We start from the raw sequence: 50236 nt of genomic DNA, 5'->3' as shown, positions 1-50236 counted from the left end.
AGCGGAGGAGGTGCCGAACCAGATACTGTTACTAGCCCGTAATCCCCATCTACGAATCGTTTCCTGGACCAACTAGTCATATCGGCTCAGTTCGCAGTTCGGCTGATCAGTTGATTCGGAGCTCCTCTCTTGGAAGAAACGATGTTGGCTTGCTGCATGTCCTCTCTATATTCAGCAGGCGTCTCTTGACAGCTATCGGAGGAATCGATCGCTGCTACGTTACCTGCTTGACCTCTGTGTCACGCGTCGTCTCTCTGTGCAGCACTGGTTCGCAATGACAGAGAGTTCGGACCGATTTCCACAACCTTCGTTGCCGTCTCAGAACGCCGAACTCGTCACGATCACGTCGTGATCGACCACGTCGTCCGCCCGGTCGCGTCCGTTCCAGCGACCCTCGAACGAGCGCGACTCCCCGTCCGGGACGTCAGTCTCGTTCGTCCAGACGTCGCCCAGGACGACCCCGTCGTCGTCGGACAGCAGCGCGATCACGTCGACGTTCGGCTGTGCCTCGCCCGTTCCGTTCCCGAAGCGGCCCGTCACGACGACCTCCTCGCCCTCGAGGTCGACGTCGCTCTCGAGCACCTCGAGCCCGGAGGGGACGGGCAGGGGCTCGAGATCGGCCCGACCCTCGAGAACGTAGTCCGCGATCAGTTCCGGTTCTTCCCCGCTGTAGTACGCGCGCGCCCGCCAGCTCTGTCCCGGTCCGAGGGTGCCGAGGTGGGCGAGGTCGGTCTCGAGGCGCTCGTCGCGGGCGTCGATCCAGTCGACCTCGAGGGTGATCCAGCCCGCGGCGACGTCGCCGACGTTCTCGACGGTCGCCGCGAGGTAGGTCGCGTCGTCCGCGGCGACGAGCTCGTGGGAGACGACCTCGAGAACCGCCTCGGCGTCGTCCCGGTTCGCCGCCGTCGAGAGCGCGCCGCCCGAGAGCCCCGCTATTCCGAGCGCTACCGTCGTCCCGAGAAACTCGCGTCGGTTCATCGAGCGAATCGAAGGCGGAGCGCGGTCTTGAGCCGTGGGTGGGCGCCCACCGCTAACGGCGCGGAATCGGGTCGATCGTCGGCGAAACGGGATGGATCGCCGTCGGAGTCGCCGGGGACGGCCTCGACTCGTTACGGCCGTTCCGACGACCGGCCCGGAGGTCCCGTCGGTGTCGGAGCGAACCCATACGGCGTCGATCGGCCCGATCCTTCGTCGCCCTTCGTCGCCGGTTTTTGTAGCCGTTGCGCGGATGTTCGAGTAGCCTAGCGGCCGATCAGTCGGGATGGACAGCTAGGTACAGAGACCGCACAGATGAGTCGAAAAATCATAGTTATCACACTCGTCGGTCTTCTCGTATTAGCCGGTGCAGTCGGAGCGGGAGGCGTCCTCGGCGGCGACGCCAGCCCGGCCGCACTCAATGCGCAGGACACCGACCGATGTGATTCGAGCGAACACGACGACGAGGACAGTAGCTCCGTCGACGAGGTAGACGAGAGCGAGAGTGACAGTGAGAGCGAGTCCGATCGCTCCAGTAGCGATAGCAGCGAGAGCGATAGTACGCGGGACGTCTCCGAGCGTGACAGCGCGAGCGACAGCTCGAGCGACCGCGAGGTCAGCGAGAGCGACGAGAGCGATAGCGCGAGCGCGAGCGACAGCGACAGCGACAGCGAGGAGACGGAGTCCGAGCTGAACGACCGCGACGAACAGCTCGACAGCTCGAGCGAACGCGACGTCAGCGAGATCGACGAGAGCGACCGCGAGTCGAGCGAGAGCGAGACCGACGACGCCGACGTCGAGAACGTCCAGGACGACCGCGACAGCGAGCGCGACGCGAGCGACGCCTCCGACAGCGAGAGCGAGAGCGACAGCACGCACAGCGAACGCGAAAGCTCCAACAACGACAGCAGCCTCGACGAGACCGAGGTCACGGCGAGCGACAGCGACGAAAGCGAGAGCGAGAGTGACAGCGCGTCGAGCGAGAGCGAGCGCGACAGCTCCGACCGCGACGTCGACAACGACAGCCTCGACCGCGAGGAGAGCGAGCGCGACGCCAGCGACGAGAGCGACTCCGAGCGCGACGCCGCCTCGAGCTCCCTCGACCGCGAGGAGAGCGAGCGCGACGCCAGCGACAGCGAGTCCACGGAAATCGACTCCGAGAGTGACGAGAGCGACTCCGAGCTGACCGAGAGCGACGAGAGTGACCGCGAGGAAAGCGAGAGCGACTCCGAGCACGACGAGCGCGACCTCGTCGAGCGCAACGACTCCGACCGCGACAGCTTCGACGTCATCGACAGCGAGAGCGAGAGCGAGGAAAGCGAGTCCAGCTCGAGCGACCGCGCGGAGAGCACCAGTGACAGCACCTCGAGCGACAGCGAGTCGAGCGACGTCGCGAGCGACGAGAGCGAGCGCGAGGAGAGCGAGCTCGACGACCGCGAGAGCGCCAGCGAGAGCGACAGCGCCGCGAGCGACGAGAGCGAGCGCGACGTCAGTGAGTCCAGCGATCAGGGCTCCGAGAGCGAATCGGACGAGAGCGAGCGTGACGCCAGTGACAGCGAGTCCGAACGCGACAGCGCCGCGACCAGCAGCGACGAGAGCGACCGCAGCGTGAGCGAGACGGACAACGACAACGCCGAGAGCGAACTCGAGACGTCGGACAGCGACGCCGACCGCGACTCGAGCGAATCTGACGAGAGCGAGCGCAGCAGCTCCAGCCTCACCACCGAGCGCGACGGCAGCACCCACACCGTCGACAACGACACGAGTGAGAGCGACCGCAGCGAGAGCACCGAGTCCGAACTCGACACCGACAGCGAGAGCGACACCGGCGTCGACGAGATCGAACACTCCAGCTCCGACAGCGAGAGCAGCTCCGACAGCGAGAGCGAATCGAGCGCCAGCGACCGGACCGAAAGCGAGAGCGACGACTCGAGCGACTCCGAGAGCGAACTCGACGAGAGCGAGAGCGACGCCGACCGCGACGAGAGCGAGACGACCAGAAGCAGCAGCGACGTCGACAGCGACCGGGAGAGCTCCCAGTCGACGAGCGAGGAATCGAGCTCCTCCTCGGGCTCCGAAGAGGACTGTGACTCCTTTGGCTCGAGTCTCGACTCCTCGATGATGCCCGCGATGGCCACCGCAGCGCTTGCGGCTGCAGCGGCGAACTGACACCGTCCCGAAACGGACGCGAACCGACCACCCGTTTGCTTCTTTCTTCGGACCGACCACCCTATCAGCGGGCGCCCGGATCGGCGAGCAGGTTCGCCGCCGACGTCTCGGGTCGGCGAACCCCGATTCGACCCCATCTTTCACCGACCCTATAGGCTTCTCGCAGCCGTCCGTACGGCCAATGAAACGACGGACGTTCGTCGGCCTCGCCGGAGGAAGCCTCCTCGCGTTCGCGGGCTGTACGGGGACCCGCACGGAGACGAACTCGGGTGCCGACGGAAGCGACGGCTCGAGTCGGGTGACCGACTCGACGGCACCGACGAGCGAACGCGGCGGCTCGGAGTCGGACGACACGAGTGACGGCGACGATGACGACGGGGACGGTGACGACGAAACGGGCGGGCGGACGGCTTCGGTCGGCGAACTCGTCGAGGGCGAGGATCTGCAGTTCGTCGTCAGCGACGTCAGTCGGCGGCGCTCCTTCGAGGGACTCGTGGTAGACGACGAGGGCGACCGACCCCTTCTGGGAGACGACGATCGACGGCGGGCGAGCGCGGGCGAGGAGTTCCTCGTCGTCGAGTTCGCCCTCAAGAACGCGGGCGACGAGTTCGTCTCCACGGGCGACGCGTTCGAACCGGTGCTCGAGGACGCCCAAGAGCGGACGTACTCGCAGGCTCGGTCGGTGAGCGAGACCGCGCTCGCGGACGGCTCGCTCGCTCCCGGCGAGGTCGAACGCGGCGAGTTCGCCTACGAACTCCCGCGCGACCGGGCCGTCTCGTCGCTGGCGGTCGACACCGAGGCGGTCGAGCCGTTCGGTGCCGACGGCGTCGTCGTCGACCTTGAGGCCGAGGCCGACGAGGTCGCGACCCTCGAGCAGGAGCTCCGAGTTGCGATCGCCGAGTTCGGGGCCGGGATCGAACGCGACGGGCTCGAGATCAGCGTCGATCGGCTGGGGTCCGGAAACGACCTCGGCCCGTTCTTCGAGCCCGAGGCGGACCACGAGTACGTCGTCGTCGGCGTCACCGTGACCAACGATACCGGCGGGGATCGGGAGTTCGAGCTCGGCGACCGGACGCGACTCAAGGACGAAACCGGCTGGAGCTACCCGGCCGACCCCGACGCGCTGTCGTCGCTCGAGCGCTTCGACGAGACGGTCTCCCTCGCCGACGACGAGCAGTACGAGGGGGCGATGGCCTACCACCTCGAGCGCGACCGAGAGGAGCTCTACTGGCTGCTCGATCCCCCGGAGTGGGAGGGTGAGAAGGCGTTCTGGCGGCTCCGCTAGCCGGAACTCCTCGATCGAACCGCGACCGAAAAACTCTCGGCTCGCTACATCCGGGGACTGTGTCTGTTCATCTGCAGTCCGTCCGCGCCGTCGGACTCGTAGGTCGCCATCATCAGCCCGACGACCTCCGGGTTCGACGGCTCGTAGCCGAGCTGTTCCTCCATTCGGTGTTTGATCTCCTCGAATCGGTCGCTCTTCGATCCGTACAGTTTGATGTGTGATGTCATCGGTCTCTCCTTTCGCGTTCGATCGGTGGGTCGACTGACCGTCGAGCCGCCTCGGTCGGTGGCTCGGAACGGGGCGGTCGGGAGTGCCCGCTCGTCCGATCACCGAGTATCCGAACGCCCCGAATGGCAAAGAACGGGCGGCCTATGTAGTCGGACGTTCCCCAACCGACGCCCTTCGGTACCGTTGTCGGTCGCCGTTTTCCCACCCGCCGTCGGCATCCGTGATCACTCGGAGGGTCGGTTAGTCGTCGGCGAACAGCACCGTCAGGAGCTTCCGCTGTGCGGCGTGGAGGTGGTGGTTGAACGTCGGCTGGGCGATGTCCAGCAGCGCGGCGACCTCCGCGCCGCTGCTCTCGCGGGGTGTCTCGTAGTAGCCGCTCGCGTACGCGGTTCGCAACACCTCGTACTGTCTGTCCGTGAGCCGGCGCTCGACTTCCGCCAGGAACTCGAACCGCGTTCGGGAGCAGCGGTCGCCGTGACGGCGACGGACGAGCTTCGCGCCGGGAAACGATGCCGAAATCGCGTCGACGACCCGTCGGACGTCGGCATCGCCCGGCAGTTCGGCGACGACCGTCGAACCGTCCGGACCGCTCTCCATCGACCGGACGGCGGCGCCGTACTCGAGCAGTCGCGAGACGATACTGTCCCGGGTGAACAGACACGCGAACAGTCGCGTGTCGTCGCGCTCGGTAACGAACGAAGTCTCGGTTACCTCCGGTGCCCGACCCGCGAGTTCGAGAACGTGCTCGACCGACGTTCCCTCGGCGGTGAACAGTCCACGGATCGAGCCGTCGCTCCGAGCGATGACGCTCTCGAGTTCGAGCCGGGCGTCCGCCTCGGCGGCCCACCGAACGAAGGCGAGATCGGCGTCCCGGAGTTGGAACTCCAGCTCGACGACGTCGGTCGTCTCCAGCAGCGAGCGGGCGACCTCGAGGGCGTGAATCGCGTGGCCGAGGCGCTCGCCGATCGCCTCGAGCACGCGCCGTTCCTCGGCACCGAACGCGTCGTGGCGGTCGGCGTAGACCGTCAGTCCGCCGTACCGGAGCTCCGCGTACCCGATCGGCACGCTCAGAGCCGACCGATAGCCCCGTCTGGCTGCCTCGCGTCGCCACCGTTCCGGGCGGTCGCCGGCCAGGAGCCGCTCGCGGTGCTGCGGTCTCCCCGTTCGGACCGCAACACCGGTCGGCTCCTGTTCGTCCGCCGGAGCGGTCGTGTCGATCGAGACGCTGTTGAGGTAGCTTCGCTCGGCGCCGGCCCACGCCCGGGGTTCGATCGTCTCGCCGACGACATCGTACGCGCCGATCCAGGCGAACGCGATCCGCTCGTGGTCGATCAGTCGATCGCACGCCGCCGCTTCGAGCTCCGCGCGCGAGGCGGCGGTGGCGATCGTCCCGTCGATCCGGCGCTCGAGAGCGACACCAGCTCCGAACCGCTCGAGGCGTTTTGCCTGTGTGCCGATCGTCTCCTCGCGAGCCGCCAGCACCCGCTCGTCCTCGTGTCGCTCCAACGCGGCTCGTGCGATCGAAGTGGCGGTTACAAGCGGCTTGAGGACCTCGGCGGTGCCGTCGACCGCCGCGACGAGGACCCCGTGTTCCCCGAGCGGGAGGACGACTCCGTGAGCGAGTCCCGGCTCCGAGACCGCTCCGGTGGGCTCCGGCCCGACCTCGCGAACGAGCGTCCGCTCGCGGTCGACGAACGCTCGCCACGCCGGCCCTCCCTCGAGCGTCGACGCCGGCCACCCGTCGGCCTCGTCGAACGTTCCGGCTCGAGCGGCGCGCTCGAGTGCGTCCTCGCGCTTGTCGTACAGGTAGCCCGTCGCGGTCGAGACGCCGGGAATCCCGACGAGCGCGTCGACGGTTCGGCGAGTGACGTCGCGGGGCGACTCACCGCGACGAACCTCGGTCGGGAGCGCGACGACGGTCGTCCACGCCGCGTCCGCCCGGTCGCGCTCGAGGCGGGCGCCGAGCAGCGACGTTACTCCTCGGACGAACGCCATCTCAGCGGCCGAGAAGTCCCGACGAACCGCCGTGTAGACCCCGAGGAACCCCCACGGTCGGCCGTCGTCGGTCGTTCCGACGGGAGCCTCGAGACCGTCCTCGATCCCGTGTTCGCGCAACAGCGGGGACCGAGCGGAACGGTCGTCGGCACTCCGATCGAGAACGGTGACAGCACTGCCGGTTCGAAACGTTCGATCCGGGTGTGGTGCGGTCGTCGACCGATCGACGAGTCGGTCGACACCGTCCCGCCAGCCCACGCCGGCCCGGAGGACAACGGTGTCGGGACGGGATTCGAACAGTCCACAGTAGTCGGCGCCGAGCGCCTCCGCGGCCGCGGTCGGGACGCGCTCAAGGAACGCGTTCGAATCGGACTCCTCGCGGAGTTCCCCCGAGAGTTCCGCGAGCGCGCGCTGTCGACGTGCGTCCCGTTCGATCGGAACGCTCCCTCTGTCGGTTCCGCTGAGATCCAGCACGCTACACAGGTAGGTTTCCGAGTCGGTCGCCGTCACCGATCGCTGCACGGGTATCACGCGGCCGTCCGTCCGTACGCCGAGCGCGTCGTCGATCGTCGACCCCCGCCTATCGATGGCCTCGCGGACGGTCTCGATCGTCCGCGGACCCCGGTCGGCCGGGAACAGACCGGACCAGGTTTCGCCGAGCAGCGCGTCGGGTTCGTGGCCGTACAGGTCCGCGAACAGCTCGCTGACCTCGATCACGCGCAGTCGGTCGTCGAACAGGCAGCTCCCACCCGCCGCCGGGAGGGATCTCTCGTCGCCGTCGTCACTCGGTGCGATCCCGAGATCCTGTTCGTCGACCAGCGACTCGACGCGCGACGCGAGCCACCGTCCTTGCGTCGCACCCTCCTTTCGCAGGACGTCGGTCGCACCCGCCGCCCGGGCCCGATCGACGGTCGCCTCGTGCGTCGTCCGGACGAGCAACACGACCGGCAGGTCGGGACGGCGCTCACGGACGGTCTCGAGCAGTTCGACGCCGTCTCGCCCGGGAAGCTCGGCGTCGCTTACGAGACAGTCGAACTCGCCCTCGTCGAGTCGTCCGAGGGCATCACTGGCCTGCGTCGCCGTCGTCACGTCTATCGTCCCGCTCGTCTCGAGCGCGCTCGCCATCGTCGCAGCCGCCTCGCGATCCGGGTCGACGTAAAGCAACCGAACGGGACGACTCGACTGCGGACTCGTGTGCGGTACCATTGTTCATCTCAGTCGTGTAGCGCCGTCCTCAATCGAGGGCTCTCGAGGCGTCCGTCGGGGCCCCGAGAGCGGGGAGGCTCCCTGCAACCGATCGAGATCCGCGGACGCCGGCTCGGCTCAGAACCGTCCGAACCCTATCGGAACGGAGTCTGTACTAGCAGGACGTTTTACCGCCAGCCTCGAGAACGGACAGCCGTCGATCGTTGAACCGCGAGACCGACGTGGCTAGCCCGGTCGTCGCCGATTCGACGGACGGGACCGATCGCCGATCCCACCGAACCCGTGTAGATCGACGCTGACGGCCACTCGGCGGCCGCGTTGACCGTCGTCGCTGGCCGCGGGTCTACCGACGTACGTACCGTACTACTGGTCGATGGCGCCGCACGCGGGGGGCTACTCATTCAGTTACCCCGCTTTCCCGCCCTCGGCGCTACTACTGGCTAGAGCCCGACGATGACGACAGACCGCCACACCGACGCGAACCCGGCCGCCGGAGCGGACGAACTCCCGATCGCGATCGCCGAAGCGATTCGGGAGTTCACCGAGCGACGAGCCGACGCGCCGGGGGGCTCGGACCGGCTTCCGGTTCTCGCCGACCTCGCCGGCCAGCTACCCGATCTCGACGGGAGCGCGCTCCGTCTCGAGGGTGCCGTTCCGCTCTCGGAGCCCGCGTCCGGCGTCGTCGTCCTCTGTTCCGGCGACGCGCTCTCGACCCCCTCCCGAAGCGAGTCGGCGGTGCGCTCGCGATCGGCGTTCGCCGCATCCGCCCAGCGGCTCGTCTCCGGAGCGTGTCGGAACGGCGTTGACGTCCGCGGGAGCTGGTCGCTGCGAACCGAGGAGCCGTTCCCCGACTTCGAACTCGAGATCCTCGAGGTCGAGAAGCCGGTCCGGAGCGACGACTCGTCGTCGGCTGCCCGCGAGTGACTCACTCCCACGACTTCGGTCGTGGGCTTTCGCGCTGGTTCTCTGTAAAACAGCCAACGCAGGCAGGGAAACCAGTGTGATCTTCAGTCTACCTCGTGTTCCTCGTGAACTCCATTAGTAACTTCACTGACAACCATTAGTAACCCCAATGACAAATGGTCTAGATAGATAGGATGGATGTATGTATAAGATATACTAACGAAAGCACTAGCTACCATCTAGAGCAGGGCCCTTCCCACACACCATTGTCGAAATGAAATCCACTTTGGAAGGTGTAGAGGGGGGGTTCCCTCACACACCGTTGTCGAAATGAAATATTCCGGCTGAACACAGATGCAGCGGTTCACCGACGCTGGGGCCGAATACCTCGCCGCTGTGTGTCTCTCCCCGGAAATCATTTCGATTCTGGTGTCACCTTCGACTGGTTTCGGCCAGATACTGTCCCCTCGAACGGCGACGGAACGGCTACTCCCCCACCGTTTCTCCATTTCATTTCGACAACGGTGTGTGTGGGTCGACCCACGCATTTCACTTCGACTACGGCCCCTTCATTTCGACGACGGTTCGATTCCGACTTTTCATTTCGATCATGGTGCCTTCATCTCGACACTGACCCTCTCACTTCGATACCGGTCCGGGGACAGGTCATTTCGAAATCGGTGTCCTCATTTCGGAGACGCCCGTTTCAATTCGACTACGGCCCCTTCATTTCGAAATAGGTATTACGAACCAGCGTGCATCACGAACCGTGAATCACAATCCATCAGATACGTGCGACGGGAACGATGATGGATCAGATCCCGCTTCCGAGCCCTCTATTGTCGACGACATCCTCGACGGGGAGCAGAAGACGGTTTTCGAGAACAAACAACTCGTCGACTCGAATACGATCGTCGATCACAATCGAATCTACGGTCGAGACGAACAACTGGCGGCTGAGGCCCGCGCGTTTCGTGATACGCTCGACGGCGAACGACCCCCAGATCTCTTGCTTTACGGTCCGAGCGGCACCGGAAAGAGCCTCACTGTGAAAGCGGTCGCCGAGAAGGTCAAAGACCGCGCCGTGCAGAACAGTATCGAGTTCGACTTCGTCGCAGTCAACTTCAAAACGATGGAGTCACACTCGCTGGACCGCGCCGTCTGGAAGCTCGGCCACCAAACCGCGAAAAAAGCCGGAATCGCGTGGGACATTCCTCGAAAAGGCGTCTCTACCGACGCGAAGTACGTTCGACTGTACGAGATCGTCGATCGACACTTCGACGCGCTCGTGTTCGTACTCGACGAGATCGATACCCTCACCGGTCACGCCGGTGACGACGAACCTGCGTACTCCCGGTTGTTGTACAGTCTGAGCCGGGTTATGGCCGAACAACACGTCGATACGCTCGTCTCGACCGTCGTTATTACGAACCACCCAAAATTCCGTGAGAACCTGGATAGTCGGACCGACAGCTCGTACAACCCGACCGGTATCCACTTCTCCGACTACGATGCAAACGAACTCATCGAGATTCTCAACCGTCGACGTGATGCGTTCAAGGACGACGCCCTCGAGGAGGGCGTCATCGAACTCGTCGCTGCGTACGGAGCGAAAAACGAGGGCGATGCACGACGAGCGATCGACCTGCTCCGTGACGCGGGAGAGATCGCGAACAGGAGCGGAGAGACGGTCGTCACGGAGCAACACGTACACGCGGCCAACGACTCGGTCGTCAAAAACCGCGTGCTGGAGATCGTCGGCGGGATGTCCCTCCAGAAGAAGCTCTCGCTGTACGCCGCGGCCGTCGTCGCAGACGTAGGCGACGGGACGGCGCCGAGCCCGGCGGTCTATACGCTGTACCGAGAGATCTGCCAGCGTACCGACCGCGACGTCTACACGCAGGAGACGGTCAACAGCCACATCAACAAAGCGGGAACGTACGGCGTTCTCGAGAGCGAGCGAACGAGCGACGGTTTCAAGAGCGGCGTCCATCTCGTGTTCGCGTTCACCGAACCGGTCGACGCGGTTATCGAGACGCTCGAGGCTGACGACGTATTCGACGAGATCGAACTATCCACTGCTCGGTCGGTCGCGCGCCAGTCCCTCCGCGACACGTGATCTGCTCGGAGTCAACGTCCGGCGGAATCCGACTCTGACGAAACGGACGACGCTTCACTTACTCGTCCACGGTCAGCGAACCCTCCGACGACCCCGTACTCGCTTTGCTCGAGTGCGACCGACAACCTCCACCTCACGGCGCCACTCGAGCGAAAACGAACCGTTTCCGTTCGATAATCTCCGTGTTTCCGTCCGACAACCTCCGGTTGCTCGAGCGCGGGGCCGATAGTGATAGCCCCACCCTCGAGCCGGGGCTATCCAAACAGCTACCACCGCTTTGTGGGTCGCTCCAAATGCACCGAGTAGCGACGAATCGGGTCGGATGGCGAAGAAACGACGACGATCCCCCCGTACGAGCGGACCCGTCGGATCGACCGACTGTCCGTTCACCGGGAGCGATCGGCGGAGACCAGCGTCCATGAGACTATCGAACCAAGCGATGCGTCGGCTTCGCGACCGCCGAGCGACGGCGGCCTCCGGCGCTCGCGCCCCTCTCGCCGCGATCGCACCGACGCCGACGGCTTCGAGCGACGTAGCCCTGACCGCGGCCGTCTGTATCGCCGCGGTTCCGGGGCGTCTCGGGACCCGCTCCGTTTCCACCCCACTCCACACTGAACGATGATCCCCACCAACTTCTCGCGTCGAGACGTTCTCAGAACGATGGCAAGCACCCCGGTCGCCGGCTCCGGTATCGGAGCGGCCGCGGGAGACGACTCCGACGACGACTGCCACCGGTACGTCGTCGGGACGTCGCCGGACGCCTCGACCAGATCGATCTCGAGCGACGCCGTCGCGGTCCACCGAACGCTCTCGTTCGGTTCGGTCGGCGGCGCGACGGTCTGTACGTGTACCGACGACGTGGCTGCCGAGTACGAGACGCGAAGCGACGTGCGGTACGTCGTTCCCGACTACCGCCGTCGCGCGATCGGTCCCGCCGCCGTCTCGACCGACCGAGCGAGCGCCACGCTCGAGCCTAACCCAGGGGACGACCAGGTCGTCCCCTGGGGGATCGAACGGCTCGGCGTCGACTCGCTGCCGGCGAAGACCGACTCGAGTCGCGAGGCGACCATTGCCGTCCTGGACACCGGGATCGACCCGGATCACGAGAGCCTCGAGGTCGACGACGGCGCCTCGTTCGTCGACTGCGAGGACGGCTGCGACGACGACTGGGAGGACGACGGCACCCACGGCACCCACATCGCCGGGACGGCGGCGGCCGCGGACAACGACGTCGGCGTCGTCGGGGTCACGCCCGACGCCGAACTGTGCGCCGTCAAGGTGCTCGACGGCGACGGCGGGGGGCGCGACTCCGAGATCGCTGCGGCCATCGAGTGGTGTGCCGACGAGGGACTCGAGGTCCTCACGCTGAGTCTGGGCGGCCCCGAACCGGGACCGATCCTCGAGGACGCGATCGAGTACGCCTACGAGAACGGGACCCTCGTCTTCGCGGCCGCCGGCAACGCCGGGCCCGACGAGGGCACCGTCGACTACCCCGCCGCGTACGACGCCTGCATCGCCGTCGGAGCGACCGACTCGCGCGACGAGATCGCTGACTTTTCCGCCCGTGGAGAGGGTCTCGAGCTGGTCGCCCCCGGCGTCGATGTCGTATCGACGGCTCCGGGCGACGACTACGAGACGATGGACGGGACGTCGATGGCCGTGCCCCACGTCGCGGGGCTCGCGGCGAGACTGCTCGAGGCCGGCGTCCCCCACGTCGAGGATACGGCGGATCCGGACGACCCGGGCGGGGTCCGCGGCATCCTCCGGGAGACCGCCGAGGACCTAGGCCTCGACGAGACCGAACAGGGGTACGGACTGGTCGACGCCGAGAGCGCGGCCGAGGCGATCGAGGCCGTCGCCACGGAGGGAGCGACGGCGGTACGGGCGTCGAGGGCGACGCTCACCGGTGTGGTCCGGTCGCTCGAGGACGACGGGAGCGCCGAGGGGTTCTTCGAGTGGCGACCGGCGGACGGAGACGACTGGTCCGAGACCGATTCGCAGGCCGTCGCCGAGGACGAGACGTTCGACACGACTGTCGAAGAACTCGAGCCCGAGACCGAGTACGAGTTCCGGGCCGTCGTCGAGTCGGGTTCCGAGACCGAAACCGGAGAGACCACGGCGTTTACCACCGGTGCAGACTCGCTGGCGGTCGAAACCGACGACGCAAGCCCCGTCGATCACGGCTCGCTGCACTGCGTCGGCTCCCTCGAGGGGGTCGCCGACGCCGACGCCGTCGAGGCGGGGTTCCAGTGGCGGGTGGCCGACGGCGACGACGACTCCTGGACGGACACCGAGGGGACCGAACGGGCCGGCATCGGCGAGTTCGAGGAGGAGTTGTCGGGGCTCGAGCCCGAGACCGCCTACGAGGTTCGCGCCGTCGTGGCGGGCGACGACGAGACCGCGACGGGCGACACCGTCTCCGTCGAGACCGATCCCGAGCCCGGCGTCCCCGAACTCGAGGCGTTCGAGGTGTCGGACAACAGCTCGCAGAACTCGGTCGGCGCGTCGGTCCGGTGGACGGTTACCGACCGAGACGGCGACCTGGCGGAGATCACCTCCGAGCTCCGATACGTCGACGACGGGGAGGTGCTCCACAGCGCGACCTCGGAGCTCGAGGGCGGCGAGGAGAGCGGAACGCACACGCTCAGAAACACCGATCGGATCGAGGGTGCCGGCGAGGAGTACGAGATCACGATCAGGGCGACCGATGGCGAGGACAACGCGGTCGACGCGAGCGAGCAGGTCACGCTCGACGAGCGGTCCCCGGCGCCCTCGATCGACTCCTTCGAGATCGAGGCGACGGACTTCCTCGGGACGCCCGCTGCGGACGTCGAGTGGGCCGTCTCGGACGAGGGCGGCGAGCTCTGGGATCTCGAACTCGAGTTGCGCCTCGCGGACGACGAGGAGGTACTCGACGACGCGAGTTCGATGGCCAGAGGAGAGGAAGACGCTGGAGACCACCGGCTCACCGGGACCGACGACGGTGCGGGCCGAGAGCACGAGGTCACGATCACGGTCACCGACTACTTCGAGCAGACCACGACCGAGACCAAGCGGGTGACGCTCGACGTGTGAGGCGCTGGCGGAGACGGTACCGTACTGGACGGCTCCGATCGACTTCAACCGACATCCGTCGGTTCGGGCGATCGAACGGCGTCGGTGGGGGGTAAAACGGTTGGAGCGAGTAGGTGATGGAAATGAGCCGACTCGGGGACGCGATCACGAGTGCGGACGAGGGGACGGCCGAAACCCGGTGCCAACCGGACTGCTCGAGTGCCGACTCCCGTTCTCGTCGACTCCGATCTCGGGAGGTGGTTCAGTGTGAGCGCTGACGGTCGATCCGAAACCGGGAGCCGCCGAGTCAGCGACGCAGGCCTCGGTACGTCGGTTCGATCCCGCAGATCCGCGACCGACGCGACGGACGCTCTCCTGGGGCCGAATCGAGGGTGCGAGCGAGCCGCCGACGGGTTCGAGGAAGCTCGGCGGACGCTGCCCTCGCTGTCGGGAACGACTCGAGAGTCGGCCCACGGTTCGGGACGACGACGAGCTGAGCGCTCGGCTCCTCCTCGAGGGGTACTGCCGAAGCTGTACGTACTACGCCGAGAGCGGGGCGGTCGCGTTCGCGATGAACGAAGTACGGCTCTGAGTCCGTCCGATACGCCACGGTACCGAAGGACGTGCGGGGACCAGCCGTCCCGTCGAAGCCGGCGTCCGATGGCCGAATCGTCACTCGACCTCGCCGAGCGAAAGCGCGTACGTCGAACTGATCCAGGCCTCGGAGCGGTTCTCGTCGTAGATAACGGTCTCGTCGTCCTGGGTGTGGTAGGTTCCGATCGCGGAAGAGGGGCCGGGAAGCTCCGGATCGGCGTCGGCGGATGGGGGGTTGGACGTTGACATAGACTCGATTCCTCGGTTTCCTACATGAACCCACGCCCCAGTGGGGAAAGAAACCGGAGCCGAAACACCTCTTCGTCGGCGACCGAGCCACGTTGACCGCTCGCGCTCGCCGAATCCGTGATTCTCCCGGTCCGACCTCACCCGTCGGTCGACCGATCGCGTCCGTTCAGCGGGACGAGCGAGTAGTCGACGCGTTCGACGTCCTCGATCGCCCGCAGTTTCTCGACGAACGAGGAAATCGCGTCGACCTCGGCCTCGAGTACGAACAGATCGAGACAGCAGTCGGCGACGTGGCTGTGGTCGTTCGCCGCAACCGCGTCGTCGAACTCGTGGCGAAGTTCAGCAACGCGGCGCTCGATACTCGGCGTCCCGAAATCGTAGCGCACGGCGACGGTTCCCGCGAGGGGTCCTTCCTCGAATCGGTCGTCCTCGAACGCCTCGAGTAACGACCGCGTGCTCTCCCGGACGACCTCGCTTCGACCCGAGTACTCGTGGGCCGACGCGTGGGCGTCGAGTCGCTCGAGCAGCTCCTCGGGCATCGAGACGCTGACGACTGGCATATACTAACTCCAAAGTGTGAATTAATAGATTTTGTTATTCAGAGTTGGGTCAGGATATAATAACTAACATTAACAAGACAGCAGGACGAATTCACAATCTGTCTATGAGCAAAGAACACATCCCAGTGACCGTACTGAGCGGCAGCCTCGGGGCTGGCAAGACGACCGTACTCAACCACGTGCTAACCGCGGACCACGGCCTCGACGTCGCCGTCGTCGTCAATGACATGGGGGACGTCAACGTCGACGCCGAACACGTCACTCAGCAGTCCGACCTCGGCGGCGAGGAGGAGGTCATCGAGATGTCCAACGGCTGTATCTGCTGTCGGCTCCGCGGAGACATGCTCGACGAGGTGGGTCGGCTGGCCGACGAGCGAGAGTTCGACTACCTGCTGGTCGAGTCCTCGGGGATCTCGGAACCGATCCCGGTCGCCCAGACGTTCGCCATGGGGTTCGAGGACGCGTCGTTCGATCCGACCGACACCTACGAACTCGATACGATGGTGACGGTGGCCAACGCCCACAGCTTCTGGGAGTCGTTCGACTCGGGCACGGCGCTCGCGACCGAGACGCCGGCCGGCGAATCGGGTCGAGTCCCCGAAAACGTGCTCCTCGATCAGATCGAGTTCTGCGACGTCCTCCTGCTCAACAAGTGCGATCTCGTCCCTGACGACGCCCTCGAAGAGATCGAGGCCGTCCTCGAGCGGCTCCAGCCGCGTGCGAAGATCGTTCGCACCGAGTTCGGCAACGTCGATCCCGACGAGATTCTCGGTACCGAGCGGTTCGACTTCGAGAAGGCGTCGAACTCCGCGGGCTGGAAACACGAACTCCAGCACGAACACCACCACGACCCCCAGGAAGAACACGGCGTTACCTCCTTCGTCTACGAGCGCGACCGCCCGTTCCACCCCGAACGGATCGCCGACCTGCTCTCGGAGCTACCCGACGAGCTGATCCGCGCGAAGGGGTTCTTCTGGAGCGCCGGTCGAGAGGACGTCGCGATGGGCGTCGACAAGGCTGGCACCTCCGTGCGCGCGGGCCCGTCGGGACAGTGGCTCGCGAACCTTCCCGAGGCCGAACGCGAGCAGTTCTTCGCCGCCCGGCCCGGCCTCGAGGAGGACTGGGACGAGGAGTGGGGCGATCGCATGACCCGCCTCGTGTTCATCGGTCGGGAGTTCGACGAGGAAGCGTTGATCGAGCGACTCGACGACTGCGTGCTCACCGATTCGGAGATGGACGACGACTGGTCTACCTACGCCGATCCGTTCGAACCGGAAGAACGACGTGAGCTCGCGCTCGCGAACGAGTAATGGCCGTTCCGGTTACCATCCTCTGTGGCGAGCTCGGCGCCGGGAAGACGACGCTGCTCTCGAGGCTGCTCGAGACCGCGGACAGCGAGATCGCCGTCCTGGTCAACGACGTCGGCGAGGTCAACGTCGACGCCGACCTGGTGGAAGCGCGCACCGATCTCGAGACCGGCGACGAGGTCGTCGCCCTCGAGAACGGTTGTATCTGCTGTAGCCTCGGCGGCGAACTCTCGCGGGCTGTGATCCAGCTCTGGAAGGAACACGAGTTCGACCACCTCGTGGTCGAAGCCTCCGGCGTCGGTGAGCCCGAACCGATCGCCCGACAGTTCGTCCGCGGTCCAGCGGGCGGTCCCTACGACCTCGAGGCCGTCGTCACCGTCGTCGACGCCAGGCGGTTCCACGACCGGTTCGCCGACGGCGACGACGTACCGGTCCAGCAGGGAGCCGACGAGGAGGGAACGCGCCCCCTCTCGGATCTGGTCCTCGAGCAGGTGGAGTTCTGCGATCTGCTCGTCGTCAACAAGTGCGACCTCGTCGACGACGAGGAACGCGAACGCGTCGTCGCCCTGCTCGAGACGCTCCAGCCGCGGGCCGAGGTCGTGACGACCGAGTACGGCGACCTCGAGCCCGACGTGTTGCTCGGAAGCGAGCGCTTCGAGCTCGAGACGGTCCGGGACTCGGCGGGCTGGAAGCGCCAGATCGAGTCCGACGCCGAGGAAGGTGAGTACGAGCACGATGATCACGATGCGAAACACGCTCACGATCACGGCGGCGAGGACGAACACGACCACGGCGACGAAAACGGCCCTGCTCACGACCACGCCCACCCGCCAGAACGGTACGGGATCGAAGTCGAGGGCTACCACCGCCGTCGGCCGTTCCACCCCGAGCGGTTCGTCGACCTCCTGCGGTCGCTCCCCGACGGACTGGTTCGCGCGAAGGGGCTCACGTGGATCGCCGGCCGCGAGGACCAGGCGATTACGATGAGCACCGCCGGAACGGAGATCACGCTCGAGGTCACGGGCCGCTGGATCGCCAGCTTCTCGGAAGAACGCCAGGAGACGTACCGACAGGGCCAGCCCGACCTCGCGTGGGACGAGGATCACGGCGACCGGGAGATTCGGCTGGCGCTCATCGGCCGCGACGTCGACTGGGTGGCTCTCGAGTCTCGGCTCGACGACTGCCTGCTGACCGACGAGGAGATGGAGGCCGACTGGAGCGACTACGAGAACCCCGCACCGACGGCGATGGGCGAGACGGTGCCGATCTCGAGCGTCGACAGCCCGGAGGGTCCGTCCCGATGATCACACCGCTTCGAGGGCAGGAATTATCGCCCTCCGGTATGGAGGTACCCGTATGACGACCGATCGCGCAGACCGGCGGAGCACCGACGACCACGGCCACGACATCATCGACCCGCTGTACGTCGGGATCGTCACGGTCTCGAGTTCCCGTGCCGCCGAGGCCGACGCCGACCCCGACGACCCGGGCGGCGACACGATCCAGGAGTGTTTCGAGGACGCGGGCCACGAGATCCAAGAGCGCGTGCTGGTCCGGGACGACTACTCCGCGATCCGCACCGCGGTTCGGAGCCTCGTCGCCCGCCAGGACATCGACGTCGTCTGCACGACGGGCGGTACCGGCGTCACGGCCGACGACGTCTCTCCCGAGGCGACGTCGTCGCTGTTCGAGCGCGAGCTACCCGGATTCGGCGAACTCTTTCGGTCGCTGTCCTGGGACGAGGTCGGCACCCGGGCGATGGCTTCGCGAGCGACCGCGGGGATCGCCGTCGATACGCCCGTCTTCTGTCTTCCCGGGAGTACGGGCGCCTGTAGCACGGCCTGCGAGGAACTGATCGTCCCCGAGACGCCCCACCTCGCGGGGCTGGCGACGCGACACCGTGCGAATACGACCGAGCAGACGCTCGACGATTACGAGGAGTAGCGCGTCCCGGATCCGCGTTATTATCTCGCTATCGGTCGCTAGCAGCCATCAGAACGCCTGAAACAGGCTTTATTGGCGTCGCGACCTCAGTGTTATATGCTATGTGCCACCACTTCGAATCCGTCGACGAACTCGACGCCGAGGAACGGGCGGACGTCCTCGAGTCTCATAGCGACGCGGAGCTCGAAGCCGAGCTGAGCGCCGAGGAACTCGAGTCGCTGACCGCGTAGTCGAACCGCCGCTTTTCGCAGGCAAAACAGACAGCAAGCGTTAACTATTGTGACCGGGTTCGTTCGACTCGAGGGCCCTTAGCTCAGTCTGGTTAGAGCGCTCGGCTCATAACCGAGTGGTCGATGGTTCGAATCCGTCAGGGCCCATGGTACCCGTAAAATCGACTCTCGGAGTACTGAAACGTCTAAATTTGGCATTTAACTTGTTTCCGGGTGAGGGGATCATCCAGAATGTGCAGGGTTCTGAGCCAGTGGAATTTGGCATTTTGTAGGTCTATCGACTCGAACTCTCCCGTCCTATCTAGTGCGAGGAACTGAATGTCACTTGACACGGGATGCACCGAAAGACACAGTATTCTGTGTGCCCATAGACTCCTGTATGCCCAGTATCACGGTTAACGTGGACGACGCCCTCAAAGAGCGGATGGAACAGCACCCGGAGATCAACTGGAGCGAGGTCACGCGACAGGCCATTCAGGAGAAGATTGAGGCGCTCGAAATGATGGACGAACTCACCAGCGAGAGCGAACTCTCCGAGCGCGACGTTCAGGAAATCGCCGACAAGATCAACGAACGTGGACGCAAGCGCGTCGAAGAAGAATCGGAGTAGACTCGACGAATGATGCTGGTCATTGACGCCAACGTCGTTATCTCTGCACTCATCGCTGATTCGAAGACGCGAGAACTCATCGTTACACTCGAACCAGATCTTTTGACGCCCGCGTTCGTCCACGACGAAGTCGAGAGCTACGAAGACCTGATCGTGGAGAAGTCCGGACTGGAACCGGACCGAGTGGCACAATTTATCGACCTCCTGTTTCAGTACATTGAGGTCGTTCCTGCCGACGACTTCTATCCGGCTATCGAGAGGGCAGACGAAGCAATCGGAGACACCGACCCCGATGACGTGCTGTACCTCGCGTGTGCGATCGCCAGCGATGGGGCCATCTGGAGCGACGATTCTGACTTTGACAAACAGGACCTAGTCGATACGTACTCGACGAGTGACGTGATCAACTCGTTTGATACGCTCTAACTCGGCGGATCAGGCTCTCAGTCCCACGCGCGCACTCGTAGAGATGACTCATCGCTGATCGCCACTATACAGCACCCCAAATCGGTCAGTATAGCCATACGGTGTAATGCGTGAAATTGAATATATACGTCTACTGGCAAAAACAGCGTGCAACATCCAGAGCATGGATTCAGAAAACACCCGTTGAGGACGAATAACCGGGCGAGACCGACCGTAGGGACTTTTTGCGCGCTCAAAAGAGGGCCCGTTGCAAGGCAAATCAATCACAGATACGATTCTGGTGACTCCCGGAACTGTGCCCGTGAATCGTCGCTTTCGAAGTAGTAGATAGATTCGTCGTGTACCGTACAGTAGTCCGCTTTCTTAACCGTAATGTCGGTTCCGGTGACCGGATCCTCTACGGCGCGATCGCCGGGAGCACCTTTTCTCCCTCTTATGAGCAAAGCGATGAACCCGACACCAATCATCAGAAACAACACGTTCAGAATTGTTATAGGCTCGAACCCAAGAATCGTCACGCCCTCGCCCGTTGGTTCTAATGCAGTATCTGGGATGAGACCGACCGCCGCGAACAGGTAATACACGATGAATCCGGTCGTCGCCATCGACACGAAGAGGATGATCGAAATACGCGTCCCAATTTTCTTCCCCCAAATCTTCCGATAGATCCGGATCAACTGCGGGACGATCAAATCGGCGTACAGGAACGCGATGACGCCCGCAAATGCGAAACCCGATTCCCACAACACGGCAGCAAGTGGAACGTTCCCCATCGAACCGACGAACGTCGCCACCGAGATGAGCGGGCCGAGTACGCTATTATAAGCAACCTGTGTCACGCCAGCACCGCCGCCCTCGAACAGAAGCGTCCAGATGGTCTGGGGAACAGCGGCGGCGATAAGTCCCGCCAACAGGAACCCAATTGCCAGCTCCTTCCAGAGCATTTTGAGATCCTTTTTTGTCTGATTTGCGGCTTCAACCCACCCGTTCAACGACGTGACCTTCTCCTGCCAAGATGTCGTATGAGTGTCTGGGTTCTGCTCGAAGAGCCGCTTACACCCGTCCGAGCAAAAATACACTGTCTCGTTTTTGTGTTCGACGGGAATCCCGTTTTCACGGTTGAGACGCATTTTGCAGACCGGGTCCGTGACGACCGGCTGTTCCTCCTTGAGGAGGCGTTCTCTAGCCCGTTGTGTCTCATCGTACGGTATCCAGAAATGCACAAGTGCGATGGCAACCAGAATGAAGATCGGTGCTCCGACCGCCTGTGCAACCGCAAACTCCCAACCCAACAGCGCCCAGATGACGAACGTAAGCCCGATAACGAAATTCGTCGATGCGATCTTGAAGGCGACCGTCGGGATGATGTGTGCGCCCTTCTTGAACAGCGTTTTCGTCGCAGCGATGTCCCCGAACGAGCAGGACGTTGAGGCAGTACCGAAGCCCATCGCATAGAGAACGGATTTCGGGCTGGCTTCACCCATATAATTGACCATCCCCTCCTTGGAGACGAATGCTTGAATCGCGCCTGAAATCATGAATCCCAACAACAAGGCCCACAGCGCCTGCCAGAGGAAATCGACGGCGAGATAGAGCCCTTCTCCGACTATTTCCAGTACTGCTCCGATCATCTGTTCGTATTACCTGAATGCGATTCCATCATGCCTATTGTTATCAGTTCTGACTCAACGAATCGTGATATTCCACGGGTTCTTCTCCAGTGTGGGTTCAACGAGTGTATTCCCATTGTGTTTGTCAAATACGTGTTCTAACTGTAAGAGATGAGTACGGTCTCCTACAGTTCGATTTTGCTGAGTCGGGCAGAGTTTGTGATCACCGAGAGGCTCGAGGTGAACATCGCCACGACCGCAATGACTGGGTGCAACAACCCGAAGAACGCGATCGGAATCGCGAGCGTGTTGTAGATGAACGCCCAGAACAGATTTTGCTTGATTTTCGAGAAGATGTGCTCCGAGAGGGTGAACGCGTCCACGAGCGCACCAAGCGAACCGCGGACGAGGCTCACGTCACTCGATTGAATGGCAATATCTGTCCCGGTACCGATGGCAACACCAACATTTGCTTGTTTTAGGGCTGGTGCATCGTTGATTCCGTCACCGATCATCGCTACTTCCTTCCCCTCATCTTGCAATTGGCGGACTTTGTCGATCTTGTCCTGCGGAAGCACCCCTGCCATAACCCGAGCAGGGTCGATATTTACTTTGGCAGCAATCGCTCGGGCCGTCCGCTCGTTGTCTCCCGTAATCATCCACGTCTCGATGCCGCGGTCGTGCAACGTTTCGATCGCCTCGTAGGAATCGTCCTTGATCGTGTCAGCAGTGCTCACCACCCCGACAATCTCGTCTTCGATGCCGACCAAAACCGTCGTCTTTCCTTCCTCTTCGAGTTCGTTTAACTTGGACTCGTAGAACTGCGGAAGCTCGATCCCAACTTCGTCGAAGAACTTCACGTTCCCCACGTAGACTGTCCGACCGTCGATGACTGCTTCGATCCCTTTACCGGGAACGCTGCCGAAGTCACTCAACGCTGCGAGTTCTATCCCCTGCGTTTCAGCGTACTCGATCATAGCCTGTCCGATCGGGTGTTCGCTCCCGCGCTCGGCCGACGCTGCGAGCCGCAGGACTTCACGTTCCGCATCCCGTTGTTCACCGTCTAACATTCCCCCGTCTGCACGAACGCTGGTATCGTCACCGACAACAACATCAGTCACCGAGTGATTCCCTTCAGTGATCGTCCCGGTCTTGTCGAGAACGACCGTATCGATATCCTTCATCGTCTGGATCGCCTCGCCGTCGCGGAACAGCACGCCGTTCTCGGCGGCCTTGCCGGTTCCAGCCATCAGTGCCGTCGGGGTCGCCAGTCCGAGCGCGCACGGACAGGCGATCACCAGTACGGCAACCGAGGCGAAGATGGCGAGCGTCAGCGGTTCAAGCGCCAGATCGACCCATGGCAGCCACGCTCCAACGCTCGCCACCGTTTCCATCGCACCCGGAATCACGATCCAAAGGACGAACGACAGCGCGGCAACCGTCAGCACTGCCGGCACAAACACGTTGGTAACGCGGTCAGTTAGCGCCTGAATCGGCACTTTCGTTCCCTGTGCTTCCTCAACCAACTCGACGACCTGCGAGAGGAACGTTTCGTCGCCGACTTTCTGTGCTTCGGCCTTGAGGAGACCAGCGCCGTTGACCGTCGCACCAATGACATCATCCCCTTCTTCCTTGCTCACGGGATCGGATTCTCCCGTGACCATCGATTCGTCGACACTACTGCGTCCGTCCACGACGACGCCGTCAACTGGGACTTTCTCACCCGGTCTGACAACCATCACGTCGCCGACTTCAACATCCTCGATAGGAACTTCGACTTCCTCCCCATCTCGCTCGACGCGGGCGGTTTCCGCCTGCATCGAGACCAGTCCCTCGATCGCGGCACTTGCTCGACCTTTGGCTCGGTCTTCGAGGTACGTGCCGACGAGGTGGGACGCCATGATCATCGCACCGACGCCCGCGTAGTTCTCCACTGGCGTAGCGAACACCATCACTCCGGTTGCCCACGCCGCGACGGTGCCCAGCGCGATCAACGAGTCCATGTTGAACGTGCCGTTTTTGATGGCTCTGATCGCAGACGCGTGGGTCGTTCTGCCGTAATAAAAGACAACTGGCGTGGCGAAGATGAGCAGCAGAACATCGATCTGGAAGCCTGATAAGAGATCGAGTGGTGTCCACATGAACACCATCAGAAGGACAATCGGTGAGGTGACAATCCACGCCCGGATTGCCATCCGCTTGATCGTTTGGAGTTCTTCCTCATCCTCCAGTTCGTCGTCTAATAGCTCGTCACGGACTCCGTATCCGACATCCTCGACAGCTTGGATGAGTTGCTCCTGTGAGACACTCGAGTCGTGGCTGACGTCCGCACGTTCGGTTGCGAAATTGACCGAGACGTCGTCGACGCCATCGACGCTCTCGAGACTCTCTTCGATTGTTGATGCACAGGTTGCACACGACATCCCCGTTAATGAGAGATCAGTCCGTTCCTGTGGGGTTCCTGGCATTGGGGTTCACCTCATCTGTATATACGGGCTACTGTGCTATGTCCATTTTCAGTAATAAAGCAAAGATTCGCATAGGGTAAATCTTCGAATCGAAACCCCCGAGTCAACCGGAATTGGACTGAAACTCTTCAAATTCTCGCTCGTATGTACTTTTGCAAGAGGGGCAGCAGAATGCGAGGGTTCGTTCGCCGATTGTAGCGGTGATCCCGTCACTTTTCACAGTGTTGTCACACACTTGGCACGGTAACGAGAACTCTGCTTTGTCGAGTTGTTGTGTCCACTCGTACTTGTCGATCATCTCGAAGTCGATATCCGCTACGTGTTCTAACTCTATCTCCTCCTGAAGCCACTCGATTGGATTGCCCTTCGGGGCGTTTCCATAGACGACGATCGTGCCGTCGTATTGTTTGAACGCGTGTTCGACACCAGCGAGTGAACACAGACGCTGATAGAGTTCCTCGGACTCGTTTGGATGTACATCGAACTCGATCATGATCGGGGTTCGTTGCTGCAGTTTGAGTCGGTCGATATCGATAGTGAATTGCCTAATGACGCCCTGTTCTTGCAGTCGGTCGATTCGATCAGACACGGCAGGTGGGGAGAGATTCACCGCCTCCGCAAGCTCGTTGTATGGACGACGAGCATCTTCAGCCAGCAACCGGATGAGCTCTAAGTCGGTCTGGTCGAGATCTCGTTTGTCTCTTATATGCTGGTATAGCCGCCATCGAGTATTCAAATCACAGGCTAATTCTCGCAACATTTGGCACCTCCCCACTGTAGAATTTTAACAAAAATGGGGATAAATGGGTAGCACGTAGAATAACGTGTATGAGCCAACGAATTACAGTGTCCGGAATGAGCTGTGAAGGCTGTGAAGAGAGTGTCCAAGAAGCACTAACCGCCGTTTCCGGTGTAACGGCTGTCGACGTTGACCGAACAACGGAGGCAGCGAGCATCGAGGGATCGGCAAGTGTCGATGAACTCGTGGCTGCTGTTGAAGGGGCAGGTTACGAGGCTGGAGAAGCCGATACATGAGGTGAATACGGTATGACTCAAACAGAAGGTTTAACGCGAACGATACTGCTGGTACTGCTTGGTCTCCTAGCTATCCCACTGGTAATGATGATAGTAATGATGCCAATGATGGGCGCGTTCGGCTGGTCGCATATGAGTGGCTGGATGTGGGACAGTTCCGGTGGGTGGTTGGCGATGGTTCTGATGATGGCTATCCCTTTACTCATCGTGATTGGAATCGGATACCTTGTCTACCAGTCACTTGGTACGGAGACTACTGAGCAAACAGACGAGGCGTTGGAGGAACTTCGGCGAGTATATGCACGGGGAGAGATATCCGATGAAGAATTTGAGAGGCGGCGTAAGAATCTGCAACAGGATACCGAGCCAGCATAGTGGAATCCCACTGTAACGGGCTGTTTGAATCTTCGCTACACCTTTCATTATAATTAACCAGTCTGATATGGCTGAATCAGAAGGACACCTCGTGCAAGGTATGGGCTGTGTATTCATCACGACTTTTCGAAGAGATACACTGATTGGTAGAAATCTCAGCGATCAGCTGAGTAGGGGTTTGAGCGCTTCTTTCTTCCAATAACAGCTAGCTGACCTCCCAGTACATTTTGGATGTTCCCCGTCAGGGCCCATGGAGCGAGCCGAGCACCGCTCGAGGCTCGCGAAATAATTCCTGGCGGTTCGAATCGGACGACGGCTCGCTTCGTTCGCCGTCGGCGTCGCCACCACCGCTGAATTATATAAACGATAACGGCAGTACGTGTCCCCGAGACCGCGTTCGCCCGCCGACGGTGCGATCGACGGGGTGGGGACGTCTCACCGTGTCCAGTCGCGCCGTGGCTGTCGGCGCGGGATACAGCTATGGACTCGAACGCATCTGCACGGAACGAACGTGGTAGCGAAGACGAACGAGCGGTCTCGCCGGTTATCGGGGTCGTGCTCATGGTCGCGGTGACGGTCGTCCTCTCGGCCGTGATCGCGGGGTTCGTCATGGAGATGGGCGACGGTATGGAGGACTCGCTGGAAGCGACGGGCGCGGCGTCGTTCGATTTCGACGCGGACGAGGGCACGATGATCGTTTCTATCGTCTCCGAGGGAAACGCGGACGAGTGGGAAATCGTGGGTGATATCGACGAGGGTGCCGCGAACGAGATAGACGGCGCGGGCGAAACCGTTACTCTCCACTGCGGGGACGACGACGACGACGAAGCGTTAGGTTCCGGCGGGACGGTCAGCGTCACAGCTTCGATCGACGGCGGTAGCTCCACCGTGATCGGAAGCGGAGAGTACGACTGTAGCGACACCGACGGCGACTAGTCTCGTCTGGTACTCTCGGTCTCGAGGCTATGGGAGGGCGTCGACGTACTCCGTTGACGACGTCAGCTTCGACGAGCACCCAGAGACCGTGACAGACCACGGCGAGGAGTTCGTCCGTCGAGAGCCGTCCTCGAGCAACTCGAGTGCGTCGTCGTCCATCGGAAGGGTGTCGGCGCCGACCGTCCCGTGGGGACGATCAGCGCGTCGTACTCGTCTCTCCTCGAACGCCCGTTCGGTCGCGTAGCCGCCGGCCCGGCTCGAGGTCGTTGCTGACGGTTTCGGCCTCGCCGGTCTCGGTGCCGAGCACCTCGACGGTCGTGCCGGCATCGATGACGGCGTTTCGAGGGTCGTGAACTCGAGACCGTCGCCGCCCCTCCGGTGTAAAAACGATTCCGACCGTCACTTCCTCGAGGCCAGTAGAGTCGCTTATCGGGAACGCTGAGGGTACGAACGCTGACGCGGACTGTACTTGCCGCTGCAACCGTTCGGTCGCGGCTACTCCGTATCCGTCGGTTGCCTCGAGGCCGGTCGTCGAACAAGAGAGCGATTCCTCTGTGGACTCCCTTCGGAACGGTCGGAGCCGATCGACTACGTGTCGACGTACTGTGATTCCCAATCGCGCCGGTTCTCGATCGCTTCGTGGCCCTCGTCGCTGATCGCGTAGTAGTTCGTTCGGCGATCGAGTTCTCCCTTCTCGACGAGTTCCTTGTTGACGAGGGTATCGAGGTTCGGATACAATCGCCCGTGGTTGATGTCGCTACTGTAGTAGGTCTCGATCTCTTCTTTGATGTCCTGGCCGGATGGCTGGTCCGCCCCTGCGATGACGTACAGGAGATCACGCTGGAAGCCGGTCAAATCGTCCATAGGTTACCTATCAACCCCTACCAGAGACACTCTATTTGTTATCAATCACGTATTACGTCCGTTGCAGCGGTTGGTGATGCACTAGGCCGTTTGCAACTGGCGTGATGGTAGCTATACGCTCCGTAATCGGTCGATACACCGATCGTTTCCGTTACATCCACTCTCCCGACAAAACATGCCACACACCCATCAAAGCACCCGAATACAGTACCTTGGACTTCGAAACAGTCACTTAGCAATGTTTTATCGCCGTTGCAGATGGTTCGAAACTCGAGACTGTTTGCGTAAATCGAACGGTACCGAATATATTTGGTATTCTGAGTAGGTTCCGCTCTAGTGGACATCGAACCGGGGAACGCGGATGACGAGACGGTACCGTTTAGCGTTCCGACTCGAGAGATGTGACGCATGGACGACCGTCGTGGAGCGCCGTCGATCGCGCAGGTTTCGCTGATTGGACTGTTCGTTGCGGCACTCGTTACCGCTCAGCTGACGGCATCGAAGGTGCTCGCGTTCGATCTTCCCGTCGCCGTTCCCGTGACGGGTGCGGAACTCGTACTCCCCGGTGCGGCCCTCGCCTACGCGCTCACCTTTCTCGCGAGCGACTGCTACACCGAACTGTACGGACGCCGCGCGGCCCAGATCGTCGTCAACGTCGCGTTCGCGCTCAACTTCGTCGTGCTGGCGCTGGTCTGGTCGACCATCGCGGCGCCGGCAGCCGAGACGAGCGTCGACCCCGACGCGTTCGCGACGGCACTCGGCGCCTCGACCAACGTCGTACTCGGCAGCCTGCTCGCCTACCTCGTCAGCCAGAACTGGGACGTCTGGCTCTTCCACCGGATTCGGGATCGGACGGGACGCGAGAAGCTCTGGCTCCGAAACCTCGCGTCGACGGGGACCAGCCAGGCCATCGACACCGTCATCTTCGTCTCGATCGCCTTCGCGATCGCACCCGCCGTACTCGGCGTCGGCGAGGTGCTTCCCCTCGAGGTGTTGGCTGCGCTTGCGCTCGGTCAGTACCTGCTCAAACTCGCGATCGCAGTGCTGGACACGCCCATCGTCTACGCCGTCGTCGCGCTCGTTCGCTCACGGGAGCCCCACGACGCCGAAGAGTCACACGTAGCCTGATCGCCCGGAACGGGGGGATTTAGTAGCCCGCGATCCAGCCTCGGGGTATGGACGAACGCACCCGCGAACATGCCGCGGTGCTGGTCGAGTGGAGTGCCCGCGTCGAGGCCGGCGACGACGTCGTGCTCTCGGTCGGCCCGGACGCCCACGAACTGGCGGTCGCGGTCGCCGAAGAGCTGGGCGAACGCGGTGCGAACCTACTCGCGACGTACGACTCCGGCGAGATCACGCGCGCGTATCTCCAGGCTCACGACGACGAGTTCGAGGCGCCGACCCACGAGCGGGCGCTGCTCGAGGAGACCGACGTCTACCTCTCGCTGGGCGGCGGACGGAACACGAGCGCGACGGCGGACGTCCCCGGCGAGACTCGCCAGGCCTACCGCAGCGCGCGGACGGCGGTTCGCGAGGCGCGATACGACACGCGCTGGGTGTCGACCGTGCATCCGACCCGGTCGCTCGCCCAGCAGGCCAACATGAGTTACGAGGCGTACCGCGAATTCGCCTACAACGCGATCCTCCGGGACTGGGAATCGCTTGCCGAGGAGATGGAGCGACTCAAGGAGTTGCTCGACGAGGGATCGGAGGTCCGGCTGGTCTCGCCAGGGACCGACCTCACGATGCGGATCGACGGCCGAACCGCCGTCAACAGTGCGGCCTCCGTCGCCTACGACTCCCACAACCTTCCCAGCGGCGAGGTCTTTACGGCGCCGTACGGCACCGAGGGCGAGGTCACCTTCGACGTTCCGATGACGATCCGTGGGGAACCGGTCAGAAACGTTCGTCTCGAGTTCGCCGACGGGGAAGTCATCGACCACGACGCCGAGCAAGGTGCGTCGGTTATCGAGGCTGTCCTCGAGACCGACGACGGTGCTCGGCGACTTGGCGAACTCGGCGTCGGAATGAACCGCGGAATCGACCGCTACACGGACAACATCCTCTTCGACGAGAAGATGGGCGAGACAGTTCACCTCGCCGTCGGCCGGGCCTACGACGCCTGTCTTCCCGACGGCGAGTCGGGTAACGACTCGGCCGTCCACGTCGATCTGATCGCCGACGTCTCCGAGGACTCTCGTCTCGAGATCGACGGCGAGATCGTCCAGCGAAACGGCAGTTTCCGCTGGGAGGACGGGTTCGAGGAGGGCCGGTAGCGCGGGTATAGTTTCCTGTTATCGGTCGTTAGGTATCCATTAGCATCGTTACCGCCGTCAGATCGGGGCAGAAGCAACTGCATAATAAATACCTCCACTAACGTTCGATTCGAGTACCGCCATAACCGGTGGCGGCAGTAACCGGTTGGGGCGACCGCTGCACGTCCCGATCTCCGCTTGTCACAGTTGTCTGCCCGCCCCGCCGGAGGCGGAACGTATCCGGCAACTCACCGCTTTCGTGACGTTGACACCGCTCGAGAGCCAACGCTGTGTATGCGCAATCGGCTCCGGGCCGGCGTCGCGATCTACAACAGTGGCTACTATCACGCGGCACACGACGCCTGGGAAGAGCACTGGCTCGAACTCGAGGCCGGAACCGACGACGAGTTGCTGCTCCACGGGTTGATCCAGTACACCGCAGCCGTCTACCACGCTCGTAACCGCAACTGGGAGGGAGCGACCGGGCTTGCCGAGAGCGCCCTCGAGTACCTGTCGGGGCTGCCGGCCGACTACCGGGACGTTCGGCTCGAGCCGATCCGGCGTACGCTGGAGGCGCTCGCGGGCGACCCGTCGGTCCTCGAGCGTCGGTCGCCGCCGCCGATCGAACACGAGGGACGAACGCCGGGGCTGGCCGATCTGGATCTCGATACGACGGCGCTCGCCGCGGCCGTCCTCGCCGAAGAACTCGGCTTCGATCCGGAACCCGTCGATCGCGCCCGGACGTACGCACGACGGGACCTGAAGGCGGGCGACGACGACAGCCGATTTATTTCGCTGCTGTTCGACTTCGTGCGCGAGGACGACCACCGCGGACTCGTCTACCGGCGATTGTCCCAACACGCCGAGCGGCGGCAGGCTCGAGAGGCGGACGTCGACGGACTGTTCGAGTAGCTACGCGGACGGATCGTCGTCGTGGTATGCGGAGTTGTCCCGCGGTTCGTAGCCCAGAACGTCGCGGGCGCGATCGATCGAGTAGTACTTGCGGTCGTTATCGGAGATGCCGTAGACGATCTCGTAGTCGTACTCGGCCCGGATACAGCGATCGAACAGGTGTGCACAGTCGCGGTAGGAGAGCCACATCGCCTGGCCGCGTTCGTAGTCGATCGGCGGGTGGCCCTCGGTGAGGTTTCCGATCCGAACACAGACGACCGAGAGCCCGTACTCGTCGTGGTAGTACCGGCCGAGGGACTCGCCGGCGGCCTTCGAGACGCCGTAGAGGTTACCCGGCCGCGGCAACTCGGTGCCGTCGAGCAGGTAGTCGTCGTGGGGTTGGTACATTTCGGGCGTGCGGGCCTCGGTTTCGTACGCCCCGACGGCGTGGTTCGACGAGGCGAACGCGACCTTCTCGACGCCCGCGTTCGCCGCGGCCTCGAACACGGTCTGGGTACCGTCGATGTTGTTCGTCAGGACACTGTCCCACGGCGCCTCCGGGCGCGGATCGCCCGCGAGGTGGATCACGACGTCGATTCCCTCCATCGCCTCGCGAACCGTCTCCTCGTCGGTGATGTCGCCGACGACGAACTCGCCTGGATGGTCGTCCGTCGGCGGGTCGCGATCCATCAGCCGCCACTCGTGCTCGTCGGCGAGGTCGCCCAGGACTGCCTGTCCGACTCGCCCCGCAGCCCCCGTCAGCAGGACCGACTGTGCCATTCGTTCGGTGTGAGGGAAAGCGTCGATAAGTAACGTGCGGTTCGCACCCGTCGCTCGCCCCACGGCGCTACCGCAACCCCCTTCTCGCCCGCGCCCGTCCCATCTCGTATGGCAGATTCGACCCCGACGAACGCTGAGGCCGCGTGTTTCGAGGCCGGCATCAAGTTCGGATCGCTGTACCACCAGTTCGCCGGGACGCCGGTGTCCCCCGAGAGCGCAGCCAGTCTCGAGACGGCTATCGAGGAGTCGATCGAGAACCAGCCCCACTGTGCGGACGTGACCGTCGAGGTCCAGCGCGAGGAACTGACGGCCGAACTCGCCGAATCGACCGCCGACTACACGGAGCTGACGGGCCGATTCCTCGAGGTCGAGATCGTCGTCGACTGCGAGGGCCAGGAGGTTGTCACCCGGATGGCGATGGAGGACGGGTATCCGCTGATGAAACTCGAGTCGGTTCGCGACACCACCTGATCCCGCCGCGTTCGGAGGACCTTCCTTTCGAAATTCGGCCGCCGTTTCGCCGGTACCGACCCACCAGCCCCCGTTTTCACTTTCACTTTCGGGCTACCTTTTAAACGCGGCGCCGGTGAAGTGGACGATATGAGTCAAGCGACGCTCGGTGACGACGAGGAACTGTTCGGCGAAGCGGCCAGCGAGATGCGCGAGGACGTCGAGTCCTCGCTCGAGCAGGCCTGGAGCGAGCTGCCGGCGGCCGACGAGGTCTGGGAGACCGACGCCGACAACGCGTTGGGCGTGCTCAACGGGCTCAAATCCGCACTCGACGCCGGCGACGCCGAGGCTCATCTTCGGGACGCAAAGAAGTGGTACACGATGGGCCAGCGCGCCGACGCCTTCGAGGACGCCGACGACCTCGAGGCCGAGATCGAGGATCTCGAGGAGACGATCGCCGACGTCTCCGCGGCCGGCGAGCAGGTCGGGGACCTCGCCTCGACGATCCCGGCGCTTCGCGGCGCGCTCCAGGAGGCCGAAACCGAGTCCGACGCGGAGGCCGACGACGAGAGCGAGGCGAGCGACGAGGCGGACGACGAGGGCAGTGGGGACGATGCCGACGAGACGACTGCGGACGACGACGAAGACGAGACCGAGGAGTGATCGTCGCCGCCACTCGTCGTTCTCTACCGACGCTCGGGTCGCGAGACGTCACGCTCGGCGACGGCCTCGAGGAGCCGATCTAAGGCGTCGGCGGCTAGTTCGAGCAGTTCCTCGCCACGCCGCTCGTCGCCGTCGGTCGGATCACCGACGACGCCGTTGTCGGTGAACTCCGCCGAATCGTACGCCAGGTTCGCGTAGCTGGTCCACTCCCCCCAGCCGTCGGCGCCACCGTCGCGAGCGTCCTCGAGTCGGTCCTCGTGGACGAGATCCGGGTCGAGGTGGCGAACCAGGGCCGTCTCGAGGGGACCGCCGTGACCCATGTCGCTCGAGTGGTCGCCGACGGCCTCGAACCAGGTGAACGGAACGGTGTAGGCCTCGCCGCTTCGCGTCAGCCGACCGCCGACCTCCCGGAGCGCGTCGATGTTTCCGCCGTGTCCGTTCACGAGGACGACGCGATCGAAGCCGTGGTGTGCGAGACTCGCGACCGACTCTCGGACGTAGCTTCGAAAGGTGTCCTCGGAAACCCACATCGTTCCGGGAAACTGCCGGTGTTCCTCGGCGATCCCCACGGGAATCGCGGGCGCCCGGACGACCTCGCGATCGGTCCGTTCGAGCGCTGCGTCGGCTACCGCTTCGGCGGTCAGCACGTCGGTTCCGAGCGGGGCGTGCGGGCCGTGCTGCTCGGTGCTGCCGACGGGAACGACCGCGAGATCGGTCTCGAGCTCCCGTACCTCCGTCCACGTCGCCTCCGAGAGATGCATACCGAACCGAACCGAGCGTATGGCCATGAAACTCCCGGTGACGGAAGCGCGGAGCCGGTCTCGAGCGCGATGACGACCGGCAAACTGCCGTGGCGTACGCAGGGTTAACTTGTTTGCAGCGCGTGGCGGTACTGTTCGAGTATGACCGACGATAGCCGCGAACTCGGAGTCGACCTGAGTGACGTCGAGGAAGATATCCAGAGCCTCGACTACCCGATCGAACAGGACGAACTCCTCGAGGAGTACGGTGACGAGGAAGTCGACATGGGCGAGGAGTCCGCGACCCTCGAGGAACTGCTCGAGCCGCTCAACGAGGACGAGTACGGCTCCTATGACGAGGTCGAGCAGGCGATCATGAACATGGTCGGCGACGACGCGATCGGACGGAAGAACTACAGCGACCGAACGCCTCCGGCAGCGGGCGAGCAGCGCCAGGACGAGGGCGGTCCGGATCAGGACGGCCAGAGCGAGCAGGAGTCGTTCTAGTCGTCGTCCGCGTCGACGTCGACCTCGGTGCGGGCCTGCCGACGCTGGGCCCGCTCGATGAATTCTTGCGGTAGTTCGTCGATCTCGCCGGCCTGCACGCCCCAGAGGTGTGCGTACAGACCGTCACTCGCGAGCAGTTCCTCGTGAGTGCCCCGCTCGGCGATCTCGCCGCCCTCCAGGACGACGATCTGGTCGGCGTCCTTGATCGTCGAGAGGCGGTGGGCGATGGCGAACGTGGTCCGCTCTTCCGTCAGTTCGTCGAGCGAGCGCTGGATGAGCATCTCGGTCTCGGTGTCGACGTCGCTGGTCGCCTCGTCGAGGATCAGGATCTCCGGATCCTTCAGGATCGAGCGAGCGATGGCGACCCGCTGGCGCTGGCCACCCGAGAGCTTGACGCCCCGTTCGCCGACCATCGTGTCGTAGCCGTCGGGGAGGTTCTGAATGAACTCGTGGGCCTCGGCGGCCTTCGCGGCCGTAACGATCTCCTCGCGGTCGGCCTCGAAGGTGCCGTAGGTGATGTTCTCCTCGACGCTGCCGTAAAACAGGAACGAGTCCTGGCCGACGTACCCCATCGATCGGCGCAGACTCGCCAGGGAGACGTTCCTGATGTCCTGATCGTCGATCCGGATCGCGCCGTCGTCGACGTCGTACAACCGGAGCAGCAGTTTGAGCACGGTCGACTTCCCAGCCCCCGTCGGCCCGACCAGCGCGACGGTCTCGCCACCCTCGGCGTCGATGCTGATCTCGTCGATGATGCGCTCGCTGTCGTCGTAGCCGAAGACGACGTCGTCGTACTCGACGCTGCCCTCTCGTACCTCGAGTTCGTCGGCGTCCTCGTCGCGCTCGATGCGTCCCTCCTCGTCCATCAGCCCGAAGATGCGCTCGCTCGAGGCCTCCGCGCGCTGATACATGTTGATCACCTGGCCGAACTGCGCCATCGGCCAGACGAGCTGCTGGGTGTAGAGGATGAAGGCGACGAAGGTCCCGGTTTGGAGCGTTCCCGTAAGCGGTCCGGGCCCAGTTCCGGTGAAGACCCAGTAGCCGCCGATGAGGAAGGTGAGGACGAAGCCGATCCCCGAGATCAGCTGCAGGCTGGGGAAGAACTTGATCCGCAGGTCGATCGCCTCCCAGTTCGTGTCGTAGTACTTCTCCGAGACATCCTCGACGCGGTCGGACTCGAACGCCTCGGTGTTCGAGGACTTGATGACCCCGATCCCGCCGAGGTTGTTCTCGAGCCGAGAGTTGACCTTGCCGACCGACGATCGCACCGCGGCGTACTTCGGCTGGATCTTCTTGACGAACACATAGGTGAAGATCGCGATCAACGGAACTGGGGTCAGCGATACCAGCGCCAGCTGCGGGTTGAGCCAGAACAGCAGGAACGTGATTCCGACGACCATCACGATCAGCCGGGTCGCCGAGTTCATCCCCTCGTTGAGAAACCGCTCGAGCTGGTTGACGTCGTTGCTCAGTACGGACATCATCTCGCCAGTCTGCTTGTTCGCGAAGAACTCCATGTCCAGGCGCTGCATCTTGTCGTAGGTCGCGGTCCGGACGTCGTGTTGGACGTGCTGGGAGAAGGCGTTGAACCCCCAGTTTCGCAGCCAGTGAAACAGCGCCCCCAGCGCGAACGAGCCCGCGATGACGACGACGACGAACCAGAACTGCTCCTCGGGCGTCGTCGGGAGCCACGTATCCGGGAGCACCGACAGCGGAACCTGCTCGGAGAAGACGGCGTCGTTGAAGATCGCGTCGATCGCGACCGCCAGCATCAGGGCGGGCAGCAGATCCAGCGCCCGGGCGAGGACGCTCGAGACGAGACCGATCGTCACGGAGAACCAGTAGGGACGACCGAAATCGAAGATCAACCGGCGCATCGGGCTCTCGACCTGCTCCCGTTGTTCCTCGAAGGGGTCGTCTTTCTCCCAGTCGACGCTACTCATTGCCTTCGTCTCCGTGACCGCCGCCAATAAGCGTTCCCTACGAATCGAAACACGTCGCTCAGTCGTCGGAGCCGATCTCGACCTCGTCACCGGGTTCGATCCCGTTCTCGTCGGCGTAACCGATCGGAACCTCGAGGACCCACCGTGCATCGCCGGTGTACTCCTGGTCCGCGCCATCCTCGTCGGGGCCGGGCTCGGGGGCGTTGTGGATCGTCGTGATCTCGCGATCGGTGCCGACGAAGACGATATCGATGCCGAAGTCCATATTCCGCATTACGTAGGTTCGTTCGTCCTCGCTCCCGTGGACGAACAGCATCCCCTCGCCGTCCTCGAGCGAGTCGTGATCGCTCAGGCCGGTGTAGCGCTCGCCCGGCGTGTCCGCGATCTCGGCGTCGATCGTCGCCTTCGGCTCGCCGTCCGAACCGAGGACCCGAACCTCGGTTCGGTCGTCGCTCCAGGGGGCTCCCACCACGCCGAGCTGGACGAGCGTCAGCGCGACGACGCCGAGCGCCGCGACGACGAGCAGCCCCTTCCAAACCCGCTCGAGAGCCATGCCCTCTGCTCCGACTCGAGAAAGTAAAGGTTATTCGGACGGGGCCACTGAGTTCGGGTGCGGGCTCGTGGTCTAGCTGGTTATGACGCGGCCTTTACAAGGCCGAGGTCGGTGGTTCGAACCCGCCCGAGCCCACTTCCTGCTGCGATCAACTCCGCGAGCAGCAGGACCGTGACGTGAGGGCGGTTCGAATTAGACAAGACGCGCGCAGCGAAGCGAGCACGTCTTGGCGTAGTTCGAACCTGCTCGAGTTCACGTTTTTCCACTAACGAGTGCGCGAGCGGTAGAAGTCCACCGCCAGTGGCGGTTCGACGGAGACGACACCGAGCGAAGCAGACAACGACGTAGCTGAACGTGCTCGAGTCCACGTCCTGTGGCTCGAGGAGCCGCCCCGGTGGACTCGTTTCCGCAGTAGGCGGTCGTCCACATCGGATCCCGACTCGCCTCGAGCCGGCGACTCGAACGCCGCTGGCTGCCGAGAGAGCGTCGAAACCGACTCCCCTATTCTCGAAACACGAGTGGGGGACTCCGGATCCGAAACGAGGAAAACAGTCAGACTGCGGGATCGGAACGAGATCTCCGGCGCTCGTAGCCAAGGATTAGCCGGAGTAGCGCGGACATAGGATCGGGAAGTCAGTGCTTGAGCCGGGCGACGTTCTCCCGGATCTGGCCAAGGATTCCCTCGCCGGTGTCGGCGTCGAGCGCCGCGTAGAGCGTCGAATCCTCGGGTTCGTCCTTGACGACGACCCGGAGGTATGGCTCGAGCTGTTCGAAGTTGTCCGAGAGGACGACGGTGTGGTTCTCCTCGTCGTGGTCGACGACGCCCGCGTCTGCGAGCTTCGGCACGTGGCACTGTACCGAGGAGACGTACACGCTCTTGTACTCGTTTTTCGCGACCTCGTCGGGCGGAACGTCGTGTTCCCAGCCGGCGACCTGCTCGGCGACCTTCGAGAGCTCGATCGGTCCCTCTCGACCCCGGAGCGCGTACAGGAGGTACCGTCGCCGACGGTTTGCCAGCAACTCGAGAATCGTGTCTGCTGACAGTTCTTGGGCGTCCCGATCCGAGCCAAGCGCTTCCATAACACACAGTTACCCGCCGGAGCGGAAAAGGGTGTCTTGAATATCCGAAAAACCAATACACAGTGGTAAACGGATGGTATACTCGGTATTATTCTCTCCATTACTGTTCGTTCTTTTCTCTCGAGTCGAATCAGGTAGACGAAATCGTCGACCGACTCGCTCGAAACGATTCGAAATCCTTTTTTATATCATGGGCGGAGATAGGGGTAAGCCGCCTTAGCTCAGACTGGGAGAGCACTCGACTGAAGATCGAGCTGTCCCCGGTTCAAATCCGGGAGGCGGCATGTTTCAAACCCGCGAGCGTAGCGAGCGGGTGGGGAAACTGGCGCCGAACGGATTCTGAATCCTGGAAGTCACAGCCCGCACAGTCGAGCGGAGCGAGGCGAGCAGGAAAGTCTTCCTCCGGTTCAAATCCGGGAGGCGGCATCCCGATTTTACGCGATTCTCACTCGAGAAGCTACCGCACTCGACTGAAGATCGAGCAGTCCCCGTTCCCGCGAGCACGGCGAGCAGGAAGTCGAAAGACGAGCGCAGCGAAGTCTTTCGGAAGTTCAAATCCGGGAGGCGGCATTTCTCTCGCGAACAATCCGTGAGCGAGAGAAATCTATCCGAGCAGATTTGAACTAGACTGAGGTCCTGCGAGTAACGCGAGCAGGTTCTCAGGCGTAGTTCACAATCCGGGAGGCGGCGCCTGGGTTTCGCGTGCTTCTCACTCGAATAGGTGTTACTACAGCTGTCGGCTCGAGCGAAAACTGAGCCGTCCATCAACCGATCCGAGCGAGACTGGCTGTTGCTGCCGATATCGCGGGTTAGTGGCCTCCTGAGTCCGTTCATGGCCAAGATACTTACTCCGGCCACGGCTACGATGTGGTCCCTTGATGTCCGACGATACCACGTTTTCTGAGCGATTCCAAACGATCTCGAACGCGGATGCTGACGGTGAGCAGCTCGTTTCGGTTTCGGTTCCGCCGGCGGAATCGATCGATGAAATGCGCCAACGAGTCGAAGAGGACCACGCCGAGGCGGAGTACCTGAACGACCGCGAAGAGGTCCGAAAGCCACTCAAACAGGCACTAGCCGAGACACGGCGGATCCTCCACGAGTACGACGAAACGCCCGAGAACGGTCTCGCAGTCTACGTCGGCACTATCGGCGACGACCTCGTCGAGGTCGTCTTCGACGACCCGCCGGCTCCGGTCGGCGATCGAACCTACGGCTATGCCAACGAGTTCGATACGACGCCCCTGGAGCCCAGCGCGAGCGGCACGGCGACTCACGGGCTGTTGATCGTCGCTCGCGAGAGCGCGACGCTCGGTCGCTACGACGGAGAGACGATCGAACAGGTCGAATCGATCGAAAGCGACGTTCCGAGCAAGCAAGACGCCACGGGTCGCGACGAGGATCGGTTCCAGGGGCGGAGCGAAGAGCGCCGAACGGAGTTCTTCGACTCGGTCGGCGACGCCGTCGAACGAGTTTTCCTCGACTCTCCTCCGGAAGGAGAAGAGCCTGCCAGTCACGACGTCGAAGGGCTGTTGCTCGGCGGGAGCGAAGTCACCGCCGAACGGTTCCACGACGGCGATCACCTGCCCGAGGCCCTCGCAGACGAGGTTCTCGGCCCGTTCAACGTGGAGTACGCCGCCGAGACGGGACTTCGTCAGCTCGTGGACGCGGCCGAGGCGGCGGGCGCGCTCGAGGCGACCGACGCGCGCGAGGCGCTCGACCGATTCTTCGACGCGCTCGACGAGGAGGACGAACATGCGGCGGGCGGGATCGAAGACGTCGAGGAAGCGCTCGAGTACGGCGCCGTCGAGACACTGTTGCTCGCCGAGTCACTCTCCGCGGAGGAGGTCCAGACCCTCGAGGCCCGGGCCGAAGAAGAGGGAGCTAGCACTGTCGTCGTCCCGACGGGACTCGATCGCGCCGAGCAGCTCCAGGAAGCCTTCGATGGCGTCGGTGCGCTCCTTCGGTTCCCGATCGAGTGACGCCCCGTCGGCTGGCTCGAGTGCGCTCGACTGACGATCGAGTGGTCTCCGATCTGTGACCGAAGCGAGACGATCGCTTTCTTCGTTTTACAGACCGGAGAGACTTTTTGCCGCGAGCAGGGGCCGATCGGTTCGCTTCCGCTCAGTGCACGCGGCTACCGCCGACGAACTCCTCGGCGGTTCGCTCGCCGGACGCGAACTCGGCCGCTCGCGCGTCGACCGTTTCCGCGTCGAGGTCAGTCTGGGTGACGAGCAGCCGCTCCAGTGCTGCTTGCCACTGCTCGTAGTACGTCCGTTCGGTCGCGTCGGCGTCCCCGCAGTCGACGCCGTCGGCATCGGCGGCCGTCGCCTCGACCTCATCGATCAATCGCTCCTGGAACGCCGACCAGTCGAACCCCGACCCGTTCTCGTACAGCGCGACCGTCACTCCGAACGCGCGTGCCTGCCACGGAGCGACGAACGTCGGCTCCGTCTCGAGGCCGAGCAGCTCCGCGAACGGCGCGTCGCTCTCGTCGCTGCCGCCGTCGGTCACCGTTTCGGCGGACGCCGACGAGGACGCATCGAGTCGCTCGACGCCGATCATCGCGTCTCGAGTGACGAGGTCGGCGAGCTCGGCCTCGTCGTACCCCGCCGTCCCGTCGGGACGTTGCGGGAGCACCATGTACCGGATCTCCGAACTCGAGTCCCAGACGTCGACGGTGACGTCCTCGTCGAGCTCGAGACCGAACTCGGCGAGGACGGACCGCGGCTCCCGGACCATCCGCGATCGGTACGACGGCGTCTTGTACCACGTCGGCGGCAGACCGAGCAACGACCACGGGTAACAGGAACAGAGCGTGCAGACGACCGCGTTGTGTACGTCGTCGGTGTTCTTTTTCACCTCGATGTGTTGCATCCCGACGTCGAAATCGAACGAGGCGAGTGCGGCCTCCGTGTCGGCGAGTAATCGACGCTCGAACTCGGGGTCGGTCCAGGCCCGGGCGACGACGCGGGCACCGTTCTGTGGGCCGACGTCCCGCTCGTACGCGGAGATGGCCTCGTCGACCGCGTCCGTCGAGACGATCCCCTTCTCGACGAGCAGCGACTGGATCGCCCGGACGCGAGGCCGCGGGTCCGTGGCCGTTTCGTCGTCGTGGTCGTGACCGTCACTCATCGACGTCACCCCCGGCGGATCGCAGGTACGGTTCCCAGAGGTCGACGTGGACCGTGTCGTCGGGGTTCTCGGCGTCGGGGCCCCACAGCTCGGTCGCCTCGAACGCGACGGTGTACAGCGGTTCGGCGCAGTCCTCTCCCTGGACCCTCGCGTCGGGGAAGACGTGTCGGCCGTGGACCTCCCGCACCACGCCGGACGTGCGCCGAACGTACCGCGGACAGCGCGTGTGCCCCTCCGGATGAGCGTTCCGGACCCGGACGCGGTCTCCTTCGGCGAACGACGGTTCCCCACCCGGTCTGTCGAACGACGCGGATCGCGCGAACGCCTCCCGGACCCGGGCGGCGAGTTCGGGGTCCTCGCGTTCGGGGACGAGGTCGCTCGGCTCATCGAGGTCGCGAGCACGTTCGTAAGCGGCCTCGATCTCCGCCGCAGTGAGCACGTCTTTTTCGACGAGATTGCGCTCGAGACTGGCCAGCCACCGCTCGAAGTACGACGCCGAGAGGTACTCCGCCGGGGGCATTCGTTCGATCCCGTATCGGCTCTCGTCGATGTTGTACACGCCTTGCGGACGCACCGTTCGAACCAACTCAAAGACGATCCGTTCCCACTCCGCATGAAACCGGGCGTCGTCCCCGACGGGAACGCGACCGAATCCGTGCATCCCACCCATATCGTGGACGCCGTTCATGACGGTCGTGTTAGCGACACCCATGCAAGTAGCTTTGCCCTCGTGTGGTTCCCCTGTTCGAGGAACGGTCGACGTGACCGATCGGTTCACACCTGTTGGCGGTTTCCGTTTTCGTGCGATCGACGTGTAACGCTCACCAGTCGTCGCGTCGACGGTCCGAGGCGGTACTCGCGTGTGGGCTTTTGGCTCGAGCCGCGGTCGTGGCGTGGCTGGCTACCCTCCGACGAACACCGTCTTCAGGCGGGTTCCACAGTCCGGACAGCAGAGTGTCTGCCACCGCGTCGGATCGAGACCGCCCATCGTCTCCGTTCGGATCGCGTCCTCGCGGTCGACTACGGTAGCACAGGTCGAACATTCGAGGCCGTCCTCGGAACTGGGCATCGACACCGACTACGCTCCCGTCCACGGTAGGTGTTACTTCCAACGGGCGGGGGCTGTCCTGCAGATCGGTCCTGCTCAGACGCTGGGAGTGATGCAAGCCCAAAGCTGGTGACAGCTGCGGACGTCGACGTACCCATGTCCGACGACCAGTCGCTCGAAACCGACGAAGCGCCCATTAGCGACGACGTCCTCGAGCGGACCACCGACCGCTCGGACGCTGACGCGGAGGCGATCGCCGACGCCCTCGTCGTTCTCCACTCGACGTTGATCGGCCGCCACGCCGAGCTCGAGCGAGAGCACGACTACGCTACCGTCGACGGAACGCGAGCGTACCGCGTTTCGGCGGACGTCTGGGACGAGCTGCTCGCAGATTTCGAGTTCGACGACGAGATCGCGACAGCGGTCGCCTCCGCTCACACCGAACAGGCCCGGCTCGTCTTTGTCGACGCCGTCGACGTCGACGAGCGCTTTGCGGACGACGATCGCGGGGTCGTGGTCAGCATCGACACCGCCGAGGAGTTCTGATTCCCGTTTTGTCTCGACCGGAAACATATACGCTTATTTCCGGAGGAACGAGACCACTTCGCATGCCACGCGACTACGATCGATCGGAGATCCCGGCCGTCTACGACCTCGAGAGCGTCGAACCCTACCGCGACGAGCCCGGCTTCCAGCAGGTGGTCTTTCGGGGGATCGACCAGCTGATCGGCTTCTCGCAGATCGGTCCCGAGAAACCCGACGGCGAGCCCCACACCCACCCCTACGAGCAGATGAACATGCTCGTCGAGGGCCGGCTCGACTTCCTCGTCGACGGCGAACGGGTCGAACTCGAGCCTTACGACACGCTGGCGATCCCGCCCGAGGTGCCCCACACCTCGCGGGCGCTCGAGGGCGAGACGGCGACGCTGCTTGCCTTCTGGCCGCTGCGGGAGGACCGGCTCGAGGGCACGGCGTATCAGCGGGAGTTTCCCGAACTGTAGTTCGGAGCGTTGTCCACTCCCGATACGCGCGACCGAGCGGTTCCCCGCTCGCTGTCCAACCGATACAATCGAGGCGAACCCTTTCGAATTGGATGCCTAGGTTCCCGTAGCGCTCGCGACCCTCTCGTTTCGTTCGGACTGACCGGTTTCGAGAGCTGTACGGCCTCGTAATCCGATCTCGACTTCCTGCAAGCGACTCCGACTCGCATACGGGCTGGCGGTTCCCTGGAGGTCGGCGTCGACGGCTACGTCGACGACAGCCTCGAGAGCGACGGCGAGATCAGACTCGAGCGCGGTACCGTCGTCGACGGCGATCTCGAGACGGCCCGTGGGATCGACCTCGCGGGATCTGTCGAAGTCGACGGTGACGTCGACGCCGTCGAGACCGTTTCGATCGGCTCCGGGTCGACGGTTGGCGGCGTCGAGACGGCCGGGGAGCTGCTGGCTGACGATGGCGTCTCGTTCGAGGACAGCGTCGACGCAACCGGAACGATCGAGGTCGGCGACGACGCGTATTTCGATGACGACGTGGAGGGCAGCGACGAGATCTCGATCGGCGCGGACGGGTACGTCGACGATAGCGTCGAGGCCATTGGCGACGTCGTCGTCGGTGCCCGTGGTTACGTCGACGACGATGTCGTCGGCCGAACGGTTACTCTCGGTCGAGGGACCGAGGTCGACGGCGACGTCGAAGAAACCGGGTAACGGTCGTTCGCCCCGGACTCAGTCGGCAAGCGAGCGGCCAACAGTTAACCACCCCGTTCCGGTAGTAGACCCCGTGACCCAGAACGAAAGCGACACGTTCGAGATCGGCTCGAAAACCGTCCACCGACTCGGGTTCGGCGCAATGCGACTCTGCGGCGAGGAGATCATCGGCCCGCCCGAGGACGAGGAGGCCGCTCGCGAGCTGGTTCGGACCGCCGTCGAGCAGGGGGTTGACTTCATCGACACCGCAGACTCCTACGGCCCGGGCGTCAGCGAACGACTCGTCGGTGAAGCGCTCGACGATCCCGACGACGTGCTGGTCGCCTCGAAAGCGGGCCTGCTGCGCAACCGCGAGGGCGAGTGGCTCCACCACGGCGACCCCGACTACATCCGCAACCAGGTGCTGTGTTCGCTCGATCGGCTCCGGACCGACACTATCGACCTCTACCAGTACCACCGTCCGGACCCGGACACGCCGTTCGAGGACTCCGTCCGAGCGTTCGCCGAACTGAAAGACGAGGGGCTCGTCGAGCAGGTCGGACTGAGCAACGTCTCCGTCGACCAGCTCGAGACAGCCCGCGAGCACGTCGACGTCGCGACGGTCCAGAACCGGTACAACGTCGGCGACCGTTCCGAGGCCGACGTCCTCGAGGCCTGCGAGGAGTACGACATTGGGTTCATCCCGTGGGCGCCGATAAACGGCGACGACCTCGCGAGCCACGGCGAGACGCTCGACGAGATCGCCGAGGACCACGACGCGACCCGGCGCCAGATCGCGCTGGCGTGGCTGCTCGAGCGATCCGACGTGATCCTCCCGATTCCGGGTACCTCCGATCCCGACCACCTCCAGTCGAACCTCGCGGCGTCACAGCTCTCGCTGTCCGACGACGAGGTCGCTCGGATGACGGACCTCGAGAACTGAGTCGCCGGCACCCTTTTGATCGCTTCTCGAGACGCTTCAGCTATGGGCTACGACACCGCCTCGCGAAGCGACGTCGAGTCGATCATCCCCGAGGACGCCGGCGGGATGTGGTTCCTGAAGGATGCACTCGAAACTGACGTGCTCGGACTCTCGGTACTCGAGCTCGAGCCCGGCGTCGAGGGCAAGGAACACGACGAGACCGAGACCGGCCAGGAGGAGGTGTACTACGTCGTCGAGGGCAGCGTCGAGGTGAGCGTCGGCGAGGAGACGGTGTCGCTCGAGGGCGGCGACGGGATTCGCCTCGACCCCGAGGAGTCGCGACAGATCCACAACCGCGGGGACGTGCGGGCGACGCTCGTGCTGGCCGGCGCGCCGCTGTAACGTCGTGGAACGAACGGTGTTTTCGGAGCTCGAAACGGGCCTGCTCTCCCTGGAATCTCCCCCGAAACGGTTGCTGTGGCGTGCGCTGAACTGCAGTGAGCCAGCGGCGAACTGCAGTTCGAAGCCGCACGAGGGATGAGTGAGTGGGCGGGGAGGGACGACCCGCGAGCGAGCGAATCGGCTGGGGAGGGCGTGGCGATCCGTGTGTTCGGATCGACAAGAAGAGGACCGCGCTTCCTGTCGGACAAGAGCAAGGAGTCAGCAGTCGTTTGGACCTTCCGTCCCTTCCACACGAGGACGGCGACCTAAATCGGCTCTCTACGGACGCTTCGGTTCCTCACTCGGTTCGTCGCGAGAGAATTTGACTGCGGACACCTGTGGATCCTTCGCGAAGTCCTCAGAAGGGTTGCGGGAATCGAACCCGACTGCGAGACTCGCTGCGCTCGTCTCGCGTAGTTCGATCTCGCCTTCCGGCTTTTCCGCTCCTCGTGTTGCTCGTCGTGAAAAAGTCCGGGTGCGAGAATCGAACCCGCGTCTCAGCCTCCACAAGGCTGAAGGATAACCACTACCCCAACCCGGACACGCTTACACCTATTCCTACACGCGGTTGGCCTGAAATACGTTACGACTCGAGGACGGGAGCGTGCGACTCCATGTCGTGCGTTTTCGACCGCCACGCTTCCGATTGCGGTTCGGCTTCGCTCTGTTCGGTTTCGTCTTCTCAGTTCTCCCCGCTCGCCGTGCGCAGTTCTCGCTCGCTCCGCTCGCTTCAAACTGCGCAACCGAGACGCTTTTTGGCCGACCGCCCCTACCTCGAGCAACGCCGTGGCTATCACCGACAAGATCTACGTCAAGAACCACCGCCAGCTCGCCTCCCAGCTCGAGACGAACATCCCGAAGGGGGCGTTCAAGGGTGCGACGCTGGACATCCTCTTCCAGGGCGAGGGCCTCGAGAAGCTCGACGAGGCGACCCAGGAGCGGGTGCTCGACTTCTCCAGTGACTTTCTCGACTGCGGCTGCGACAACAACCCCTACTGTGGCTGTCCCGAGCGGAAGTTCGTCCGCTACCTGCTCGAGCTCCGCGCCCAGGGTCTGGGTCCCGACGCCATCGTCGACGTGATGACCGACGACTACATGGTCTACGCGTACTCCGGCGACGTCCTCTCCTTTCTCGACAGCGGTATCCGAACCCTCGAGGCCGCGGAGGGACTCGCAGAGGTCGAGGGAACGAAGGAAACCCAGGAGAAGATCCGGCGATCGAAGCGAGATCTCGCGAGGTAGTCAGACGGTCTGCTGTACCACTGTATCGATGCAACCGCAGGGCGGTCGGGTTGCACCGGCACGACTTACAGGAGACCGTATCAGCGCAGCTGCGAGGGTTCGTCGGCGTCGTCCAGGTCGTCTAGCAAGAGTACTTCGTCCTCGTCCTCGAGGCGGTCCTGTAGCTCGGTGACGTAGGACTTGTACTCGTCTAACTGTTCGCGGAGGTGGTCGGCCTCGAGCTCGAGTCGTTCGTGTTCGCGGATGAAACTCTTCGGCACCTCGACGGTCGGGGGAAAGGCGAGGTTCTCGTCTCCCTCGGTGCGGTCCTCGAGGTCGGCCTCGGGGACGACCGCGACCTGGCCGTCGTGGTCGACGAGCTGGTCGACGTAGTCCCGGAAGACGGCGGACAACGAGATGTCGCGCTCCTCGGCGATCTCCTGGAGCGACTCGAAGGCGTCTTCGCTCACGCGAAACGAGATCGTCTTGTTCTTGTTGCCCATCGCTCCATACTCGTCGGTCGCAATACTTAACGATTCGTCAGACGAGCGATCCGTTCGCCGATGCTGCCGACGTACCGCTACGCAGGGGCGAACGACCGGGAGGGATATCAGCGCCGCCCTCGAACCCTCGAGCGATGCTCACCGACACGCCCGGGCTTCACCACGTGACCGGAATCGTCGGCGACGGACAGGCGGCGATCGACTTCTACGCCGGGGTACTCGGACTCGACCTTTCCGCACTGACGGTGAACTTCGAGGACGTCCTCCAGCACCACCTCTACTTCGGCGACGAGCGGGGCTCCCCGGGAACGGTGTACACCTGCTTTCCCGACCCCCACGCCGACCCGGGACGGATCGGAACGCCCCAGGTCGCTTCGGTCGCGTTCGCCGTTCCCGACGGCAGCCTCGAGTACTGGCGAGCGCGACTCGAGAGCTTCGACGTCGCGGTCGAGGGGCCGTCCGAGCGGTTCGGCGAGCAGGCCCTCGAGTTTCGGGATCCGTCGGGAACGCGGCTCGAGCTGGTCGCGGCCTCCGACGGCGACGGTCGAGAAGCGGCGGAGCCGACCGACGAGTCCTCGCGACTCGAGGCGACGATTCCCGACGCTGCTTCGATCCGGGAACTCCACGGCGTCTCGCTCCTGTCGGCCAACCCGTACGCGACGGCGGGGACGCTCGAGACGCTCGGCTTCGACGCCGTCGGCGAGGAGGGCGACCGCGTGCGCTACCGTGCGTCGGGGTCGCGAGCGACCGTCGTCGACGTGCTCGCTCGAGACGCTCCGTTCGGCCGCGAAGGACCGGGGACGATTCACCACGTCGCGGTCCGGGTTCCCGACGAGGAACAGCTCCACGAGTGGCGCGAGCTCTTCGCCGACCGGAACCACGACGTCTCCCGGGTGAAGGATAGACACCTCTTTCACTCGCTGTACGTCCGCGAGCCGGGCGGAATTCTGTTCGAGCTGGCGACGGAGACCGACGGCGTCGCCGTCGAGGACTCCCCCTCGGAGCCGTCGCTGTACCTGCCCGAGTGGTTCGAGCCGGACCGTGAGCTGATCGAGAGTCAGCTGCCGGAGCTGACGGGACCCAAACCGGAACCGAACGGAAGCGACTCGAACAACCGATGACGGACTCGAATCCCGATGGATCGGGTCCGCACGCGGAGCAACCGCTGGTCACCTCGGGAGCACCGGCCGCAGCCGCCGACGTCGCGGTCGTCGCCTGCCACGGCCGCGGCGCGACGGCACAGGGGATGGTGAACCTGCTCGAGCCGATCTACCGCCACGGCGTCGCCTTCCTCGCACCGCAGGCCCACCGGGGCAGCTGGTATCCGCGGCCCGCGACCGCGCCGCGGGCGGCCAACGAGCCGGGGCTCTCCTCGAGCGTCGAGTCGGTCGAGGCCGCGCTCGAGTCGGCTCGCGAGATCGGAATCCCCGCCGAGCGGGTGGTGTTCGTCGGGTTCTCCCAGGGAGCCTCGGTCGTCGCGGAGTTCGTCCGCCGTCGGCCAGGGCGGTACGGCGGCGTGTTCCTCCTCTCGGGCGGGATGGCGGGTGGCCCGGAGGACGAGCTGGCGATGGAGGGCCACCTCGAGGGAACGCCCGCGTTCGTCGGCTACGGCGCGGACGACTCCCGGATCGACCTCGAGCGCGTCGCCGAAACGGGGCGTGCGCTCGAGGGCGCTGGCGCCGACGTTACCGAGCGACGCTACCCCGGTGTGGGACACGAGGTCACCGACGACGAGTTCGAGGCGCTCGGCTCGCTGCTGGAGTCGCTGTCGTCGTAAAAATACGAGGCGGTTAGGGCGCGATCAGGCCGTGGCTTCGGCGTCCTCGACGTTCTCGAGGCTCTCTAAGGCCTGGATCACGTCGCGGCGGTAGTTCTCGACGGGCGAGTCGTACCGTTCGCGGGCCATCTGGGCGTACTCGTTGGTCGGCGCCGTCGAGCCGCTCTCGGGGGCCTCCTGCTCGTCCTGCCAGGCCTCGAACTCCTCGATGCGATCGAGGGTGCGCTCGGCGGTCTCGACGACCCAGCGGTCGCGGGTCGCCTCGTCGACGATCGAGATCGTCTCGGGGCGAACCGAGACGTTGACCGTCCCGTCCTCGGTCTCGTACGTTCGGGGTTTGCCGACGACCGAGACGTACGCCGGCGGCTCCGTGTCCCGCAGCACAGAGGCGGCCTCGGGCTGGTACTGACCGGCGTAGACGAAGAACGTTCCCGTCGGATCGACGACGCGGCCGCGCCAGTACTCGCTGTCCTCGCCGACGTCCTCGGTTTCGGTCAGCGTGCCGACGGCGAACACGCGGTTGGCCCGGTCGCCCGTCGGCAGCAGGGCGTAGTTGGGTGCGCGCTCGTCGTCGCTTTCCTTGAACGTGTACGTCGAGTCGTTGAATTCGGAGGCGAAGACGCGACGCGCGACTTCGCGGGTGAGTTCTGCCTGAGACATTTACATCGACCTCGCTTTGATCAGCAGCTGTTCGGCGTCCGCGGGTCCGTCGAGCTCCTCGACGTCGTCGGCCAGGACGTAGCGACCGAACGTCGGCCCCTCGATCCGGTAGTAGGTGCCGACGACCAGGTCGCGGATCTCGTCGGCGACGACGGTCGTGTCGAGCGCGTCCATCGCCATGTCCTTGGCCTCCTCGAGACTGATCCCGGTCAGGTTCTCGGTGGCGTCCTTGTCGAAGATGACCTCGTGGGCGTCGAGCCCGTCGTCGACGACGGCCTTGATGCGGAGGTCGAACTCGCCCTCGACCTCGCCGTGTTCGTTACAGCGGCCGTTCTGGAGGACGCGCGTGCAGTCCTCTTTCGGACAGCGCTTGATCAGCCCGCTGCCGCTTTGCATGTCGACGAGCGCGCCTTCGATCACGCTCGTGTCGTCGCCGACCTCGAGCTCCTCGTCGAGCTCCTCGACGACGGTCGTGCTGTTTAATTTGACCGAGTAGCGTCCCTCGTACTCGTCGGTGACGACGTTGCGAAGTTCGTAGACGCCGCCCTCGTCGAGGGTGGGAAGCTCGGATTTGGCCCACTTGGTGAACTTGATCGTCCCCGTCGGGTCGCCGAGCAGGCCGACCTGTGCGACCGAGTCGCTGCGGGGTTCCCACAGCTCGATGACCTTGGCCGTGATGTCGATCCACTGCTCGGGCTCGTCGACGTCCTCGATCTTGGCCGCCTCGCTCGAGCCGCCCGCGAGGTCCTCGCGGTCGAGGCCGGCCTCCTCGAGGTAGTGGTTGGTGACGCTCCGGCGTGCCTCGTCGATCGGCACCTTGTACTCGTCGACGAGCGTCGTCAGTCGATCCTCGACGTCGTCGACCGAGACGTCGATGTGGTCCGAAAACTGGTCGTGTATGTCGTCCGCGTGCTGTCGTACGTCGCTCATTGTGTCACGCCTCCTCTTTGTTTCACTGGGAGGCATACCGACGTTCGCTCCCGACCGTATTTAAACTGCCGGCACCGGAGCGAAAGTGTTCCCGTCTGGCGATTACGGCGATCGGACCTCGAGCTCGAGAGCGTTCGGCAACACGGCGTTGGCGGCGTACCCGCCCTCGTTCCAGGGGAACTCGTCGTCCGCGAGCGCGTCGCGCCACGCGTCGGGGTTCGAGATCCGCATCGGCTGGCGCCGCCCCCGGTCGTCGGTCGCGCGGGAGGCAAGCACGTACTCTCCGGGCGTCGCCGCCCAGTCGTACCGGAACAGCCGCCACGCGCCCGCGTAGTCGGGGCCGAACAGCTCGGCCTCCGCCCAGCTGTCGCCGCCGTCGGTCGACACCTCGACGCCTGCGACGTCGTCGTCGCCGGCCCACGCGACGCCCGTGATCTCGACCGTTCCGTCCTCGGGGACGGTGACGGCCGACTCGCCGTCGGGCTCGCCGATGACCGACATCACCGTCTGGTCGAAGGTGTAGGGATGGGCTGGGTCGCCGCTCTCGAGCTGGTCCCAGGTGTCGACGGTTTCGATCGTCGCGTTGCTCTCGGGTTCGGTGTCCGCCGGGTGGATCCGGTAGGCCTCCTGTTGCCAGTAGGCGTGGTCGCCGGGTCGATCCAGCGACTCTTCGGTGACCATCTCGTCCATCAGGCGGAGCTCGTCGAGCCACTTGACGCTGTTGACGCCGTACCAGCCGGGAACGATCAATCGAACGGGAAAGCCGTGTTCGCGGGGCAGCACCTGTCCGTTCATCTCGTAGGCCAGGATACAGTCGTCGACCGCCTTCGAGAGCGGAATCGAGCGCGCGAAGACGTCCTCGCCGTCCGATGGGTCGCCGCCGACGGCCGTGAGCCAGGCGTCGTCGGGG

General features: G+C 63.9%; 52 protein-coding genes and 4 tRNA genes (1 of these 56 cut by a window edge). 32 read left to right on the top strand and 24 right to left on the bottom strand.

The features are described 5' to 3' along the window. Window positions 1-318: 318 nt before the first annotated feature. Window positions 319-978: an FxLYD domain-containing protein gene (locus tag QA609_RS12210; RefSeq protein ID WP_278302886.1), complete on the bottom strand. Its 660-nt coding sequence runs from the start codon at window positions 976-978 to the stop codon at window positions 319-321. 312 nt (window positions 979-1290) lie between these two features. On the opposite strand from QA609_RS12210, the gene QA609_RS12205 reads away from it, so the two are divergent. After that, window positions 1291-3144, top strand: coding sequence for a hypothetical protein (locus QA609_RS12205; RefSeq protein WP_278302885.1), 1854 nt, complete (start codon window positions 1291-1293; stop codon window positions 3142-3144). 181 nt (window positions 3145-3325) lie between these two features. After that, window positions 3326-4429 (top strand): DUF4352 domain-containing protein, encoded by a 1104-nt coding sequence (locus QA609_RS12200; protein WP_278302884.1) that lies wholly within the window; start codon window positions 3326-3328, stop codon window positions 4427-4429. A gap of 44 nt (window positions 4430-4473) precedes the next feature. On the opposite strand, the gene QA609_RS12195 is transcribed toward QA609_RS12200, so the two are convergent. After that, a complete protein-coding gene (locus QA609_RS12195) occupies window positions 4474-4656 on the bottom strand; it encodes a hypothetical protein (protein WP_278302883.1) in 183 nt (60 codons plus the stop codon). A gap of 241 nt (window positions 4657-4897) precedes the next feature. Next, window positions 4898-7858, bottom strand: coding sequence for a bacterio-opsin activator domain-containing protein (locus QA609_RS12190; protein ID WP_278302882.1), 2961 nt, complete (start codon window positions 7856-7858; stop codon window positions 4898-4900). 453 nt (window positions 7859-8311) lie between these two features. On the opposite strand from QA609_RS12190, the gene QA609_RS12185 reads away from it, so the two are divergent. The 3 genes from QA609_RS12185 (at window position 8312) to QA609_RS12175 (ending at window position 13955) form a co-directional block, all read left to right on the top strand. Beyond that, a complete protein-coding gene (locus QA609_RS12185; RefSeq protein ID WP_278302881.1) occupies window positions 8312-8782 on the top strand; it encodes a hypothetical protein in 471 nt (156 codons plus the stop codon). A gap of 748 nt (window positions 8783-9530) precedes the next feature. After that, window positions 9531-10880 (top strand): AAA family ATPase, encoded by a 1350-nt coding sequence (locus QA609_RS12180; protein WP_278302880.1) that lies wholly within the window; start codon window positions 9531-9533, stop codon window positions 10878-10880. Between the two features lie 660 nt (window positions 10881-11540). Further along, window positions 11541-13955: a S8 family peptidase gene (locus QA609_RS12175; RefSeq protein ID WP_278302879.1), complete on the top strand. Its 2415-nt coding sequence runs from the start codon at window positions 11541-11543 to the stop codon at window positions 13953-13955. A gap of 651 nt (window positions 13956-14606) precedes the next feature. On the opposite strand, the gene QA609_RS12170 is transcribed toward QA609_RS12175, so the two are convergent. Continuing rightward, window positions 14607-14777 (bottom strand): hypothetical protein, encoded by a 171-nt coding sequence (locus QA609_RS12170; RefSeq protein WP_278302878.1) that lies wholly within the window; start codon window positions 14775-14777, stop codon window positions 14607-14609. A 137-nt stretch (window positions 14778-14914) separates the two neighbouring features. Next, window positions 14915-15337, bottom strand: a complete 423-nt coding sequence (locus QA609_RS12165) for a CopG family ribbon-helix-helix protein (protein WP_278302877.1) — start codon at window positions 15335-15337, stop codon at window positions 14915-14917. A 104-nt stretch (window positions 15338-15441) separates the two neighbouring features. Here QA609_RS12165 and QA609_RS12160 point away from each other — a divergent pair, with 104 nt between their 5' ends. The 7 genes from QA609_RS12160 (at window position 15442) to QA609_RS12130 (ending at window position 19854) form a co-directional block, all read left to right on the top strand. After that, the gene (locus QA609_RS12160; RefSeq protein ID WP_278302876.1) at window positions 15442-16647 is read left to right on the top strand and encodes a GTP-binding protein; all 1206 of its coding nucleotides are present in this window, start codon (window positions 15442-15444) and stop codon (window positions 16645-16647) included. Further along, window positions 16647-17948, top strand: coding sequence for a GTP-binding protein (locus QA609_RS12155; RefSeq protein WP_278302875.1), 1302 nt, complete (start codon window positions 16647-16649; stop codon window positions 17946-17948). Before QA609_RS12160 ends, QA609_RS12155 begins: the two co-directional genes overlap by 1 nt. Before the next feature lie 52 nt (window positions 17949-18000). Next, entirely contained in the window at window positions 18001-18588 is a 588-nt protein-coding gene (locus QA609_RS12150) for a molybdenum cofactor biosynthesis protein B (protein WP_278302874.1), read from the top strand. 101 nt (window positions 18589-18689) lie between these two features. Beyond that, window positions 18690-18818, top strand: coding sequence for a hypothetical protein (locus tag QA609_RS12145; RefSeq protein WP_278302872.1), 129 nt, complete (start codon window positions 18690-18692; stop codon window positions 18816-18818). Window positions 18819-18890: 72 nt separating this feature from the next. Beyond that, a tRNA-Ile gene (locus QA609_RS12140) sits at window positions 18891-18965 on the top strand. A gap of 232 nt (window positions 18966-19197) precedes the next feature. After that, window positions 19198-19428 carry a hypothetical protein gene (locus tag QA609_RS12135; RefSeq protein WP_278302871.1) on the top strand — a complete coding sequence of 77 codons (231 nt, stop codon included), beginning with the start codon at window positions 19198-19200 and terminating at the stop codon, window positions 19426-19428. 9 nt (window positions 19429-19437) lie between these two features. Beyond that, window positions 19438-19854 carry a PIN domain-containing protein gene (locus QA609_RS12130; RefSeq protein WP_278302870.1) on the top strand — a complete coding sequence of 139 codons (417 nt, stop codon included), beginning with the start codon at window positions 19438-19440 and terminating at the stop codon, window positions 19852-19854. A gap of 263 nt (window positions 19855-20117) precedes the next feature. On the opposite strand, the gene QA609_RS12125 is transcribed toward QA609_RS12130, so the two are convergent. The 3 genes from QA609_RS12125 to QA609_RS12115 all read right to left on the bottom strand — a co-directional run bounded on the left by QA609_RS12125 (window position 20118) and on the right by QA609_RS12115 (window position 24692). After that, on the bottom strand, window positions 20118-21485 hold the full coding sequence (locus QA609_RS12125; RefSeq protein WP_278302869.1) for a permease: 1368 nt from the start codon (window positions 21483-21485) through the stop codon (window positions 20118-20120). Between the two features lie 164 nt (window positions 21486-21649). Then, on the bottom strand, window positions 21650-23932 hold the full coding sequence (locus tag QA609_RS12120) for a heavy metal translocating P-type ATPase (protein WP_278302868.1): 2283 nt from the start codon (window positions 23930-23932) through the stop codon (window positions 21650-21652). Window positions 23933-24035: 103 nt separating this feature from the next. Further along, on the bottom strand, window positions 24036-24692 hold the full coding sequence (locus QA609_RS12115) for an AsnC family transcriptional regulator (protein WP_278302867.1): 657 nt from the start codon (window positions 24690-24692) through the stop codon (window positions 24036-24038). A gap of 68 nt (window positions 24693-24760) precedes the next feature. On the opposite strand from QA609_RS12115, the gene QA609_RS12110 reads away from it, so the two are divergent. The 3 genes from QA609_RS12110 (at window position 24761) to QA609_RS12100 (ending at window position 26278) form a co-directional block, all read left to right on the top strand. Next, a complete protein-coding gene (locus tag QA609_RS12110) occupies window positions 24761-24967 on the top strand; it encodes a cation transporter (RefSeq protein WP_278302866.1) in 207 nt (68 codons plus the stop codon). 12 nt (window positions 24968-24979) lie between these two features. Continuing rightward, window positions 24980-25342, top strand: a complete 363-nt coding sequence (locus QA609_RS12105) for an SHOCT domain-containing protein (RefSeq protein WP_278302865.1) — start codon at window positions 24980-24982, stop codon at window positions 25340-25342. 480 nt (window positions 25343-25822) lie between these two features. After that, window positions 25823-26278, top strand: a complete 456-nt coding sequence (locus tag QA609_RS12100) for a type IV pilin (protein ID WP_278302864.1) — start codon at window positions 25823-25825, stop codon at window positions 26276-26278. 27 nt (window positions 26279-26305) lie between these two features. Here QA609_RS12100 and QA609_RS12095 read toward each other — a convergent pair whose 3' ends face one another. The 3 genes from QA609_RS12095 to QA609_RS12085 form a co-directional block, all read right to left on the bottom strand. Continuing rightward, window positions 26306-26437, bottom strand: a complete 132-nt coding sequence (locus QA609_RS12095; protein WP_278302862.1) for a hypothetical protein — start codon at window positions 26435-26437, stop codon at window positions 26306-26308. A 37-nt stretch (window positions 26438-26474) separates the two neighbouring features. Beyond that, window positions 26475-26681, bottom strand: a complete 207-nt coding sequence (locus QA609_RS12090; RefSeq protein ID WP_278302861.1) for a hypothetical protein — start codon at window positions 26679-26681, stop codon at window positions 26475-26477. 185 nt (window positions 26682-26866) lie between these two features. Beyond that, complete coding sequence (locus tag QA609_RS12085) at window positions 26867-27142, bottom strand: PadR family transcriptional regulator (protein WP_005554427.1); 276 nt, start codon at window positions 27140-27142, stop codon at window positions 26867-26869. A gap of 408 nt (window positions 27143-27550) precedes the next feature. Here QA609_RS12085 and QA609_RS12080 point away from each other — a divergent pair, with 408 nt between their 5' ends. The 3 genes from QA609_RS12080 (at window position 27551) to QA609_RS12070 (ending at window position 30309) form a co-directional block, all read left to right on the top strand. Then, the gene (locus QA609_RS12080) at window positions 27551-28270 is read left to right on the top strand and encodes a queuosine precursor transporter (protein ID WP_278302860.1); all 720 of its coding nucleotides are present in this window, start codon (window positions 27551-27553) and stop codon (window positions 28268-28270) included. 47 nt (window positions 28271-28317) lie between these two features. After that, the gene (locus QA609_RS12075) at window positions 28318-29418 is read left to right on the top strand and encodes an aminopeptidase (protein ID WP_278302859.1); all 1101 of its coding nucleotides are present in this window, start codon (window positions 28318-28320) and stop codon (window positions 29416-29418) included. Window positions 29419-29691: 273 nt separating this feature from the next. Further along, window positions 29692-30309, top strand: coding sequence for a DUF309 domain-containing protein (locus QA609_RS12070; RefSeq protein WP_278302858.1), 618 nt, complete (start codon window positions 29692-29694; stop codon window positions 30307-30309). Here the strand turns inward: QA609_RS12070 and azf are convergent, their stop codons facing one another. Beyond that, on the bottom strand, window positions 30310-31068 hold the full coding sequence (gene azf / locus QA609_RS12065) for an NAD-dependent glucose-6-phosphate dehydrogenase Azf (protein WP_278302857.1): 759 nt from the start codon (window positions 31066-31068) through the stop codon (window positions 30310-30312). A gap of 108 nt (window positions 31069-31176) precedes the next feature. Here azf and QA609_RS12060 point away from each other — a divergent pair, with 108 nt between their 5' ends. Further along, window positions 31177-31539, top strand: a complete 363-nt coding sequence (locus QA609_RS12060; protein ID WP_278302856.1) for a dihydroneopterin aldolase family protein — start codon at window positions 31177-31179, stop codon at window positions 31537-31539. 129 nt (window positions 31540-31668) lie between these two features. After that, a complete protein-coding gene (locus tag QA609_RS12055) occupies window positions 31669-32181 on the top strand; it encodes a DUF5790 family protein (protein WP_278302855.1) in 513 nt (170 codons plus the stop codon). A 23-nt stretch (window positions 32182-32204) separates the two neighbouring features. Here the strand turns inward: QA609_RS12055 and QA609_RS12050 are convergent, their stop codons facing one another. Next, complete coding sequence (locus QA609_RS12050) at window positions 32205-32942, bottom strand: creatininase family protein (RefSeq protein ID WP_278302854.1); 738 nt, start codon at window positions 32940-32942, stop codon at window positions 32205-32207. 141 nt (window positions 32943-33083) lie between these two features. Between QA609_RS12050 and QA609_RS12045 the strand changes: the two genes are divergently transcribed. Further along, window positions 33084-33428 (top strand): hypothetical protein, encoded by a 345-nt coding sequence (locus QA609_RS12045; RefSeq protein ID WP_278302853.1) that lies wholly within the window; start codon window positions 33084-33086, stop codon window positions 33426-33428. On the opposite strand, the gene QA609_RS12040 is transcribed toward QA609_RS12045, so the two are convergent. Both QA609_RS12040 and QA609_RS12035 read right to left on the bottom strand, forming a co-directional pair. After that, entirely contained in the window at window positions 33425-35371 is a 1947-nt protein-coding gene (locus tag QA609_RS12040; RefSeq protein ID WP_278302852.1) for an ABC transporter ATP-binding protein, read from the bottom strand. The genes QA609_RS12045 and QA609_RS12040 overlap by 4 nt on opposite strands. A gap of 58 nt (window positions 35372-35429) precedes the next feature. Then, entirely contained in the window at window positions 35430-35924 is a 495-nt protein-coding gene (locus QA609_RS12035; RefSeq protein ID WP_278302851.1) for a DUF192 domain-containing protein, read from the bottom strand. 61 nt (window positions 35925-35985) lie between these two features. Here QA609_RS12035 and QA609_RS12030 point away from each other — a divergent pair. After that, a tRNA-Val gene (locus QA609_RS12030) sits at window positions 35986-36059 on the top strand. A gap of 498 nt (window positions 36060-36557) precedes the next feature. Here the strand turns inward: QA609_RS12030 and QA609_RS12025 are convergent. After that, complete coding sequence (locus tag QA609_RS12025) at window positions 36558-37004, bottom strand: hypothetical protein (RefSeq protein WP_278302850.1); 447 nt, start codon at window positions 37002-37004, stop codon at window positions 36558-36560. Between the two features lie 210 nt (window positions 37005-37214). Between QA609_RS12025 and QA609_RS12020 the strand changes: the two genes are divergently transcribed. Together QA609_RS12020 and QA609_RS12015 are read left to right on the top strand one after the other, a co-directional pair. Next, a tRNA-Phe gene (locus QA609_RS12020) sits at window positions 37215-37288 on the top strand. Window positions 37289-37882: 594 nt separating this feature from the next. Next, entirely contained in the window at window positions 37883-38986 is a 1104-nt protein-coding gene (locus QA609_RS12015; RefSeq protein WP_278302849.1) for a Vms1/Ankzf1 family peptidyl-tRNA hydrolase, read from the top strand. A 142-nt stretch (window positions 38987-39128) separates the two neighbouring features. On the opposite strand, the gene nthA is transcribed toward QA609_RS12015, so the two are convergent. From nthA to QA609_RS12000, 3 genes are all read right to left on the bottom strand, one after another. Then, window positions 39129-40139, bottom strand: a complete 1011-nt coding sequence (nthA, locus tag QA609_RS12010) for a nitrile hydratase subunit alpha (protein ID WP_278302848.1) — start codon at window positions 40137-40139, stop codon at window positions 39129-39131. After that, complete coding sequence (nthB, locus tag QA609_RS12005; protein ID WP_278302847.1) at window positions 40132-40851, bottom strand: nitrile hydratase subunit beta; 720 nt, start codon at window positions 40849-40851, stop codon at window positions 40132-40134. The genes nthA and nthB overlap by 8 nt, the downstream gene beginning before the upstream one ends. Window positions 40852-41040: 189 nt before the next feature. After that, window positions 41041-41208 (bottom strand): hypothetical protein, encoded by a 168-nt coding sequence (locus QA609_RS12000; protein ID WP_278302846.1) that lies wholly within the window; start codon window positions 41206-41208, stop codon window positions 41041-41043. Between the two features lie 135 nt (window positions 41209-41343). On the opposite strand from QA609_RS12000, the gene QA609_RS11995 reads away from it, so the two are divergent. The 5 genes from QA609_RS11995 (at window position 41344) to QA609_RS11975 (ending at window position 44196) form a co-directional block, all read left to right on the top strand. Further along, a complete protein-coding gene (locus QA609_RS11995) occupies window positions 41344-41733 on the top strand; it encodes a hypothetical protein (protein ID WP_278302845.1) in 390 nt (129 codons plus the stop codon). A gap of 62 nt (window positions 41734-41795) precedes the next feature. After that, window positions 41796-42188 carry a cupin domain-containing protein gene (locus tag QA609_RS11990; protein ID WP_278302844.1) on the top strand — a complete coding sequence of 131 codons (393 nt, stop codon included), beginning with the start codon at window positions 41796-41798 and terminating at the stop codon, window positions 42186-42188. Window positions 42189-42716: 528 nt separating this feature from the next. Continuing rightward, entirely contained in the window at window positions 42717-42893 is a 177-nt protein-coding gene (locus QA609_RS11985; protein WP_278302842.1) for a hypothetical protein, read from the top strand. Between the two features lie 73 nt (window positions 42894-42966). Next, window positions 42967-43815, top strand: coding sequence for an aldo/keto reductase (locus QA609_RS11980; protein ID WP_278302841.1), 849 nt, complete (start codon window positions 42967-42969; stop codon window positions 43813-43815). A gap of 42 nt (window positions 43816-43857) precedes the next feature. Beyond that, window positions 43858-44196 (top strand): cupin domain-containing protein, encoded by a 339-nt coding sequence (locus QA609_RS11975; RefSeq protein ID WP_278302840.1) that lies wholly within the window; start codon window positions 43858-43860, stop codon window positions 44194-44196. 508 nt (window positions 44197-44704) lie between these two features. Here the strand turns inward: QA609_RS11975 and QA609_RS11970 are convergent. Next, window positions 44705-44776: transfer RNA gene (locus QA609_RS11970), tRNA-His, on the bottom strand. A 245-nt stretch (window positions 44777-45021) separates the two neighbouring features. Here QA609_RS11970 and QA609_RS11965 point away from each other — a divergent pair. Next, a complete protein-coding gene (locus QA609_RS11965) occupies window positions 45022-45477 on the top strand; it encodes a DUF5814 domain-containing protein (RefSeq protein WP_278302839.1) in 456 nt (151 codons plus the stop codon). A gap of 80 nt (window positions 45478-45557) precedes the next feature. On the opposite strand, the gene QA609_RS11960 is transcribed toward QA609_RS11965, so the two are convergent. Next, the gene (locus QA609_RS11960) at window positions 45558-45959 is read right to left on the bottom strand and encodes a ribbon-helix-helix protein, CopG family (RefSeq protein WP_278302838.1); all 402 of its coding nucleotides are present in this window, start codon (window positions 45957-45959) and stop codon (window positions 45558-45560) included. 134 nt (window positions 45960-46093) lie between these two features. Between QA609_RS11960 and QA609_RS11955 the strand changes: the two genes are divergently transcribed. Both QA609_RS11955 and QA609_RS11950 read left to right on the top strand, forming a co-directional pair. Next, the gene (locus QA609_RS11955) at window positions 46094-47080 is read left to right on the top strand and encodes a VOC family protein (protein WP_278302837.1); all 987 of its coding nucleotides are present in this window, start codon (window positions 46094-46096) and stop codon (window positions 47078-47080) included. Then, a complete protein-coding gene (locus tag QA609_RS11950; RefSeq protein WP_278302836.1) occupies window positions 47077-47736 on the top strand; it encodes a dienelactone hydrolase family protein in 660 nt (219 codons plus the stop codon). Before QA609_RS11955 ends, QA609_RS11950 begins: the two co-directional genes overlap by 4 nt. 24 nt (window positions 47737-47760) lie before the next feature. On the opposite strand, the gene QA609_RS11945 is transcribed toward QA609_RS11950, so the two are convergent. The 3 genes from QA609_RS11945 to QA609_RS11935 all read right to left on the bottom strand — a co-directional run. Further along, window positions 47761-48396 (bottom strand): DNA-binding protein, encoded by a 636-nt coding sequence (locus tag QA609_RS11945; protein ID WP_278290144.1) that lies wholly within the window; start codon window positions 48394-48396, stop codon window positions 47761-47763. After that, window positions 48397-49326 (bottom strand): replication factor A, encoded by a 930-nt coding sequence (locus tag QA609_RS11940; protein ID WP_278302835.1) that lies wholly within the window; start codon window positions 49324-49326, stop codon window positions 48397-48399. 102 nt (window positions 49327-49428) lie between these two features. Beyond that, window positions 49429-50236: the 3' portion of a sulfite oxidase gene (locus QA609_RS11935; protein ID WP_278302834.1), read on the bottom strand. 440 nt of this gene lie beyond the right edge of the window; only the last 808 of its 1248 coding nucleotides appear in the window; the start codon falls outside the window, past its right edge; its stop codon occupies window positions 49429-49431.

Source organism: Natronococcus sp. A-GB7, from assembly GCF_029688865.1.
Lineage (GTDB): Archaea > Halobacteriota > Halobacteria > Halobacteriales > Natrialbaceae > Natronococcus.
This window is presented reverse-complemented; position numbering and strand designations above follow the sequence as displayed.

Coding starts and splice junctions, on each gene's coding strand:
- QA609_RS12210 (WP_278302886.1), bottom strand. CDS start 978: ATGAACCGACGCGAGTTTCTCGGGACGACGGTAGCGCTCGGAATAGCG.
- QA609_RS12205 (WP_278302885.1), top strand. CDS start 1,291: ATGAGTCGAAAAATCATAGTTATCACACTCGTCGGTCTTCTCGTATTA.
- QA609_RS12200 (WP_278302884.1), top strand. CDS start 3,326: ATGAAACGACGGACGTTCGTCGGCCTCGCCGGAGGAAGCCTCCTCGCG.
- QA609_RS12195 (WP_278302883.1), bottom strand. CDS start 4,656: ATGACATCACACATCAAACTGTACGGATCGAAGAGCGACCGATTCGAG.
- QA609_RS12190 (WP_278302882.1), bottom strand. CDS start 7,858: ATGGTACCGCACACGAGTCCGCAGTCGAGTCGTCCCGTTCGGTTGCTT.
- QA609_RS12185 (WP_278302881.1), top strand. CDS start 8,312: ATGACGACAGACCGCCACACCGACGCGAACCCGGCCGCCGGAGCGGAC.
- QA609_RS12175 (WP_278302879.1), top strand. CDS start 11,541: ATGGCAAGCACCCCGGTCGCCGGCTCCGGTATCGGAGCGGCCGCGGGA.
- QA609_RS12170 (WP_278302878.1), bottom strand. CDS start 14,777: ATGTCAACGTCCAACCCCCCATCCGCCGACGCCGATCCGGAGCTTCCC.
- QA609_RS12165 (WP_278302877.1), bottom strand. CDS start 15,337: ATGCCAGTCGTCAGCGTCTCGATGCCCGAGGAGCTGCTCGAGCGACTC.
- QA609_RS12160 (WP_278302876.1), top strand. CDS start 15,442: ATGAGCAAAGAACACATCCCAGTGACCGTACTGAGCGGCAGCCTCGGG.
- QA609_RS12155 (WP_278302875.1), top strand. CDS start 16,647: ATGGCCGTTCCGGTTACCATCCTCTGTGGCGAGCTCGGCGCCGGGAAG.
- QA609_RS12150 (WP_278302874.1), top strand. CDS start 18,001: ATGACGACCGATCGCGCAGACCGGCGGAGCACCGACGACCACGGCCAC.
- QA609_RS12145 (WP_278302872.1), top strand. CDS start 18,690: ATGTGCCACCACTTCGAATCCGTCGACGAACTCGACGCCGAGGAACGG.
- QA609_RS12135 (WP_278302871.1), top strand. CDS start 19,198: ATGCCCAGTATCACGGTTAACGTGGACGACGCCCTCAAAGAGCGGATG.
- QA609_RS12130 (WP_278302870.1), top strand. CDS start 19,438: ATGATGCTGGTCATTGACGCCAACGTCGTTATCTCTGCACTCATCGCT.
- QA609_RS12125 (WP_278302869.1), bottom strand. CDS start 21,485: ATGATCGGAGCAGTACTGGAAATAGTCGGAGAAGGGCTCTATCTCGCC.
- QA609_RS12120 (WP_278302868.1), bottom strand. CDS start 23,932: ATGCCAGGAACCCCACAGGAACGGACTGATCTCTCATTAACGGGGATG.
- QA609_RS12115 (WP_278302867.1), bottom strand. CDS start 24,692: ATGTTGCGAGAATTAGCCTGTGATTTGAATACTCGATGGCGGCTATAC.
- QA609_RS12110 (WP_278302866.1), top strand. CDS start 24,761: ATGAGCCAACGAATTACAGTGTCCGGAATGAGCTGTGAAGGCTGTGAA.
- QA609_RS12105 (WP_278302865.1), top strand. CDS start 24,980: ATGACTCAAACAGAAGGTTTAACGCGAACGATACTGCTGGTACTGCTT.
- QA609_RS12100 (WP_278302864.1), top strand. CDS start 25,823: ATGGACTCGAACGCATCTGCACGGAACGAACGTGGTAGCGAAGACGAA.
- QA609_RS12095 (WP_278302862.1), bottom strand. CDS start 26,437: ATGGACGACGACGCACTCGAGTTGCTCGAGGACGGCTCTCGACGGACG.
- QA609_RS12085 (WP_005554427.1), bottom strand. CDS start 27,142: ATGGACGATTTGACCGGCTTCCAGCGTGATCTCCTGTACGTCATCGCA.
- QA609_RS12080 (WP_278302860.1), top strand. CDS start 27,551: ATGGACGACCGTCGTGGAGCGCCGTCGATCGCGCAGGTTTCGCTGATT.
- QA609_RS12075 (WP_278302859.1), top strand. CDS start 28,318: ATGGACGAACGCACCCGCGAACATGCCGCGGTGCTGGTCGAGTGGAGT.
- QA609_RS12070 (WP_278302858.1), top strand. CDS start 29,692: ATGCGCAATCGGCTCCGGGCCGGCGTCGCGATCTACAACAGTGGCTAC.
- azf (WP_278302857.1), bottom strand. CDS start 31,068: ATGGCACAGTCGGTCCTGCTGACGGGGGCTGCGGGGCGAGTCGGACAG.
- QA609_RS12060 (WP_278302856.1), top strand. CDS start 31,177: ATGGCAGATTCGACCCCGACGAACGCTGAGGCCGCGTGTTTCGAGGCC.
- QA609_RS12055 (WP_278302855.1), top strand. CDS start 31,669: ATGAGTCAAGCGACGCTCGGTGACGACGAGGAACTGTTCGGCGAAGCG.
- QA609_RS12050 (WP_278302854.1), bottom strand. CDS start 32,942: ATGCATCTCTCGGAGGCGACGTGGACGGAGGTACGGGAGCTCGAGACC.
- QA609_RS12045 (WP_278302853.1), top strand. CDS start 33,084: ATGACCGACGATAGCCGCGAACTCGGAGTCGACCTGAGTGACGTCGAG.
- QA609_RS12040 (WP_278302852.1), bottom strand. CDS start 35,371: ATGAGTAGCGTCGACTGGGAGAAAGACGACCCCTTCGAGGAACAACGG.
- QA609_RS12035 (WP_278302851.1), bottom strand. CDS start 35,924: ATGGCTCTCGAGCGGGTTTGGAAGGGGCTGCTCGTCGTCGCGGCGCTC.
- QA609_RS12025 (WP_278302850.1), bottom strand. CDS start 37,004: ATGGAAGCGCTTGGCTCGGATCGGGACGCCCAAGAACTGTCAGCAGAC.
- QA609_RS12015 (WP_278302849.1), top strand. CDS start 37,883: ATGTCCGACGATACCACGTTTTCTGAGCGATTCCAAACGATCTCGAAC.
- nthA (WP_278302848.1), bottom strand. CDS start 40,139: ATGAGTGACGGTCACGACCACGACGACGAAACGGCCACGGACCCGCGG.
- nthB (WP_278302847.1), bottom strand. CDS start 40,851: ATGGGTGTCGCTAACACGACCGTCATGAACGGCGTCCACGATATGGGT.
- QA609_RS12000 (WP_278302846.1), bottom strand. CDS start 41,208: ATGCCCAGTTCCGAGGACGGCCTCGAATGTTCGACCTGTGCTACCGTA.
- QA609_RS11995 (WP_278302845.1), top strand. CDS start 41,344: ATGTCCGACGACCAGTCGCTCGAAACCGACGAAGCGCCCATTAGCGAC.
- QA609_RS11990 (WP_278302844.1), top strand. CDS start 41,796: ATGCCACGCGACTACGATCGATCGGAGATCCCGGCCGTCTACGACCTC.
- QA609_RS11975 (WP_278302840.1), top strand. CDS start 43,858: ATGGGCTACGACACCGCCTCGCGAAGCGACGTCGAGTCGATCATCCCC.
- QA609_RS11960 (WP_278302838.1), bottom strand. CDS start 45,959: ATGGGCAACAAGAACAAGACGATCTCGTTTCGCGTGAGCGAAGACGCC.
- QA609_RS11955 (WP_278302837.1), top strand. CDS start 46,094: ATGCTCACCGACACGCCCGGGCTTCACCACGTGACCGGAATCGTCGGC.
- QA609_RS11950 (WP_278302836.1), top strand. CDS start 47,077: ATGACGGACTCGAATCCCGATGGATCGGGTCCGCACGCGGAGCAACCG.
- QA609_RS11945 (WP_278290144.1), bottom strand. CDS start 48,396: ATGTCTCAGGCAGAACTCACCCGCGAAGTCGCGCGTCGCGTCTTCGCC.
- QA609_RS11940 (WP_278302835.1), bottom strand. CDS start 49,326: ATGAGCGACGTACGACAGCACGCGGACGACATACACGACCAGTTTTCG.